Origin of the sequence: Curtobacterium sp. PhB25, assembly GCF_004365375.1 — a bacterium.
Classification (GTDB): Bacteria; Actinomycetota; Actinomycetes; order Actinomycetales; family Microbacteriaceae; genus Curtobacterium.
Genome location: NZ_SODR01000001.1, coordinates 633672 through 691342 on the forward strand (window position 1 = coordinate 633672; position 57671 = coordinate 691342).

The following is a 57671-nucleotide window of genomic DNA, read 5'->3' on the forward strand; positions in this document are numbered from 1 at the left end:
TCGTCGTGCTCCGCGGCGATCATCAGCACCGGCACGTCGATGCGGTCCGCGTACTCGGACACGTCGTGGGTGACCGAGGTGCGGAACGCCTCGAGCACGCTCGTGCGGTTCGCGAAGGCCGAGAAGTACCGGTCGTGCTGGTCGTGCACCCAGCGGCGCATCCCGCGGTCGTGCGACTTGAGCATCGCGATGCTCATCACGCGGACGATGGCGGCGTTCCGCAGGATCCCGAGCCCGATCGGCTTCGGCAGCACCGCGCCGGCCCTGTAGTAGCCGATCGCGATCCCGGTGCCCACCGCGCGGGGCCCCTGCAGCGCCGGCGCGGCGATCGGGTTCACGAGGACGAGCAGCCGGGTGTCGAGCCCGGCGGCCACGGTGGCGGACACCACGATCGACCCGAACGAGTGGCCGAGGACGACGGCGTCGCGGCCGAGCCCGAGCGCCTCGTGGAACGCGCGCAGCCAGCCGACGTACGACTCGATGTCGGACACCGGCAGCGGGTCGGACACGCCGAAGCCGGGCAGGTCGGGGACGATCACGCGGACGTCCTGCAGGTGCGCGGCGATCGTCTCGAGGCCGTGGTGGTCGCCGCGGAACCCGTGCACCGCCAGGACGGTCTGCGTCGAGTCGGACGGCCCGTACTCCCAGTAGTGCGTGGTGCGGCCGTCGACCTGCACGGACCGGTGGACCACCGGTGTGGCGGCCATGAGCGACTGGTACGGGGAGAGCACGGGCGGTTGCATCGGCGCCAGTCTACGAAGACAACCGCACGAAACCCCGGACACCCGCAGCATCGCGCGCCTATCGTGTCCGGGGCGGGCCGTCGACCGGCCCGTCGATGACGACGAGGAGCACGGTGACCTTCACAGCCCCGATCCAGCTGCCCGGCCTGACGCTCGACCCGCAGTGGTACAAGCGCTCGGTCTTCTACGAGTGCATGATCCGCTCGTTCGTCGATTCGAACGGCGACGGGATCGGTGACCTGCAGGGCGTGATCGGCAAGCTCGACTACCTGCAGTGGCTCGGCGTCGACGCCCTGTGGCTGCCGCCGTTCTTCCAGTCGCCGATGCGCGACGGCGGGTACGACATCGCCGACTACAAGGCGATCCTGCCGGAGTTCGGCACGCTCGACGACTTCCGCGAGCTCGTCACGAAGTCGCACGAGCGCAACATGCGCATCGTCATCGACATGGTGATCAACCACACCAGCGACCAGCACGAGTGGTTCCAGCAGTCGCGCGAGGACCCCGACGGCCCCTTCGGTGACTTCTACGTCTGGCGGGACACCGACGAGGAGTACCCGAACATCCGGGTCATCTTCGTCGACACCGAGGAGTCGAACTGGACGTTCGACCCGGTCCGCCGGCAGTTCTTCTTCCACCGGTTCTTCTCGCACCAGCCCGACCTGAACTTCGAGAACCCCGCGGTGGTCGAGGCCGTGTACGACGTCGTGCGGCACTGGCTCGACCTCGGTGTCGACGGTCTGCGGCTCGACGCGATCCCGTACCTGTTCGAGTCGGAAGAGGGCAACGGCGAGGGCGAACCGGAGACCCACGAGTTCATCAAGAAGATGCGCGCGATGGTGGACGACGAGTACCCCGGCCGTGTCCTGCTCGCCGAGGCGAACCAGTGGCCGCGCGAGACCGCCGCCTTCTTCGGCACCGACGAGGAGCCCGAGTGCCACATGGCGTTCGACTTCCCGGTGATGCCCCGTATCTTCTACTCGCTCCGTGCCCAGCACGCCAAGGAGCTGTCGGCGATCCTGTCCGAGACGCTCGACGTACCGTCCGCGGCAGCCTGGGGCGTGTTCCTCCGCAACCACGACGAGCTCACGCTCGAGATGGTCAGCGAGGAGTACCGGCAGGCCATGTACGGCTGGTACGGCTACGACCCCCGGATGCGCTCGAACATCGGCATCCGGCGCCGGCTCGCTCCCCTGCTCGACAACTCGCGAGCCGAACTCGAACTCATCCACGCGCTGCTGTTCTCGCTGCCGGGCTCGCCGTTCCTGTACTACGGCGACGAGATCGGGATGGGCGACAACATCTGGCTGCCCGACCGCGACTCGTCCCGCACGCCGATGCAGTGGACCCCCGACCGAAACGCCGGGTTCTCCACGGCAGACCCGGGCAAGCTCTACCTGCCCGTGGTGCAGTCGCTCGTGTACAACTACGCGCAGGTCAACGTCGAGGCGCAGCTCGCCCAGTCCCGCTCCCTGCTGCACTGGGTGCGCAACGTCATCCACGTGCGGAAGGCCCACCCGGTCTTCGGGCTCGGGACCCTGCACGTGCAGGAGACCTCGAACGAGTCGGTGCTCGCGTTCGTGCGCTCGTGGGAGGGCTCCGGCCAGCAGTTCGGGCCGTCGGCGGAGGACGTGCTGTGCGTGTTCTCGTTCGCCACGAACCCGACGTCGGTCACGGTCTCGGCTCCCGAGTTCGCCGGTCGGCCGCTCTACGACCTGTTCGGCGGCGGTTCGTTCCCCGCGTTCGACGAGGACGGCACCGTCACGCTGACCCTCGGGACGCAGTCGTTCTACTGGCTGCACGTCGGCGCGCCGGTCGGGTAGCACCGGTCGTGTCGGTGCGTCCCGTTAGCCTGACCGCGTGACGTTCCCCACAGCACAGCTGGATCCGACAGCACAGCTCGACACGCCCGTCCCGGCGCAGGACCTCTCCGGACGCCCCTGGTGGCACGCCCTCGGCGTCTTCGACCTCGAGACCACCGGTGTCGACGTCGAGACGGCGCGGATCGTCACGGCGCACGTCGGCCTCATCGACATGACGGGTGCCTCCATCGCCGAGGGCGCGTGGATCGCCGACCCGGGCATCGCGATCCCCGAGGGCGCCGCGGCCGTGCACGGCTACACCACCGAGCGCGCCCAGGCCGAGGGGCGTCCCGCGGCCGAGGTCGTCGCCGAGATCATCGCCGCGATCGAGGCGGTGTTCGCCCGCGGCATCCCGCTGGTGATCTACAACGCCCCGTACGACCTGACGGTCCTCGACCGCGAGGCAAAGCGGCACGGGTTCGCCTCCCCCGTCATCGGCAACGTCGTCGACCCGCTCGTGATCGACAAGGCACTCGACACCTTCCGCAAGGGCAAGCGCACGCTCGAGGCGGCGTCCGAGCTGTACGGCGTCACCCTCGACGACGCGCACGACGCCGGTGCCGACGCCATCGCGGCCGGTCGCGTCGCCCAGGCCATCGCCGGCAAGTACCAGGACGAGCTCGGCATCTCGGCGGAAGAGCTCCACCGCAAGCAGGTCGGGTGGTGCGCCGAGCAGGCGACCTCGTTCCAGGAGTACATGCGCAAGAAGCGCGACCCGTCCTTCACCGCCGACGGTCGCTGGCCGCACCGCAACGGCGCCTGACCCGCGCACCGGCCGCACGACGCAGAACGGGCGGTCCTCCCGAAGGAGGACCGCCCGTTCCGACGTGCTGTGGGGCTGCTTACTTGGAGAAGCCCTTGAAGCGCTGGTTGAACTTCTCGACGCGACCGGCCGAGTCGAGGATGCGCTGCTTGCCCGTGTAGAACGGGTGCGAGGCGGACGAGATCTCGACGTCGATCACCGGGTAGGTGGCACCGTCGAGCTCGATCGTCTTGTCGCTGTTCGCGGTCGAACGCGTCAGGAAGGTCTCACCGGAGGCCAGGTCACGGAAGACGATGGCGCGGTACTCGGGGTGGGTGTCGGTCTTCATGGAGTTTCCTCGATAGCGGTAGCGGTGGTGGGATTGCGCGAGATGCGCGGGAAGTCATCGGCTTGCGCCAGCCGTCAACGTTACCAGACGGACGGCGCGATCGCAGCGCTAGGACGCGCGCGCCGTGTACCGACCGGCGTCCTTCGTGACGGACAGCGCGATGCCGAACGCCTCGGTCAGGGTCTGGTCGGTCAGGACCTCGTCGATGGGCCCGGCGGCCTGGACGTGGCCGTCGGCGAGCACCAGCGCGTGGGTGAACCCGGCGGGGATCTCCTCGACGTGGTGGGTCACGATCACGATGGCTGGCGAGTCGGCGCTCTGGGCGTAGCCGCCGAGGGTGCGGACGAGGCTCTCACGGGCGCCGAGGTCGAGCGAGGCGGCCGGTTCGTCCAGGAACAGGATCTCCGGGTCGGTCATCACGGCGCGGGCGATCTGGACGCGCTTCTGCTCGCCGTCGCTCAGCTCGCCGAAGGTGCGGTCGGTGAACGACCCCAGGCCCCACTCCTCGAGCACGCGCTGGGCACGGCGGACGTCGAGCTCCTCGTACTCCTCGTTCCAGCGACCCGTGACCGAGTACGCGGCCGTCAGCACGACGTCGATGACCTTCTCGGTCACCGGGATGCGACGGGCCAGGGCGGTCGACGCGAAGCCGATGCGCGGGCGGAGCTCGAACAGGTCGGCGCCGCCCAGCTCGGTGCCGAGCACCTCGACGTCACCCGAGGTCGGGAACGTCTGGGCACCGGCGACCTGCAGCAGCGTGGTCTTGCCGGCGCCGTTCGCGCCGAGCACGACCCAGCGTTCGTCGTCCTGCACCCCCCACGAGATCGAGTCGAGGATGGTGGCCCCGTTGCGGACCACGGAGACGTCTGACAAGCGCACGACCGAGGGCATGCGACCAGCCTACGGGGTCCGGCCGAGCACCTCGTCGTAGACCTGCCGTGTCCTCGTGGCGATCGCGTCCCAGGTGAACTCGGACTCGACGCGCAGGCGTCCGGCGCGGCCCATGAGCTTCGCGAGCCCCTCGTCGGCGAGCACCTCGTTGAGGGTCGCGGCCAGGTCCGCCACGTACTTGTCGGGGTCGGTCGGGGTGCCCGTGCCGTCCTGCGCCTGGTCGATCGGCACGATGCGACCGGTGAAGCCGTCCGCGACGACCTCGGGGATGCCCCCGGTGCCGGTGCCGACGACGGGGATGCCGCACGCCATGGCCTCGAGGTTCACGATGCCGAGCGGTTCGTAGATCGACGGGCACACGAACACCGTGCCCGAGGACAGCACGTTCACGATCTCCTCGTGCGCGAGCATCCGGTCGATCCAGACGACGCCCTCGCGCTGCTCACGCAGGCCCTCGACCAGCCCGGTGACCTCGGCGAGGATCTCCGGGGTGTCCGGGGCACCGGCGCACAGCACGATCTGGACGTCCTCGGGGAGCGACGCCACGGCGCGGAGCAGGTAGGGCAGTCCCTTCTGCCGGGTGATGCGACCGACGAAGACGACGCTGGGGCGCGACGGGTCGATGCCGAGGGCGCGGACGGCGTCCTCGTCGACCTGCGGCTTCCAGGCGTCGATGTCGATGCCGTTGTAGACGACGTGCACCTTCGACGGGTCGATCGACGGGTACGAGCGCAGGATGTCGGCGCGCATGGCCTTCGACACCGCGATGACACCGTCGGCGTTCTCGAACGCCTCGCGTTCCATCCAGCTCGACAGGCGGTAGCCGCCGCCGAGCTGCTCGGCCTTCCACGGGCGGAGCGGCTCGAGGCTGTGCGCCGTGACGACGTGGGGGATCCCGTAGGTCAACTGCGCGATCCGGCCCGCCGAGTTCGCGTACCAGGTGTGCGAGTGCACGAGATCGGCGCCCTCGACGTCGGCGGCGATGGCCACGTCGGTGCCGAGCGCCTGCAGTGCACCGTTCGCCTGTTCGAGGCCGGCCGGCGTGCGGTACCCCCAGACGTCGGCTTCGTCGCGGAAGGCCCCGAAGGCCCGGACCCGGACGTCGGTGTCGGTCCCCGACCGCAACGCAGCAGTCAGTTCGGCCACGTGGACACCCGCTCCGCCGTAGACCTCCGGCGGATACTCCCTGGTCAGTAGATCGACTCGCACGGGTTCAAGGTAACCGGTTCCCAGTGCTGACGCCTACTGTGGGCGGCATGGCACCAAAGAAGGTCTTCGGCATCGTGCTCGCTGGCGGCGAGGGGAAACGGCTCATGCCGCTCACGGCCGACCGGGCGAAGCCCGCAGTCCCGTTCGGCGGGAACTTCCGTCTCATCGACTTCGCGCTGTCGAACCTGGTGAACTCCGGTCTGCAGAAGATCGTCGTCCTCACCCAGTACAAGTCGCACAGTCTCGACCGGCACGTCGCCGAGACCTGGCGCATGGAGGGCCTGCTCGGGTCCTACGTGGCGTCGGTCCCCGCGCAGCAGCGACTCGGCAAGCGCTGGTTCGCCGGCTCGGCCGACGCGATCCTGCAGTCGCTCAACCTGCTCCGCGACGAGCGTCCCGACATCGTCGTCGTGGTCGGCGCCGACCACGTGTACCGGATGGACTTCCACCAGATGGTCGAGGCGCACATCGCCTCGGGTCGCAGCGCCACCGTCGCGGCGATCCGTCAGCCCATCGAGCTCGCCGACCAGTTCGGCGTCATCCAGGTGGACGCCGACGACCCGACGAAGATCGACGCCTTCCTCGAGAAGCCGAAGAACCCGGTCGGGCTCGCTGACTCCCCTGGCGAGGTCCTCGCCTCGATGGGCAACTACGTGTTCAACGCGGACGCCCTCGTCGACGCGGTGCTCCGCGACGGCCAGGTCGAGTCGTCCGCGCACGACATGGGCGGCGACATCGTCCCCGACTTCGTGGACCGCGGCGACGCCGGGGTCTACGACCTGCAGCGCAACGAGGTCCCCGGGTCCACCGACCGTGACAAGTACTACTGGCGCGACGTGGGGACGATCGACTCGTTCTTCGACGCCCACATGGACCTCATCGCCCCGGTGCCGGTGTTCAACCTGTACAACCAGGACTGGCCGATCTTCAACCAGCAGACGAACCTGCCGCCGGCGAAGTTCGTGCGGGACGCCAACGGCAACACCGGCTCGACGGTCGACTCGCTCGTGTCGCTCGGATGCCTGGTGTCGGGCGCACAGGTCGAACGCAGCATGATCGGCCCGTGGTGCGGGATCGACTCCGGCGCGAAGGTCCTCGACTCGATCGTGTTCGAGCGGGCGACGATCGGCGCCGGTTCGGTCGTGAACCGGGCGATCCTGGACAAGGACGTCGTCATCGCGCCGGGTGCGCAGGTCGGCATCGACCGTGAGGCCGACGAGGCCCGCGGCTTCACCGTGACCGAGTCCGGCATCACCGTGGTCGGCAAGGGCGTCCGCGTCGACGCGTAGCGTCGGCCGGTTACGTCGACACCGACGAACGGACGGTCAGGAGGCACGGCTCGCGTCTCGGACGCGGGCCGTGCCTCCGTCTGTCGGTACCGTTGGTCCGTGCCCCGCTTCCTCGTCGTCCTCGATGCCGATTCCACCCTCCTCGAGGACGAGGTGATCGAACTCCTCGCCGACACCGCCGGGACCCGGCCACAGGTCGCGGCGATCACGGAGCGCGCCATGCGCGGGGAGATCGACTTCGCCGAGAGCCTCCGGGAGCGAGTCGCGACCCTTGCGGGCCTCCCGGTCGACGTCTTCCGACGCGCACAGCAGGCGGTCCGCGTGACGCGGGGTGCCGACCAACTCGTCCGCGGCGTGCACGCCGCCGGTGGGACCGTCGGTGTCGTGTCCGGCGGGTTCCACGAGGTCCTCGACCCGTTCGCCGAGCGACTCGGTCTCGACCACTGCCGCGCGAACCGGCTCGAGGTCGCTGACGGCGTGCTGACGGGACGTGTGCTCGGCGACGTCGTGGACGCGCACGCCAAGGCCGTCGCCCTGCGCGAGTGGGCCGAGGCCGACGGCGTGGACGCGGTCCGCACCGTCGCGATCGGCGACGGGGCGAACGACCTCGAGATGATGCGCGTCGCCGCCCTGTCGGTGGCGTTCGACGCGAAGCCGCGCGTGCGGGAGCAGGCGGACGTCGCCGTCGTGGACCGCGACCTGTCCGCTGTGCTCGCGACGCTCGGCCTGCGCGGCTGAGCGGACCGTCCGGTTCTTCGCGCTCAGCGACACGTCACGCGCGCGAGCACCCGTGAACTGTCGCTGAGCACGAAACGACGCGCAGGCGCTGGCTAGTGGCCCATGCCGAGGCCGCCGTCGACCGGGATGATCGCGCCGGAGACGTAGCCGGCCCCGTCGCTCGCCAGGAACAGCGTGGCGTCGGCGACGTCGTCGACCGTGCCGTACCGGGCCGCCGGGATCGCCTTCTTGAACTCGGTCTGCAGCTCGTCGGACAGCGCGGCCGTCATGTCGGTCTGGATGAACCCGGGCGCGACGACGTTGGCGGTGATTCCGCGCGAGCCGAGCTCACGGGTGATCGACCGGGCCATGCCGACCAGGGCGGCCTTCGACGACGCGTAGTTGACCTGGCCGATCTGGCCGTAGGCGCCGACGACGCTCGACATGAGCACGATGCGGCCGAACTTGGCCTTCATCATGCCCTTGGTGGCGCGCTTCACGACCCGGAACGTGCCGGTCAGGTTGGTGTCGACGACGCTCGTGAAGTCGTCCTCGGACATGCGGAGCAGCAGCTGGTCGTTCGTGATACCGGCGTTGGCCACGAGCACCTCGATCGGTCCGAGCTCGGCCTCGACCTGCGTGAAGGCGGCGTCCACCGAGGCCGTGTCGGTGATGTCGGCCTGCACGGTGAGGGCCCCTTCGGGTCCGCCCTGTCCGCTGCGCGACGTGACCGCGACGCGGTGCCCGGCGGCGACGAAACGCTCGGCGAGGGCGTGGCCGATGCCGCGGTTTCCGCCGGTGATCAGGACGGTACGGGGGGTGCTCATGGTCGCTCCGTTCGGTGGTGGTGTGCGGTCGTGTCGTGCCGACGGGTCGGCGGACACGCCCGGACGAGCGTAGCGGAGCCAGCACCGCAGCCCGTTCGCGCGCGGCGCACCCACGATCGGCCCCGGAGGCTTAGGCTGGACCACGGGTAGACGGAGACCATCTGTATGAAGAGCACGCACACGAGCATCACCACGCTCCCGGATTCGCCGGAGCTGGACCGGGCGCACCGCCTGTCCCGCTACGTGTGGCAGATGGCCATCCGCGTCGTCCTCTTCGTCGTGGCCGTGCTCGTCTACTCCATCTGGCACTCCTGGATCGCCGTCGTGCCGATCGTCCTCGCCGCCGTGATCCCCTGGGTCGCCGTGATCGTCGCGAACGCCGGCAGCCGGACCGAGAGCGACATGATCTCGCCCGCCGGTGCGATGCAGCTCTACGACGCCGTCGACCCCGGCCTCCGCGAGCAGCAGGAAGAGGACCGGGCCCAGGCCTACCGCGACGAGCAGGACCGCCTCCGGCAGCAGGCTCAGCACGCGCAGGACGAGTGGCAGCGCAACGGCGACCGCTCGAAGATGTGGGGACCCCGCTGATGGGCGCGACCTTCGACCTGCACACCGAACCGGGCTCGACCCCGGTCTGCTCCCGAGCCGGCTGCTCCAACACGGCAGCGTGGCGGGTGAACTGGCGCAACCCCCGGATCCACTCCGCCGACCGCGTGAAGATCTGGGCCGCGTGCGAGGAGCACCGCGACTTCCTCGCCGACTACCTGCGGTCCCGCACCTTCCCGGTGCGCGTCACCGGCATGCACGAGGACGTCGACCGGCTCGACGACGAACGCGACCCCGCCTCGTCGCCGAAGAACGACGTCGGGGTGCGCTCCACCGGCACCGGTCGATGACCGACGACTTCGACCCGCACTCCCGGTACGGCCGGAAGCACGCTGCCAAGCTGCAACGCGCCGCCGACCACGCCCGTCGCTCCGTGCCGGACGACGAACGCCCCACCCAGGACCCGGACGAGCCCTTCGTCGGCTGGCACTTCGTCCGCAGTCGCCGCTGGCTCGGGTACTTCGCGATCGCCGTGGCCTTCGCGATCGTCTGCGCCCTGTTCGGCATGTGGCAGTGGGACCGCCGCAACGAGGCCGTGCGTCAGAACGAGCAGGTCGCCCAGAACTACGACCACACCCCGGTCCCCCTCGACCAGGCGCTGCCGACGGCGTCGAGCTGGCAGGACGAGCAGGAGTGGCTCCGCGTCTCCGTGACCGGCCGCTACGACATCGACGCACAGCTGCTCGTCCGCAACCGCGTGCACAACGGCCAGCCCGGCTTCGAGGTCCTGACCCCCCTGGTCACCGACGACGGCCGGGCGTTCATCGTCGACCGCGGCTGGGTCCCGACCGGCAACGCGCAGGACGCCCCCGACCACGTGCCCGCTCCCCCGTCGGGCGAGGTCACGGCGATCGTCCGCCTGCAGCAGAGCGAGCCCCGGATCCCCGGCCGCACCGACCCCGCGCACACGGACCAGGTGCAGTCGGTGACCCTGGCCGACGTCGCGAAGAAGGTCGACACCCCCATCTGGACCGGTGCGTACGGCGAGCTCGCCTCCGAGTCCCCCGCCCCGACCGAGGCGCGCCCGCTCGGCTGGGAGCGTCCCACCGCCGACACCGGCCTGCACCTGAGCTACTTCATCCAGTGGTTCCTGTTCGCGGCCGGCGGCTTCGGGTTCCTGGCGTACGTGATGGTGCAGGAGTACCGGAACCTCAACCAGGACGACCCAGAGGAACGCGAGCGCGCCCAGGAGCGGCAGCGCCGCAAGGACGCCAAGCCGAAGACCGACGCCGAGATCGAGGACGACCTGATCGCGTCCCGCCGCTGACGCGCTGCGCCGGGCCGCTCGCCGCGGGCGCGCCGCCGAGCGGTCACGAACCGTCGCCCGTCGACGCCGGTGACGCCACGTGGTGACCACTCGGCGGACGTGAGCGGGTTGCCTTGACCGACGGGACAGCGGACGGGAGGCCCGTGGCGGCGTCGCCACGGGCCTCCCGTCCGTCCTACGGTCACGTCGACCACCGCACGCCGCCCGGCCGCTGGTCACGACGCGCTCGCACGCGTGCCGCGGAGCGGTCACGAACCGTCGCTCGCCGGCGACGGCGACGACACATGGTGACCACTCGGCGAACCTGAGCGGGGTGTCGTGACCGCCCGCTAGGCGAGCTCGATGAGCTCCGCGTAGTCCTTGTTCCAGTGGTCCTCGGTGCCGTCCGGCAGGAGCAGCACGCGCTCGGGGTTGAGCGCCTCGACGGCACCGGCGTCGTGCGACACCAGGACGACGGCGCCCTCGAACCCAGCGAGGGCGTTGAGGATCTCCTCGCGCGACGCCGGGTCCAGGTTGTTCGTCGGTTCGTCGAGCAGCAGCACGTTCGCGCCCGAGACGACGATCATCGCGAGCGACAGACGCGTCTTCTCACCGCCGGACAGGACCCCGGCCTTCTTGTAGCCGTCGTCCCCGGTGAACAGGAACGAACCGAGCACGCGACGGGCCTCGGTCTCGTTGAGGTCAGTCGACGCCGACACCATGTTCTCGATCACGGTGCGGTTGATGTCGATGTTCTCGTGCTCCTGCGCGTAGTACCCGATGCGCAGACCGTGGCCGGGCTGGATCTCACCTGTGTCGGGCAGGTCAGCACCCGCGAGGATCCGGAGCAGCGTCGTCTTGCCGGCACCGTTGAACCCGAGGATGACGACGCGCGAACCGCGGTCGATCGCCAGGTCGACGCCCGCGAAGATCTCGAGCGACCCGTAGGACTTCGACAGCCCCTCGGCCATGAGCGGCGTGCGGCCGCACGGGGCCGGCGTGGGGAAGCGGATCTTGGCGACCCGGTCGGCGACGCGCTCGTCCTCCAGGCCCGCGAGCAGCTTGTCGGCACGCGCGACCATCTGGTGCGCCGCGGCGGCCTTCGAGGCCTTCGCACCGAACCGAGCGGCCTGGTCCTTCAAGGTCGCGGCCTTCTTCTCGGCGCCGGCGCGCTCCTTGCGACGACGCTCCTCGTCGGCGACGCGCTGCCGCTGGTAGAGCTTCCAGCCCATGTTGTAGATGTCGATGGTCTGACGGTTGGCGTCGAGGTAGAACACGCGGTTGACGACCTCTTCCACGAGCTCGACGTCGTGGGAGATGATGATGACGCCGCCGGGGTAGGTCTTCAGGTGCTCGCGCAGCCACACGACCGAGTCGGCGTCGAGGTGGTTCGTGGGCTCGTCGAGGATCATCGTCTCGGCATCCGAGAACAGGATCCGCGCGAGCTCGATGCGACGACGCTGACCACCGGACAGCGTCTTGAGCTGCTGGTCGAGGATGCGGTCCGGCAGCTTGAGGTTCGACGCGATCGACGCCGCCTCGGCCTCGGCCGCGTAGCCGCCGAGCGCGTTGAACTGGTCGTCGAGCCGGCTGTACCGGCGCATCGCCTTCTCGGCGACGGCGGTGTCCTCGCTCGCCATGTCGAGCGTGGCGAGGCGGATGCCCTCCACGAGCTCACCGAGCCCGCGGGCGTCGAGGATGCGCTTCCGCGCGGTCTCCTCCGGGTCGCCGGAGCGGGGGTCCTGCGGCAGGTAGCCGATCTCACCACCGCGGTCGATCGTGCCGCCGTTCGGCTGCGTCTCGCCCGCGAGGGCCTTGGTCATCGTCGTCTTCCCCGCGCCGTTGCGGCCGACGAGTCCGATCTTCTCGCCCTTCTCGACACGGAAGGACACGTCTTCCATGAGGAGACGAGCTCCGACGCGGATCTCGAGTTCGTGCACGGCAAGCACAGTGGACGTCCAATCAGTTGGTGGGTTTGCACAACGACGTGTGCGTGAGGTGCACCGCTACGCTGACGGGACCGATGGTTCCGAACGGGACCAGCAGTCCATTCTAGGAGAATCCATGACGAACGCCACCGGGTTCGCTCCCCGCGCAGTCCTCGCCGACCGTCTGCGGACGCACGGGCTGGCCACGAACGCCGCCCTCGTCGCCGGCGGAGCCCTGTTCACCGCTGCGATGGCACAGCTCGAGGTCCCGATGTGGCCGGTCCCGATCACCGGGCAGACGCTCGCCGTCGTGCTCGTCGGCGCGACCCTGGGTGCCCGACGCGGCATGCTCTCGCTGCTCGTCTACGCCGTCGCCGGCCTCGCGGGCGCACCGTTCTTCGCCGACATGACCGGCGGCCTGCAGGCCCTGGCCGTGCCGAGCTTCGGCTACGTCATCGGGTTCATCCCCGCCGCGGGCGTCGTCGGTTGGCTGGCCCGCCGCAACTGGGACCGACACTTCGGGCGCGCAGCCGTCGCGATGCTGCTCGCGAGTGCCATCCCGTTCGTGACCGGCCTGCCGTACCTGGCGGTCGTGCTCGGGCAGCTCGGCGCACCGAACGACCTGCAGTCGGTGCTCGCCGCCGGCCTGTACCCGTTCATCGTCGGTGGGATCGCGAAGGCGCTCATCGCCGCGGGCATCGTGCCGCTCGCGTGGAAGGCGCTCGGCCGCCGCTGACGCTGCGCACGACAACGGCCCCGCACCGATCGGTGCGGGGCCGTTCTGCGTCCGCTGCGTGCGGGGCGGCGGGCCGTGGGTCGGTCACGACTCCCCGCCAGCCGGACGCCGAGTGGTCACCTTCCGTCGCCCGGAGCGCGGTCGGCCGACAGAACGTGACCACTCGGCGAACGCGAGCGGGCGGTTGCGACCACTCGGCGGCGCGCCCCGCGCGTGGCGCGACCACGGACAGACGGGAGGCCCGGTGCCAGCTGGCACCGGGCCTCCCGTCTGCGGTGTGGTCGCGACTAGATCGCGAACCCGAGCGCGCGCATCATCTCGCGCCCGTCGTCGGTGATCCGTTCCGGACCCCACGGCGGCATCCAGACCCAGTTGATGCGGAAGGCGTCCACGATGCCGTCGAGGGCGTTCGCGGTGTCGCCCTCGATGACGTCTGTCAGCGGGCAGCCGGCACTCGTCAGCGTCATGCTGATCACGAGCGCCGAGGCCTCGTCGTCCCAGGCCAGGTCGTAGATCAGGCCGAGGTCGACGATGTTGACGCCGAGCTCCGGGTCCTGGACCTCCTTCAGGCCCTCGACGACCTCGTCGAACTTCTCCGGGGCGAGTGCCGCGATCATCAGGCCTGCGCCTCTGCGGCGGACGCCGCCGCGGCCTGCACGTAGCGGTCGTAGCCCTCGTTCTCCAGGCGGTCGGCGAGCTCGGGGCCACCCTGCTCGGCGACCTTGCCCGCGACGAACACGTGCACGAAGTCCGGCTTGATGTAGCGGAGGATGCGCGTGTAGTGCGTGATGAGCAGCACGCCCAGGCCGGTCGCGGCCTTGGCGCGGTTCACGCCCTCGGACACGATCTTCAGCGCGTCGACGTCGAGGCCGGAGTCGGTCTCGTCGAGCACGGCGAAGCGGGGCTTGAGGAGCTCGAGCTGCATGATCTCGTGGCGCTTCTTCTCGCCACCGGAGAAGCCCTCGTTGACGTTGCGCTCGGCGAACGACGAGTCCATCTTGAGGTCGGCCATCGACTGGCGGAGTTCCTTGATCCAGCCGCGCAGGGCCGGGGCCTCGCCGTCGATCGCCGTCTTGGCGGTGCGGAGGAAGTTCGACACCGTCACGCCGGGGATCTCGACCGGGTACTGCATCGCCAGGAACATGCCGGCACGGGCGCGCTCGTCGACGCTCATCGCGAGGACGTCCTCGCCGTCGAGGGTGATCGAGCCACCGACGACGTTGTACCGGGGGTGACCGGCGATCGTGTACGCCAGCGTGGACTTGCCGGAGCCGTTCGGCCCCATGATCGCGTGGATCTCGCCCTCGTTGATCGTGAGGTCGACACCCTTGAGGATCTCCTTGGTGCCCTGATCGGTGTCGATCGAGACCTGGAGGTCGCGGATTTCCAGAGTGGACATTGCGTGGGTTCCTTCGGTTTTCTGTCGTGTCGCGGACGGGCCGCGGAAAGTGTGGGGGCCGGGAGGCGGTGTCAGTCGACGGGCACGGGGTCGTGCACGTCGACGTAGACGTCGCCCTCGCGCACCTCGACCCGGAACACCGGGACGGGCTCGTACGCCGGGAAGTTCTGCGGCTTCCCCGTGGCGAGCGAGAAGCGGGAGCCGTGGGCCCAGCACTCGAGCGTGTCGCCCTCGATGAACCCCTCGGCCAGCGAGATGTCCCCGTGGGTGCACGTGTCGCCGATGGCGTGCACGGTGCCGGACGAGTCCTTCACGATGGCCACCGCGGTGCCGTCGACGACGGCGCGCATGGGGCTGTCCACCGCGATCTCGGACTCCGCGCAGACCTTCGTGGGCATCAGGCGTCGGCCTCCGCCGGCGCGACGATCACCGAGCGGCCCTCGGCGAGCTCCTGCTCGACCGCGGCGATGAGTCGTTCCTCGAGCTCGGGCGCACCGATCTTCTGGATGACCTCGACCAGGAAGCCGAGCACGACGAGACGACGCGCTTCTTCCTCGGGGATGCCGCGGGCCTGCAGGTAGAACAGCTGCTCGTCGTCGAAGCGACCGGTCGCACTCGCGTGGCCGGCACCCTCGATGTTGCCCGTCTCGATCTCGAGGTTCGGGATGCTGTCGGCACGGGTGCCGTCGGTCAGCACGAGGTTGCGGTTCTGCTCGTACGAGTCGGTGCCGTCACCGGCGCGACCGATGAGCACGTCACCGATCCACACGGTGTGCGCGCCCTTGCCCTGCAGCGCGCCCTTGTAGTTGACCCGACCGCGCGTGTTCGGCGCGTCGTGGTTCACGTAGACCTGCTGCTCGATGTACTGACCGGCGTCGGCGAAGTACACGCCGTACATCTCGGTGTCGGCGCCCTGCGCACCGAGGTGCGTCGAGGGGTTGACCCGGATGACGTCGCCGCCGAGCGAGACCACGACGTGCTTCAGGAAGGCGTCTCGGCCGACCTCGGCGAAGTGCGTCGAGACGTGCACCGCGTCGTCGTCCCAGTCCTGCAGGCTGACGACGGTCAGGCGTGCGCCGTCCTGCACGACGATCTCGATGTTCTCGCTGAGCAGTGCGCTGCCGCGGTTGTCGAGCACGACGATGCCCTGGGCGTGCGGCTCGGCCGTGATGACCGTGTGCGCCGCTCGGGGCTGCGTGCCGAAGTCGGAACGCGTGATGGTGATGAACTCGTGCGCCTCGGTTGCCTTGACGGTGACGGCGAGGACGGCGTCGCGCGCGGACCACGCAGCGGCCGCTGCACGGTCCTCGGGCAGACCGGCGGTCCCGACGCGGGGGTCGTCGCTGCGACCCCACTCGACGTCGGCACCGTCGGACTGGCGGGCGAGGAACCGGTAGGCGGATCCGTCGAGACCACCGTCGAGGAGCGGCTGGAGCTTCGCCAATGGCGCGAACTTCCAGTTCACCTCGCGGCCGGTGACGGTCGGGAACGCGTCGAGGTCGCCGGACTGGAACCGCTCGGAGCGGGTCTGGACCGGGATCTTCTTGTCCGGGGCGTCCCAGCCGCCGTCGGAGTGGGCTCCGGCGCCGTGCTGTTCGGCACCCTGGGCGGGTGCCGCGGGCTCGATCGGCTGGTCGATGTGGGGAGGGGTGGTGCTGGACATCTAGCCGACGGATCCTTCCATGCTCATCTCGATGAGCTTGTTGAGTTCGAGCGCGTACTCCATCGGGAGCTCGCGGGCGATCGGCTCGATGAAGCCACGGACGATCATCGCCATCGCTTCGTCCTCGGCCATGCCGCGGGACATCAGGTAGAAGAGCTGCTCCTCGCTCACGCGCGAGACCGTGGCCTCGTGCCCGAGCTGGACGTCGTCGACGCGGATGTCGATCGCCGGGTACGTGTCGCTCCGGCTGATCGTGTCGACCAGCAGCGCGTCACACCGCACGGTGTTCGCCGCGTGGTGCGCCGCCGGGTCCACCCGGACCTCGCCGCGGTACCCCGCGCGACCGCCGCCACGGGCGATCGACTTCGAGACGATCGACGACGTCGTGTACGGCGCCATGTGGATCATCTTCGCGCCGGCGTCCTGGTGCTGGCCGGGGCCAGCGAACGCGACGGACAGGGTCTCGCCCTTGGCGTGCTCACCGGCGAGGTAGATCGACGGGTACTTCATCGTCACCTTGGAGCCGATGTTGCCGTCGATCCACTCCATCGTGGCGCCCTCGTGCGCGATCGCACGCTTGGTCACGAGGTTGTAGACGTTGTTCGACCAGTTCTGGATCGTCGTGTACCGAACGCGGGCGTTCTTCTTCACGATGATCTCGACGACGGCCGAGTGCAGCGAGTCCGACTTGTAGATCGGGGCGGTGCAGCCCTCGATGTAGTGGACGTAGGAGTCCTCGTCCGCGATGATCAGCGTCCGCTCGAACTGGCCCATGTTCTCGGTGTTGATCCGGAAGTAGGCCTGGAGCGGGATCTCGACGTGGACGCCCTTGGGGACGTAGACGAACGAGCCGCCGGACCACACGGCCGTGTTCAGCGCGGCGAACTTGTTGTCGCCGGCCGGGATCACGGTGCCGAAGTACTCCTGGAAGAGCTCGGGGTGCTCGCGGAGCGCGGTGTCGGTGTCCATGAAGATGACACCCTGCTGCTCCAGGTCCTCGCGGATCTGGTGGTACACGACCTCGGACTCGTACTGCGCGGCGACACCGGCGACGAGGCGCTGGCGCTCGGCCTCGGGGATGCCGAGCTTCTCGTAGGTCGCGCGGATGTCCTCGGGGAGGTCCTCCCACGACTGCGCCTGCTTCTCGGTCGAGCGCACGAAGTACTTGATGTTGTCGAAGTCGATGCCCGTCAGGTCGGCACCCCACGTCGGCATCGGCTTGCGGCCGAAGAGCTGCAGGCCCTTGAGCCGGTTCTTGAGCATCCACTCGGGCTCGTGCTTGAGGTTCGAGATGTCGGTGACGACCTCGTCCGAGACCCCACGGCGGGCCGAGGCCCCGGCCGAGTCGGAGTCGGACCAGCCGAACTCGTATTGCCCGAGCCCTTCGAGCTCGGGACGGTCGATGAGCACGTCGGACATGGTCTCCTCGTTTCCTTCTCGCGGGGCAGCGTCTTCAGGTGTGAACCCGTGGCGTCTGGACGCCATTCCACCGCAGACCGCCGACAGGCGGACACGGTGCTGCTCCCTCGCAACGACAATGGTTCCACGCAGTCCCTGGATCGATCGGCGATCTCGGCCCATTCGGAGCCGGCGCCTGCCTAGACTTGACTGCTGCTGAACCCTCGAATCCTACAGGTTCACTGCACGGAACAACAGGAAGGCACCACCCTCGTGACTCGCGTCGGACCCCCCGTCGACCAGGATCTCCGGACCGCACGGTGGTGGTCGCTCCCCCGGGTCGTCGACCGCCGGGTCATCGCGCTGGCGTGGGCCTCGTTCGTGGTCGAGGTCGTGTTGATCGGCACCGGCGGCCTCGTCCGCCTGACCGCGTCGGGCCTCGGATGCCCCACCTGGCCCAAGTGCACGGCCGATTCGCTCGTCTCCACGCCCGAGATGGGCATCCACGGGATCATCGAGTTCGGCAACCGACTGCTCACCTTCGTGCTCGTCATCGTGGCGATCGCGATGTTCCTGGCGGTCGTCCGGATGCTCCGCACGCGCCCCGAACTGTTCTGGCTCGCGTTCGCTCAGGGCGTCGCGATCCCGGTCCAGGCCGTCATCGGCGGGCTCAGCGTGCTCACGAACCTCAACCCGTTCGTCGTCGGGCTGCACTTCGTCGTGTCCGCCGCCCTGACCTCGGTCACCGCGGCCCTGGTCTACCGGACGATGCACGGCCCCCGCACCAGCCACCGCCTCGTTCCCGGCTGGTACACCGGCGTCGTCCGCGGCACGGTCGCCGCCGTCGTGGTCACCGTGCTCGTCGGCATCCTGACGACCGGCAGCGGCCCGCACGCCGGTGCCGACGAGGCCGTCGACGGCGGGATACTGCACCGCACGGGCTTCGACCCCGCGGTCATGGAGCACGTGCACGCCTGGCCCGCGTACGCCCTGTTCGCGCTGACCCTCGTGCTCGTCGTCGGCGCCGTCCGGCTCCGGATCTCGAGCAAGTGGGCGCTGTTGCTGCTCGTCGTCGAGTTCCTGCAGATCGCCGTCGGTCTGACCCAGGCCCGCACCGGCCTGCCCGTCGGGCTGGTGGGCACGCACATGGTGCTCGCCGGGCTGCTCGTCGGGGCCACCACGGCGGTCGTGCTCGCCACGCGCGCCAGCGCCGGTCGCGAAGCCGTGCGCGAACCACTCGACGCCGCCTGACGCCCGGGCGCGTCGCACGCGCAACACCCGTTCTGCGACACCCCACGAGTCGATCGACTCGCGGGGTGTCGTGTTCGCGGTGCGCAGGGTCACGCGGGGCGCAACCACACGCGTGCGCCCCGCGCCCACGTACGCCCCCGGCGGCCAGGAGGCCCGTGGCGGCGCCGCCCCGCGCCTCCCGTCTGCCCCGTGCGCACGTCCACAGCCGCGCCAGATCGCGCGCTGACCCGGAACGACGTCCTCGACGTCGCACGACGTCGAGGACGTCGCATCCCCGCGCGCGCAACCGTCGCGCACGCGCACCGACGACGAAGGCGACGTCGTACGACATCGAGTTCGTCGTACGACGACGCCCAGTGGCGGCGCGCAGCGCTTAGAAGGTGAAGACCTGCGGCAGCAGCGGGTCGATGCCCACGGCGATGAAGAGCAGCGTCAGGTACGTGATCGAGCTGTGGAACACACGCATCGGCTGCACGTGCTCGACGTGCTGGATCGCCCGCGAGTACAGCCGGTGCGACTCGACGACGAACCAGATGCCACCGGCCAGTGCGACCACGGTGTACAGCGGCCCCATGTGCGCAACGGGGATGAGCAGGAGCGAGCAGACGAGCGTCGCCCAGGCGTACAGCACGACCTGCAGGCCGACGACGGTGCGACCGCGGACCACGGCGAGCATCGGGACGTCGGCGGCGTCGTAGTCGTCGCGGTACTTCATCGACAGCGGCCAGTAGTGCGGCGGCGTCCAGAGGAAGATCACCATGAAGAGGATGACCGGGGCCCAGGTGAGCGAGCCGGTGACGCCCGCCCAGCCGATGAGCACGGGCATGCAGCCGGCCGAGCCGCCCCACACGATGTTCTGCGGGGTGCGGCGCTTGAGCCACAGCGTGTAGACGAACACGTAGATGAGGATCGCGATGACACTCAGGGCTGCGGCGAGCCAGTTCACCAGGAACCCGAGCACCGCCGTCGACAGGACGCCGAGGATCCACGAGAACACGAGGGCTTCGCGGTCCGAGAGCTCACCGGTCACCAGCGGGCGGGTGCTGGTCCGCTTCATCAGGCGGTCGATGTCACGGTCGATGTAGCAGTTGAAGGCCGACGCCGAGCCGGCGGACATCGCCCCGCCGAGCATCGTCCAGAACACGAGCCAGAGGTCCGGCACGCCACGCTCGGCCAGGAACATGGTCGGCGCGGTGGTCACGAGCAGCAGCTCCATGACGCGCGGCTTGGTCAACGAGACGTACGCACGGACCTTGCGGGACAGCGTCGATCGGGGTCGATCGGTGTCGGGCCTGGTCACGGTGGCAGTCGGCAAGGGAACCTCAGTCTGTTCGCATCAGCTCGCACACTCGGTGGACGACTGCGGCGGCGTCCGGGCATGCGCTGACCCGGAATGTCCGACGGGTCGTCGACAGTTTACGCGATGGAAGCGCCGCGATGATGCCCCGCTCCCCCATCCCGTGCAGACACCCCGTGCAGAACGACGGGCCGCGGAGCACGACACGCCCGGCGGACGAGGGGCCGGGTGACCCGACTCGTGAACATCGGGCGTCACCTGAACCCCTTCTGAGTGGCTGGTCACTATGCTGGACCTGCCCTCCCGCAGTGCGCGCCCCGATGACGTCGGCCGCGATGAGCCGGTCGGCCGCCGCTAGACGGCGACACGACTCGGCCCCGGGATGGCCACATGTCCGTGCGATGGCACGAGCCCTCGCACATGTCGCATCAAGAAGGGTCAACATCCAAGTGGCTGAATTCACCTGGGACGCCATCGACCGGAAGGCCGTCGACACGGCCCGCGTTCTCGCCGCCGACTCGGTCGAGGCCGCCGGCAACGGTCACCCCGGCACCGCGATGAGCCTCGCGCCGCTCGCACACCTGCTCTTCCAGAAGGTGATGCGTCGCGACCCGAGCGACTCCACCTGGATCGGCCGCGACCGCTTCATCCTCTCCGCCGGTCACGCCTCGATCCTGCAGTACGTGCAGTTCTACCTGCACGGCTACGGCCTCGAGCTCGACGACCTGCAGCACCTGCGCAAGTGGGGCTCGAAGACCCCGGGTCACCCGGAGTACGGCCACACCGACGGTGTCGAGATCACCACCGGCCCGCTCGGCCAGGGCCTCGCGTCCTCGGTCGGCTTCGCCTACGCCCAGCGCTTCGAGCGCGGCCTGTTCGACCCGGAAACCCCGGCCGGCCAGTCGCCGTTCGACCACTTCACCTACGTGATCGCCGGTGACGGTGACATGCAGGAGGGCGTGACGAACGAGGCGGGCTCGCTCGCCGGCCGTCAGCAGCTCGGCAACCTGATCGCGTTCTACGACTCGAACCAGATCTCGATCGAGGACAACACCGACATCGCGTTCTCGGAGAGCGTCCCCGAGCGCTACGAGGCGCTCGGCTGGCACGTCCAGATCGTCGACTGGAAGAAGACCGGCGAGTACTCCGAGGACGCCGTGGAGCTCCACGCCGCGATCGAGGCCGCCCAGCAGGTCACCGACAAGCCGTCGCTCATCGTCCTCAAGACGATCATCGGCTGGCCGTCGCCGACCAAGCAGAACTCCGGCAAGATCCACGGTTCGGCGCTCGGCGCCGACGAGATCAAGGGCCTCAAGGAGGTCCTCGGCTTCGACACCGCGAAGACCTTCGAGGTCGCCCCCGAGGTCCTCGAGTACACCCGCGGCGCCGTCGCCAAGGGCCAGGCGCAGCACGCCGAGTGGCAGAAGACCTTCGACGCGTGGGCTGCTGCCAACGCCGACAAGAAGGCGCTGTTCGACCGCGTCAACGCCAAGGAACTCCCCGCGGACCTCGAGGCAGCACTGCCGGTCTTCCCGACCGACAAGGCCGTCTCGACCCGTGCCGCCTCCGGCAAGGTCATCAACGCCATCGCGCCGCTGATGCCCGAGTTCTGGGGTGGCTCGGCCGACCTCGCCGAGTCGAACCTCACCACGATCGAGGGCGCCAAGTCCTTCGGTCCGGCCGAGGCCTCGACGTCGACGTGGAGCACCGACCCGTACGGCCGCGTGCTGCACTTCGGCATCCGCGAGCACGCCATGGGCTCGATCCTCAACGGCATCGTCCTGCACGGGAACACCCGCCCCTTCGGCGGCACGTTCCTGATCTTCAGCGACTACATGCGTCCGGCGGTCCGTCTCGCCGCGCTCATGGGCGCGCCGGCGATCTACGTCTGGACCCACGACTCCGTCGCCCTCGGCGAGGACGGCCCGACGCACCAGCCGATCGAGCAGGTCTCGTCGCTCCGTGCGATCCCGGGTCTCGACGTGGTCCGCCCCGCCGACGCCAACGAGGTCGCGTACGCCTGGCTCGAGATGCTCAAGCACACCGACCGCCCGGCCGGCATCGCGCTGAGCCGTCAGAACCTGCCGGTGTTCGAGCGTGGCGAGGGCGACGCCTCCGGTGAGGTCTTCGCTTCGGCGAAGAACGTCGCCAAGGGTGCGTACATCCTGGCCGAGGCGCCGAACGGCACCCCGGACGTGATCCTCATCGCGACCGGGTCCGAGGTCCAGATCGCCGTCGAGGCCCGTGAGCAGCTCAAGGGCGAGGGCATCAACGCCCGCGTCGTGAGCGCACCGTCCATCGAGTGGTTCCGCGCCCAGTCCGAGAACTACCAGGACCAGGTGCTCCCGAAGGACGTCACCGCTCGCGTGTCGGTCGAGGCCGGCATCGCCATGAGCTGGCGCGACATCGTCGGCGACAAGGGCCGCAGCGTCTCGATCGAGCACTTCGGTGCCTCGGCCGACTACCAGACGCTCTTCAAGGAGTTCGGCTTCACGACGGAACACGTCGTGGCCGCCGCGAAGGAATCCATCGCGGCTTCCTGACCCGCAGGGGCCGGGTCCGGTTCGCCGGATCCGGCCCTTCTGCCGGGAGGCGCGGTTCGGCTCCGCCACGCGCCCCCGGTCCCCCAGACCCCGGCCATCAGGCCGATGAAGGAAAGAAGAGAAACACATGGCTGAGAACACCCCCACTGCCGCCCTCTCCGCGGTCGGCGTGAGCATCTGGCTCGACGACCTGTCCCGCGAGCTCCTCGAGACCGGCAAGCTCACCGACCTCATCGCGCAGAAGAACGTCGTCGGCGTGACCACCAACCCGACGATCTTCGCGTCGGCCCTCGCCAAGGGCGAGCGCTACGACGCCCAGGTCAAGGAGCTGGCCGCCGCCGGCACCGACGTGACCGAGGCGATCTTCGAGATCACCACGCAGGACGTCGCCAACGCGTCCGACGTCTTCAAGCCGATCTACGACGAGACCAAGGGCTTCGACGGCCGCGTCTCGATCGAGGTCGAGCCGGGCCTCGCCCACGAGACCGCCAAGACCATCGAGCAGGCCAAGTTCCTGTTCGAGAAGGTCGGCCGCGAGAACGTCCTCATCAAGATCCCCGCAACGGTCGAGGGTCTCGAGGCCATCACCGAGGTCATCGGCGCCGGCATCTCCGTCAACGTCACCCTGATCTTCTCGCTCGAGCGCTACCGCGCCGTCATCGACGCCTACCTCGGTGGGCTCGAGAAGGCCAAGGCCGCCGGTCACGACCTGTCGAAGATCCACTCGGTCGCCTCGTTCTTCGTGTCGCGCGTCGACTCCGAGATCGACAAGCGCCTGGACGCCGTCGGCACCGACGAGGCCAATGCCCTGAAGTCGAAGGCCGGCATCGCCAACGCGCAGCTCGCCTACCAGGTCTGGACCGAGGCGTTCGCCTCCGAGCGCGCCCTCGGCCTGCTCGAGGCCGATGCGAACACGCAGCGTCCGCTTTGGGCCTCGACCGGCGTCAAGGACCCGTCGCTGCCCGACACGCTCTACGTGACCGAGCTCGCCGCCCCGAACACCGTGAACACGATGCCGGGCAAGACGCTCGACGCCACGTTCGACCACGGTGAGATCCACGGCGACGCCATCGCCGGCACCTTCGACGCCGCGCAGCAGGTCCTCGACCAGCTCGCCGCGCAGGGCATCGACTACGACGACGTCGTGGCGCTGCTCGAGAAGGAGGGCGTGGACAAGTTCAACGTCTCGTGGGGCGAGCTCGTCGACACCGTGAAGACCGCGCTCGAGGGCGCCAAGTAGTGACGGTTTCCATCGCTGCCAGCGGCGATGCCGCGCGGGCCATCGACTCGGTGGTCCCGCGGCTCGTCGCTGACCTGGTGGCCTCGGGCATCACCGCCCAGGACCCCGAGCTGTGGGGACCGGACGCCGAGGCCGAGGCGTCCAAGCGCCTCGGCTGGGTGGAGGCCGTCTCGGTCTCCCGCCCGCTCGTCGCCCAGATCACCGCGCTGCGCGAGTCGCTCCGTGCCGAAGGGGTCGACCACGTCGTCCTCGCCGGCATGGGCGGCTCGTCGCTCGCGCCGGAGGTCATCACGCGCACCGCCGGCGTCCCGCTGACGGTGCTCGACTCGACCGACCCCGCGCAGGTCCGCGCCGCCGTCACGACGGACCTCGAGCGCACCGTGCTCGTCGTCTCGTCGAAGTCCGGCTCCACGCTCGAGACCGACTCCCAGCGCCGCGTCTACGAGCAGGCGTTCCGCGACGCGGGCATCGACCCCACCGGCCGCATCGTCGTCGTCACCGACCCGGGCTCCGCGCTCGAGGCCGCCGCGATCGACGCCGGCTACCGGGTCTTCACCGCCGACCCGACCGTCGGCGGCCGCTACTCGGCCCTCACCGCGTTCGGACTGGTGCCCTCCGGTCTCGCCGGAGCGGACATCGCCGAGCTGCTGGACGAGGCCGACGCCATCTCCGCGCTGCTGTCGGTCGACCTCGACGAGAACCCCGGGCTCGTGCTCGGTGCGGTCCTCGCCGGTACCGACCCGCTGCGCGACAAGATCGCCATCGTGCCGGACGGCACCCACATCGTCGGGTTCGGCGACTGGGTGGAGCAGCTGATCGCGGAGTCGACCGGCAAGAGCGGACGTGGCCTGCTGCCCGTCGTCCTGCACGCCGACTCCCCCGAGGTCTCCGCAGCCCTGCCGGACGTCCAGGTCATCCGCCTGGTCGGTTCGCGCGAGGACGAGCGCCACGTCGCCGAGGGCGAGGTCGAGATCACCGGGACCCTCGGTGGTCAGATCCTCGTCTGGGAGTACGCCGTCGCCGCCGCCGGGCGGCTGCTCGGCATCGACCCGTTCGACCAGCCCGACGTCGAGGCTGCCAAGGTCGCGACCCGTGCGCTGCTCGACGACCGTCCCGCGCCTGCGGACCCCGCGTTCACCGAGGACGGCATCGCCGTCTCCGCGACGCCCGGACTGCCGGTCGGGACGACGCTCGCAGAAGCCGTGACGGGCCTCCTGTCCGAACTGGACGCCACCGGCTACGTGGCGGTGCAGGCGTACGTCGACCGCACCACGAACCGTGACCTCGAGACGCTCCGCGACGCCCTGGCGGCGCGCACGCGTCGGCCGGTCACCTTCGGGTACGGCCCGCGGTTCCTGCACTCGACCGGGCAGTACCACAAGGGCGGACCCGCCACGGGAGTGTTCCTGCAGATCGTGGCGGACGAACCGGACGACCTGGCGATCCCGGGTCGGCCGTTCACGTTCGGCCAGCTCCTCCAGGCCCAGGCAGCGGGTGACGCGAGTGTCCTCGCGCAGCACGGCCGCCCGGTCCTCACCCTCACGACGTCGGACGTGCGCGCCGCCACCGCGGCCATCGCCTCCGCCGTCTCCCACTGACTCGTAAGGAGTTCACCGACTCATGTCACCGGTGGCAATCACCCCGGAGCACAACCCGCTCCGGCTGCCGACGGATCGTCGACTGAACCGGATCGCGGGACCGAGCACGCTCATCATCTTCGGCGTGACGGGCGACCTGTCACGCAAGAAGCTGATGCCGGCGGTCTACGACCTGGCCAACCGGGGGCTCCTGCCCCCGGGGTTCGCGCTCGTCGGCTTCGCCCGTCGCGACTGGGAGGACCAAGACTTCTCCCAGCTCGTGCACGACGCCGTCAAGGAGCACTCCCGCACCCCGTTCGACGAGGACGTCTGGCGTCAGCTCGAACAGGGCATCCGCTTCGTCCAGGGCTCGTTCGACGACCCCGAGGCGTTCCTGCAGCTCAAGCAGACCGTCGACGACCTGGACGCCGAGCGCGGGACGCTGGGCAACCACGCGTTCTACCTGTCCATCCCGCCGAAGATGTTCCCGGTGGTGACCGAGCAGCTGAAGTTGTCCGGCCTCACCGCGAAGCGCGAGGGCTCGTGGAGCCGCGTGGTCGTCGAGAAGCCGTTCGGCTCCGACCTCCGCACCGCGCGCGAGCTGAACGCGATCGTCGAGAGCGTCTTCGCGCCCGACGACGTGTTCCGCATCGACCACTACCTCGGCAAGGAGACCGTCCAGAACCTGCTGACGCTCCGGTTCGCGAACCAGATGTACGAACCCATCTGGAACTCGAACTACGTCGACCACGTGCAGATCACGATGGCCGAGGACATCGGCGTCGCGGGACGTGCCGCGTACTACGACGGCATCGGCGCTGCGCGCGACGTCATCCAGAACCACCTGCTGCAGCTCCTCGCGCTCACCGCGATGGAGGAGCCCGTCTCGTTCAAGGCCGCCGACCTGCGTGCCGAGAAGGAGAAGGTGCTGTCCGCCGTGCGGCTGCCCGAGGACCTGTCGACCGCCACGGCGCGTGGACAGTACGCCGGCGGCTGGCAGGGCGGCGAGAAGGTGCTCGGCTTCCTCGACGAGGCCGGGATGAACCCCGAGTCCGGCACCGAGACGTACGCCGCGATCAAGCTCGACATCGCGACCCGTCGCTGGCAGGGCGTCCCGTTCTACCTGCGCGCCGGCAAGCGGCTCGGGCGCCGTGTGACCGAGATCGCGATCGTCTTCAAGCGCGTCCCCGAGGACGTCTACGGCAACTCGCAGTCCCCCCTCGGTCAGAACGCGCTCGTGATCCGCGTCCAGCCGGACGAGGGCGTCACGCTCCGGTTCGGCTCGAAGGTCCCCGGCGTCGGCACCCAGGTGCGCGACGTGACGATGGACTTCGGCTACGGCCACGCCTTCACCGAGGCATCCCCTGAGGCGTACGAACGACTCATCCTCGACGTGCTCCTCGGCGATCCGCCGCTGTTCCCGCGGCACCAGGAGGTCGAGCTGTCCTGGAAGATCCTCGACCCGATCGAGGAGTTCTGGGCCACGCAGGGCCAGCCCGAGCAGTACCGTCCCGGCACGTGGGGTCCGGCGTCCGCCGATGCCCTGCTCGCCCGCGACGGCCGGACCTGGAGGCGTCCATGAAGATCGACCTGCCGAACACCACGGTCTCGAAGATCCAGAAGAAGCTCGTCCACATCCGCGAAGAGGGCGGCGCCGTCGCCCTCGGTCGTGTCCTCACGCTGATCATCTCGACGGCCCTCGGCCACGAGGAAGAAGCGATCGAGGCCGCGAACGAGGCGTCCCGCGAGCACCCGATGCGCGTGATCATCGTGTCGAAGAACGACGGCGACACGAAGTCGCCCGGCCGTCTCGACGCGCAGATCCGCGTGGGCAGCGACGCGGGCGCCAGTGAGGTCATCGTCCTCCGCGCCTACGGCGAGACCGCGACCGACGAGGAGAGCCTGGTCACGGGCCTGCTCCTGCCGGACGCCCCGGTCGTGGCCTGGTGGCCGCAGACCGCGCCGTCGCAGCCGTCGGCCTCGGCACTGGGCCGCATCGCCCAGCGCCGGATCACCGACGCCGCCGCGCAGAAGGACCCGAACGGCGCGATCGAGGCCCTCGGTGCCTCGTACGTTCCGGGCGACACCGACTTCGCGTGGACCCGGCTGACCCTGTGGCGGAACCAGCTCGCCGCGGCGCTCGACCAGCCGCCGTACGAGCCCATCACGGGCGTCGAGGTGACGGGCGCGTCGGACAGCCCGTCGACGATCCTGCTCGCCGCGTGGCTGCAGCTCCAGCTCGAGGTGCCGGTGACGGTCACCACGTCGCCGCGTGCGACCGGCTCGAGCGGCATCCACGGCGTCAAGCTCGTGCGCGAGTCGGGCACCATCGACCTCGAGCGTTCCCTGGTGGACGTCGCGACGCTCTCGATGCCCGGTCAGCCCACGCACGACCTGTCGCTGCCACGCCGCAACCTGCGTGACTGCCTGGCCGAGGAACTCCGTAGACTCGACCCGGACGTCCTCTTCGGAGACGTCGTCAAGCACGGGGTTCCCCAGCTGCGCGAGACCATCGCCCGCTGAGCACCCCACAACGGTCGGGTCGTCTGTCTGGTGCAGGCGGCCCGACCGGACCGAAGGCGGTCGTACGACCGGTCGGCCGCCACGAACACGGGAGTCACGTGACCAACGAACGGCGGGTGCTCGTGCACCCGGACAAGCAGGCCCTCGGCGCTTCGGTCGCCGCACGCTTCATCACCAAGATCATCGACGTGCTCGACGAGCAGGAGCGTGCCGACATCGCGATCAGCGGTGGCTCGGTGTCGTCCCTCGTCCTCGCCGCGATCGGCCAGTCGCCGGCGCGCGAGAGCGTCGACTGGTCGAAGGTCCACGTCTGGTGGGTCGACGAGCGCTGGGTGCCGGCCGGTGACGCCGACCGCAACACCACGGGGACGCAGACCGACTTCTTCGACCACGTCGACATCCCGGAGTCGAACATCCACCCGATGCCCGCGTCCGACGCCGGCATCGACATCGAAGTGGCCGCGCTGCAGTACGAGCGTGAGCTCCAGGACGCCGCGTACGAGGGCGCCGTCGCTCCGCGCTTCGACATCACGCTGCTCGGTGTCGGCCCCGACGGGCACACCGCGTCGCTCTTCCCCGAGTTCCCGCAGCTCACGGTCACCGACCGCGCCGTCGTGTCGGTCGACGACTCCCCCAAGCCGCCGCCGCAGCGCCTGACGGTCACCTACCCGGTGATCAACGCCTCGCAGCGCGTGTGGGTCATCCTGTCCGGTGCCGAGAAGGCGTCGGTCCTCGGGCTCGCCCTGGCGGGCGCCTCCGTCGAGGACGTCCCCGTGGGCGGCGTCCAGGGTCGCAAGCGCACCGTCTTCTTCGTGGACCAGGACGCCGCGCGCGACGTCCCCGAGAACCTCATCGCGTCGACGTACTAGACGCGCGTCCTGCCTGACGGGAGGCCCGGTGCCAGTTGGCACCGGGCCTCCCGTCCGTCTGTGGTCGCTCCCACCGCCGCCCCACACCCGCTCGCCGGCGCCGAGCGGTCAAGAAGTGTCGCCTGAACGCGGGCCCGGGCGACAGAACCCGCCGCCGCAGCGAACCGCACGCGGCATGTCATGACCACTCGGCGATCCGGCTCTCCGCGCGGCACCAGGCAACCGAACGATTGCGACACCCCGCCGACACGACGCCGAGCGGTCAAGAACTGTCGGCTGCGGGCGCCGCAAGCGACAGAACGTGCCACCACCGCGAGCCGCACACGGCGCGTCGTGACCACTCGGCGAGTAAGCCCCCGCGCGGTGAGCACTGCCAACCGCGCCCACGACGCACGAAGGCCCCCACACCATCGCGGTGCGGGGGCCTTCGTCAGTGTGTGTGCGCTACGCCTTCTTGGCGGCGGTACCGCGACGCTCGCGGAGCTGCTGGAGCGCGTCCTCGAGGAGCTGCGCTGCCTCTTCCTCAGTCCGACGCTCCTTCACGTACGCGAGGTGCGTCTTGTAGGGCTCCGTCTTGGAGACCACGGGAGGGTTCTCCTTGTCACGCCCGGCGGGGAGCCCGCTCGACGGCGAATCGACCGTCTCGGGGATCTCTTCGTCCGGCAGGTTCGCGGCGAAGTACCGCACGACCTCGTTGCCGAGGGCGTCCCAGTACGAGATCGCCACACGCTCGGCCTGGACCCCACGGTCCTGTTCGCCCATCGGTCCGGCGCCGACGCGGGACCCTCGGATTGCACTGCCTCCGCTAGCCATGGATCAGACCCCCGCCGTGAACTTGTTGATGAGACCGAGCACGATGATGGAGACGATCCAGACCAGACCGAGGATCACCGTGATGCGGTTGAGGTTGCGCTCGGCGACGCCGGACGCCCCGAGGTTGCTCGTCACGCCGCCACCGAACATGTCGGAGAGGCCGCCACCGCGGCCCTTGTGCAGGAGGATGAGGAGCGTGAGCAGGAGGCTCGTGATTGCGAGCAGGACCTGCAGCACGACGGAGAGTATCGCCACGACGTACCTTTCGTGTCAGTCAGCCGTACCAGTGTACCGGCCGCGCGGGGCACGGCCGGTACACGGACCGGAGTGGTGCGGACTACAGCCCGACGACAGCCGGTGTGGCTACAGCCCGACGTGCTGGCGGAACCGGGCGATCGCCGCGAACTCCTGCACGTCGAGGGATGCGCCGCCGACGAGGGCGCCGTCGATGTCGGGCTCACGGAGGAACCCGGCGATGTTGCCGGACTTGACCGAACCGCCGTACAGGACGCGCGTGTCGGCAGCGGCCTGGTCGCCCCAGGCAGCAGCGATGCCGCGACGGATCGCGGCGCACTCGTCCTGCGCCTGCTCGGCGGTGGCCGCCTGGCCGGAACCGATCGCCCAGACGGGCTCGTAGGCGACGACGATGTCGGACGGCTGCACGGCGTCGAGCACGACACGGAGCTGCTCGACCGGCACGACGCCGGCGCCGCGCTGTTCGCGCTGCTCACCGGTCTCGCCGACGCAGACGACCGGCACGAGGCCGTGCTTGACGGCTGCGGCGGTCTTGGCCGCGACGACCTCGTCGGTCTCACCGTGCAGCGTGCGCCGCTCGGAGTGTCCGACGATGACGTACTGCGCGTCGAGCGCCGACAGGAACGCGCCGGAGACGTCGCCGGTGTAGGCACCGGAGTCGTACTGCGACAGGTCCTGCGCACCGAAGTGGATCGGCAGCTTGTCGGCCGAGATGAGCGTCTGCACGCTCCGCAGGTCGGTGAAGGGCGGGAACACCGCGACCTCGACGTCGTCGAAGTCGTGGCGGGCGTCCTTCAGGGTCCATGCGAGCTTCTGGACCGTGGCGATGGCCTGGAGGTGGTCCAGGTTCATCTTCCAGTTGCCGGCGATCAACGGCGTTCGGGTCATGCGGACCACCCCAGTGCTTCGAGACCGGGAAGCGACTTGCCCTCGAGGAACTCGAGGCTCGCACCGCCACCGGTCGAGATGTGCCCGAACTGGTCGTCCGAGAAGCCGAGCGAGCGGACCGCAGCGGCGGAGTCGCCACCGCCGACGACACCGAGGCCGTCGACCTCGGTCAGGGCCTTGGCGACGGTCTTCGTGCCGGCGGCGAAGGCCGGGAACTCGAACACGCCCATCGGGCCGTTCCAGAACACCGTCTTCGAACCGGACACCGCCGACGCGAACCGCGCCGCCGTCTCCGGACCGATGTCGAGGCCGATGCCGTCGGTGCCGAACGACGACGACTCGATCGCGTCGGCCGCCACCGTCTCGTGCGCCGCGTCGGCGGAGAACCCGGAGGCCACCACGACATCGGTCGGCAGGTCGATCGTCACGCCGAGCTCCTTCGCCCGCGAGAGGTACTCGCGGACGACGTCGAGCTGGTCGGCTTCGAGCAGCGACTTCGCCACCCCGTGGCCCTGGGCCGCGAGGAAGGTGAAGAGCATGCCGCCGCCGATGCACAGCGTGTCGACCTTGGGCAGGATGTGGTCGATGACGCCGAGCTTGTCGCTGACCTTCGAGCCACCGAGCGCGACCGTGTACGGCCGTTCCGGCGAGGAGGTCAGGCGCTCGAGCACCCGCAGTTCGGTCTCGATGAGCGAACCGGCTGCGCTGGGCAGCGCGGACGCGAGTTCGTAGACCGAGGCCTGCTTGCGGTGCACGACACCGAAGCCGTCGGAGACGAAGGCGTCACCGAGTGCCGCGATGCGGTCCGCGAACGCGGAGCGCGCGGCAGCGTCCTTCGAGGTCTCCTCCGGGTTGAACCGGAGGTTCTCGAGCAGCAGGACGTCGCCGTCCTCGAGGGCCTCGGCGGCTGCGGTCGCCTCGTCGCCGACGGTCTCGCCGACGAACGTGACCTCTTTGCCGAGCAGCTCGGAGAGCCGCTGGCCGACCGGCGCGAGCGAGAACTCCGGCTTGGGTTCCCCGTCGGGGCGGCCCAGGTGGGAGATCACGATGACGCGCGCGCCGGCGGTGATGAGGGTGTTGAGGGTCGTCAGGGACGCCCGCACGCGGCCGTCGTCCGTGATCGTGCCGTCCTTGAGCGGGACGTTCAGGTCACAACGGACGACGACGCGCTTGCCGGCGAGGTCGTCGAGGTCCTCGAGGGTGCGGAGGGCCATGTGTTACAGACGCTCGCCGACGTACTCGGTCAGGTCGACGAGACGGTTCGAGTAGCCCCACTCGTTGTCGTACCACGAGGTGATCTTCACGAGACCGCCGATGACCTTGGTCAGGCCGGAGTCGTAGATCGAGGAGTGCGGGTCCGTCGTGATGTCGGTCGACACCAGCGGGTCCTCGCTGTAGAGCAGGATGCCCTTGAGCGGGCCCTCTGCGGCCTCCTTGTACGCGGCGTTGATCTCGTCGACGGTGACCTCGGACTTGGTCTCGAGGGTGAGGTCGGTGATCGAGCCGGTCGGGACCGGGACGCGGAGCGCGAAGCCGTCGAGCTTGCCGGCGAGCTCCGGCATGACCTGGCCGATGGCCTTGGCGGCACCGGTCGAGGTCGGGACGATGTTCAGCGCGGCCGCACGGGCACGACGGGGGTCCTTGTGCGGGCCGTCCTGCAGGTTCTGGTCGGCGGTGTAGGCGTGGATCGTGGTCATGAGGCCACGCTCGATGCCGAACTTGTCGTTGAACACCTTGGCGAGCGGCGCGAGGCTGTTCGTGGTGCACGACGCGTTCGAGATGATGTTGTGGTTCGCCGGGTCGTACTGGTCCTCGTTCACGCCGAGGACGATGGTGACGTCGTCACCGGTGGCCGGGGCGGAGATGATGACCTTCTTGGCGCCCGCGTCGATGTGCTTCTGCGCATCGGCGGCCTTGGTGAAGAAGCCGGTCGACTCGATGACGATGTCGACGCCCAGCTCGCCCCAGGGGAGGTTGGCGGGGTCGCGCTCCGCGAGGACCTTGATGGCCTTGCCGTCGACGACGATGTTGTCGCCGTCGAGCTCGACGGAGACGCCGAGACGACCCGTGATGGAGTCGAACTTCAGCAGGTTCGCCAGCGCGGCGTTGTCGGTGAGGTCGTTCACCGCCACGATCTCGAGGTCGGAGCCCTTCGCGAGGGCGGCCCGGAAGAAGTTGCGGCCGATACGGCCGAAGCCGTTGATACCGATCTTGACGGTCAATGGATCTCCTGGTGGGTGTGGAGCGCCCGAGGGGCGCTGCTTTCGGAGGGCGCTGGCCCTGTCGGGCCCGCGTGTGGTGGACGATACGCCCCGTAACGTCGCCGTAACGACCCTAGCAGTCGGACCCTGCCAGGCAGTGCGGTGTGACGGTCCGTCCGGACGGTCGTCCGCAGCGTCCGGAACGACGTCGGTGCGGCCCGTGGGCTGCCCCCACAGAACGGACGGGAGGCGCGGTGCCAGCTGGCACCGCGCCTCCCGTCATGCAGGTCGGACGACCCGTCTCAGACGCCCTCGAGCTCCTCGGGGACGCTCGCTTCCGTCCCGGGGATGCCGAGGTCGGACGCGCGCTTGTCGGCCATGGCGAGGAGTCGGCGGATGCGACCGGCGATGGCGTCCTTCGTCATGGGCGGATCGGCGTGCTGGCCGAGCTCATCGAGCGACGCGTCGCGGTGCTGCAGGCGCAGCGCGCCGGCGTACTGCAGGTGGTCGGGGACCTCGTCGCCGAGGATCTCGAGCGCGCGCTCGACGCGGGCGCAGGCGGCGACGGCGGCCTGCGCCGAACGGCGGAGGTTGGCGTCGTCGAAGTTGACGAGGCGGTTCGCGGTCGCACGGACCTCGCGACGCTGCCGCATCTCCTCCCAGTCGGCGGTGGTGCGGGCGGCGCCCATCACCGTGAGCATCTGGCCGATGGCCTCGCCGTCGCGGATGACGACGCGGTGGACGCCACGGACCTCGCGACCCTTCGCGGCGACGCCGAGACGCGACGCGGCACCGACGAGGGCCATGGCGGCCTCGTTGCCGGGGCACGTGACCTCGAGCGCTGCGGCCCGGCCCGGGTCGGTCAGGGTGCCGGAGGCGAGGAACGCACCGCGCCAGATCGCGGCGAGGTCCTCGCGGTTGCCCGTGGTGAGCCGGTTCGGCAGCCCGCGGACGGGGCGACGACGGGCGTCCATCAGACCGGTCTGGCGTGCGAGGGTCTCCCCCGCCTCGAGCACGCGGACCAGGTAGCGGGTGCCACGACGGGACGACGCGGACGAGCCCACCGACGCCTCGCTGCGGACGCCGTACAGCTCGGCGAGGTCCTTGCGGACCCGGTGCACGATGATCCGGGTGTCGAGCTCCACCTCGACCGCGATGCGGCCCGAGATGACGTGCAGGCCACCCGCGAACCGGAGGATCGTGGCCAGTTCGGCGGCGCGGACCGTGTTGCGGTTCACGGCGACCCTGGCCAGTTCGTCCTTGACCTCGGCAGTCAACGGCACAGCATCATTCCTAACGTTCATCTGGTGGTCCCGCGATTCCGGCGGCACGTACGTGGGGAGCGGCCGGAGGGACGGTCACTCCCGGCCGAGATCTCGGTTCTTCACACGCACGGCGACGCCAGGCATCCCGCGGAGGAGGTTCGCCAACTCGGCGACGATGGCGACCGAGCGGTGCTTCCCGCCGGTACAGCCGATGGCGATCGTAGCGTGTCTTTTGTTCTCGCGCTGGTACCCCTCGAGCACCGGCTCGAGCACGGAGACGTACCGATCGACGAACGGACGGGCTCCGGCCTGGGCCAGGACGTAGTCCGAGACGGGCTGGTCGAGGCCCGTGTGGGCCCGGAGTTCCGGGACCCAGTAGGGGTTCGGCAGGAACCGGACGTCGGCCACCATGTCGGCGTCGGCGGGCAGTCCGTACTTGAACCCGAAGCTCATGAGCGTCACCTGAACACCCACGAAGTGATCGTCGGCGAACTGCTCGGTGACGGTGTTCGCGAGCTGGTGGATGTTGAGGTCCGAGGTGTCGATCACCATGTCGGATGCCTCGCGCAGACCGGCCAACCGTGTCCGCTCGCGCGCGATGCCGTCGAGCAGGGTGTCCTCGCCCTGGAGCGGGTGGGGTCGTCGGACCTGCTCGAAGCGCCGCACCAGGACGGCGTCGGTGGCTTCGAGGAACAGCACCCGGACCCGTGCGGACGTGGTCGACCGCACCTGTTCGACCGCGTGCTCCGGGTCCGTGAAGAACCGTCCGCCGCGGACGTCGACGACCGTGGCGATCTTCGGGATCTTCTCGCCGGCGCGGTCGGCCAGCTCGGTGAGCGGTGCCAGCATCTGCGTCGGCAGGTTGTCGACGACGTACCAGCCGAGGTCTTCGAGGGCCTTGCCGACCGTCGAACGCCCGGCCCCGGACATGCCGGTGACGATGAGGATGTCGTGCTGCGACGCGTGCGCGGTCGCTGTGGCGCTGTCGGTCATCTGGGAGTGGGCTCCGTCGTGGCGGCCCGGGCGCGTCGCCCGGGGAGGTCTCGGCTGCGGGACCAGGGTATCGCCCGACAGGTGTCGGGAGGCACGGGATGCGTCACGTGGGCAGCTGCGGACCGTCGTGGGTCACGTCGGGGACCCGCACCGGCCCTCCTGGGAGCGGTGCAGGGTCCGCTGGATCCGCGGTGTCCGTCGGGTCCGTCTCGGCGTCCGGCGCGCTCGTCGGGCTCGCCGCACTGGTGGCCGGCGCGCTCGTCGGGGTCTGCTGCAGCTTCGTGACGACCGCCGCGGCAGTCGCCGGACCGACGCCGTTGACCTCGCTGATCTCGTCGGCCGTGGCCTCGCGCAGCCGTGCCACGGACCCGAAGTGCTTGAGCAGCGCGTTCACCCGCGACGGCCCGAGCCCGGGGATCTCGGACAGCCGGGACCGCACGTCGCGCTTGCGGCGGGTGCGCTGGTGCGTGATCGCGAATCGGTGCGCCTCGTCGCGGATGCGCTGGATGAGGAAGAGCGCCTCGGAGTTGCGCGGCATGATCACCGGGAAGTCGTCGTCGGGCAGCCAGAGCTCCTCGAGACGCTTCGCGATGCCGACCAGCGCGATGTCACGCACCCCGGCTTCGTCCAGCGCACGCTTGGCGGCCTGCACCTGGGGTTGTCCACCGTCGACGATGAGCAGTTGCGGGCGGTAGGCGAACCGCTTCGAGGGCTTGGAGCCCTCGACCACCTCGGCGCTCGTCACGTCGGGGACGTCCGGCAGGTCCGCGTCCTCGTCGAGGCGCGCCAGCCGCCGGGTGAGCACCTGGTACATGCTGTCGGTGTCGTCGGTGGTCTCGGCGATCGTGTAGCGGCGGTACTGGTCCTTGCGGGGCAGGCCGTCCTCGAACACCACCATCGACGCCACGACGTTCGTGCCCTGCAGGTGCGAGATGTCGTAGCACTCCATGCGGAGCGGGGCCTCGGTCATGCCGAGCGCGTCCTGGATGTCGGCGAGGGCCGCGGAGCGCGTCGTGTAGTCGGCCGACCGCTTCGTCTTGTAGAGCATCAGCGCCTGGGCGGCGTTCTGCGCGGCCGTGCGGGCCAGGCCGGCACGGTCACCGCGTTGCGCCGTGCTGAGCTTCGTGCCGCGGCCACCCCGCCGTTCGCTGAGCCACTGCTGCAGCGCGTCGGCGTCCTCGGGCAGGGTCGGCACCACGACCTCGCGCGGGGGTTCCTCGGCGACGGCCGCCGGCGTGAGCTCGTTGTCGGCGTAGACGCCCTGCACGATCTGCTCGACCAGGTCACCGGTCGAGATGTCGAGCTCCTTGTCGACGACCCACCCGCGGACACCGCGGATACGCCCGCCACGAACCGAGAACAGCTGGACGGCGGCGGCGAGTTCGTCCTCGGCGATGCCGAACAGGTCGAGGTCCACCGAGTCGCGGAGCACCACGGCGGACTTCTCGAGCACCGCCTCGAGCGCCTCGACCTGGTCGCGGAACTTCGCGGCCTGTTCGTACTGCATCGCATCGGCCGATGCGCCCATGCGCTGGCGCAGCTCGGTGATCACCCGGCGGTCGTAGCTGTTCATGAACCGCACGAACTCCTCGACGAGCGCACGGTGCTCCTCGATGGTGACGCGCTGCGAGCAGGGACCGCCGCACTTGCCGATCTGCCCGGGGAAGCAGGGCTTGCCCGTCTGCATCGCGCGCTTGTACGACGAGTCCGAGCAGGTGCGGATCGGGAACACCTTGATCATCAGGTCGATGGTGTCGTGCACCGCCCAGATCTTCGGGTACGGCCCGAAGTACTTCGCACCCTTGATCTTCCGGTTCCGCGTGACCATCACCCGTGGGGCCTCGTCCGCCATGGTGATCGCCATGTACGGGTACGACTTGTCGTCGCGGAACTTGACGTTGAAGGGCGGGTCGAACTCCTTGATCCAGGTGTACTCGAGCTGCAGTGCCTCGATCTCGGAGCCGACCGTCGTCCACTCGACGCTGCGGGCCGTCAGCACCATCCGCCGGGTGCGTTCGTGCAGCGTCGGCAGCGGCGCGAAGTAGTTGCTCAGCCGGGCGCGGAGGTTCTTCGCCTTGCCGACGTAGAGCACCCGGCCGGCCTCGTCACGCCAGCGGTAGACGCCCGGGTCGGTCGGGATCTCCCCCGCCTTCGGGCGCCACGGGACGGTGTCCGCCACCTACCGTGCACCCGCCTTCTGCTTGGTCGACTTCTTCGGTCGGCTCGCCGTGCGGGCCTCGACCGCCTGCTGCTTGCCGACCCGGGCGTCCTGCGCGTCGAAGATCTCCCGCAGGAAGACGCCCGTGAAGCTCTCCGGCACGTCGGCGACGTGCTCCGGGGTGCCGGTCGCGAGCACCGTACCGCCGCCGGCACCGCCCTCTGGGCCCATGTCGATGACCCAGTCGGCCGACTTGATCACGTCGAGGTTGTGCTCGATCGTGATGACGGTGTTGCCCTTGTCGACCAGGCTCTGCAGCACCAGGAGGAGCTTGCGGACGTCCTCGAAGTGCAGACCCGTCGTCGGCTCGTCGAGCACGTAGACGGTCCGGCCGTTCGAGCGGCGCTGCAGCTCGGTGGCGAGCTTCACGCGCTGTGCCTCGCCGCCGGAGAGCGTGGTCGCGCTCTGGCCGAGACGGACGTACCCGAGGCCCACGTCGACGAGCGTCGCCATGTACCGGTGGATCGCGGAGATCGGTTCGAAGAACTCGGCCGCCTCGCTGATCGGCATGTCCAGGACCTCGGAGATGCTCTTGCCCTTGTAGTGGACCTGGAGCGTCTCGCGGTTGTAGCGCGCGCCGCCGCAGACCTCGCACGCGACGTAGACGTCGGGCAGGAAGTTCATCTCGATCTTGATCGTGCCGTCGCCGGAGCAGTTCTCGCACCGGCCGCCCTTGACGTTGAAGCTGAACCGACCGGGCTGGTAGCCGCGGGTCTTCGCCTCGGGGGTCTCGGCGAACAGCTGCCGGATCCGGTCGAACACGCCCGTGTAGGTGGCCGGGTTCGACCGCGGCGTGCGGCCGATCGGGGCCTGGTCGACGTGCACGACCTTGTCCAGCTGGTCGAGGCCCTTGACGCGGGTGTGCTTGCCGGCGATGTGCCGGGCGCCGTTGAGCTGGTTCGCGAGCACCTTGTACAGGATGTCGTTGACCAGGGTGGACTTGCCCGACCCGCTCACGCCGGTGACCGCGGTGAACACCCCGAGCGGGAAGTCGGCGTCGATCGTCTTGAGGTTGTTCGCCCGTGCGCCCTGCACGCTGATGGTGCGCTTCAGGTTGACCTTGCGACGCTCGGCGGGGACCTCGATCGCACGACGGCCGGCGAGGTAGTCCCCCGTCACCGACTCGCGGTTCGCGATGATGCCCTCGTACGAGCCCGAGTGCACGACGTTGCCGCCGTTGACGCCGGCCCCGGGGCCGATGTCGACGACCCAGTCGGCCGTGCGGATGGTGTCCTCGTCGTGCTCGACGACGATCAGGGTGTTGCCGAGGTCCTTGAGCTTGACCAGGGTGTCGATGAGGCGGCGGTTGTCGCGCTGGTGCAGCCCGATGCTCGGCTCGTCGAGCACGTACAGCACCCCGGTCAGGCCGGAGCCGATCTGCGTCGCGAGACGGATGCGCTGTGCTTCGCCACCGGAGAGCCCGCCGGCGCCGCGCGCCAGGGTCAGGTAGTTCAGGCCGACCTCGAGCAGGAACTCGAGGCGCGCCCGGATCTCGCGCAGGACCGCCGCAGCGATGTGCGCTTCGCGGTCGGTGAGCGTCAGGGTGTCCATGAACGCGTACGCGTTGTCGAGGGACATGTCGGTGACGTCGGCGATGCTGCGGCCGTCGACCGTGACCGCCAGGACCTCGGGCTTGAGGCGCGTGCCCTCGCACACCGGGCACGGGACCTCGCGCAGGTAGCCCTGGAAGCGCTGGCGCTGCGAGTCCGACTCGGCCTCGGCGAACTTGCGCTCGATGTAGGGCATGACGCCCTCGAACCCGCTGGTGTAGCGCATCTCGCGGCCGAAGCGGTTGCGCCACGACACCGACACCTGGAAGTCCTTGCCCGTCAGGATCGCGGCCTGCACCGAGGCGTCGAGCTGGCTCCACGGGGTGTCGAGCGTGAACCCGAGGTCCTTGCCGAGGCCGGCGAGGAGCTTCTCGAAGTACGAGTACAGCCCGCTCGCTCCGGTCCAGGGCAGCAGGACGCCGTCGCGCAGCGAGGCATCGGGGTCGCCGAGCACCAGGTCCGGGTCCACCGACATGCGCGTGCCGAGCCCGGAGCACTCCGGGCAGGCGCCGAACGGCGCGTTGAACGAGAACGTGCGGGGCTCGATCTCGGTCAGCGCGAGCGGGTGGTTGTTCGGGCACGACAGGTTCTCGGAGTAGGTGCGCACCGCACCGGGGCCGTCGTGGTCGACCAGGTCGATGCCGACGGTGCCACCGGTCAGGCGCAGTGCTGTCTCGAGCGAGTCGGTGAGCCGACCGAGGATGTCCTCGTTCGACACCAGACGGTCGACGATCACCGAGATGTCGTGCTTGACCTGCTTCTTGAGCTTCGGCGGGTCGCTGAGCTGGATGCGCTCACCGTCGACGATCGCGCGGGCGTAGCCGGACGCCGCGAGTTCCTGGAAGAGGTCGACGAACTCGCCCTTCTTCTTGGAGATGACCGGGGCGAGCACCTGGAAGCGCGTGCCGGACTCGAACTCCATGAGCTGGTCGGCGATCTGCTGCACGGTCTGCTTGCTGATGACCTCGCCGCACGTCGGGCAGTGCGGCACCCCGATGCGCGCCCAGAGCAGACGCATGTAGTCGTAGACCTCGGTGATCGTGCCCACCGTCGACCGCGGGTTGCGGTTCGTCGACTTCTGGTCGATCGACACCGCGGGCGACAGCCCTTCGATGAAGTCGACGTCGGGCCGGTCGACCTGGCCGAGGAACTGCCTGGCGTACGCGGACAGGGACTCGACGTAGCGTCGCTGGCCCTCGGCGAAGATCGTGTCGAAGGCCAGCGACGACTTGCCGGATCCGGACAGGCCGGTGAACACCACGAGGGAGTCACGGGGGATCTCGAGGTCGACGTTCCGGAGGTTGTGCACCCGGGCCCCGCGGACGCTGAGCGTCGAGGAGCCGGTCGGGACGGTCACGCCGGGGAGGTGGGGGTCGGTCGGCTCGCCGAAGGCGTTCCGGCCCGAGGTCGCGGTGCCGCGGTCAGAGGTGATTGTCATCGCCGTCGATTCTACGAAAGGGGTCCGACATCCGCCCGCGAGTCGGTGGTCAGACGAGTGCGTCGAGAGCGAACGCGACCCCGGAACGACGCTCGCTGGCCGTCCAGAGCCGAGCGGCGGCGGTCCGGTCGTGGGCGCGCGGCTCGGCACGGACCACGGCTGCGGGTCCGCGCAGCTGCATCCACCCGGCCGGTCCCCAGTACTCCCCCGAGCGCACGTCCGCGGCGACCGCAGCGTGCACGAGGGGTTCGGCACCGGCGTCCTTGCCCTGGGCGTACAGCCGCTGCGCCGGCCGGGTCCACGCGGGTTCCGGGCGCGACGGTGCGACGTCCGGGCGCTCCGGCGAGAGCGCGTCGAGCGACAGTCCGGGGTGCGCGACCACGCTGGCGACGGACGAGCCCGCATCCGCCAACCGCTGGGCGAGTTCGAAGCCGAACAGCATCACCGCGAGCTTGCTGCGGCCGTACTGCCGGTAGCTGGAGTAGTGGCCGACGCGGAACGGGTCGCCCGTGTCGAGGCTGGCCCACCGGTGTGCGATCGACCCGAGGTGCACGACGCGACCGCCACGCTGTTCGAGCAGCGGCATCGTCAGCGCCGTCCAGGCGAAGTGCCCCAGGTGGTTCGTGCCGATCTGCAGCTCGGTGCCCTGTGCGGTGGTGCTCGGGGTCGAGGCCCCGACGACGCCGGCGTTGTTCACGATCGCGTCGACGCCGTCCGGTTCGAGGGCCGCGAGCTCGTCAGCGGCGGCACGGACGGAGTCGAGGTCGGCGAGGTCGAGGTGCACGTGCGCCAACGACGCTCCGTCCACGTGCCGCCGGATGCTCTGTTCCGCTGCTGCTGCGCGACCGCGGTCGCGGGTGGCGAGCACGACCCGGTGCCCCGACGCGGCGAGCTGCTCGGCCGCGTGGTACCCGAGGCCCGCGCTCGCCCCGGTGACGACGACCGTGCGGCGATCTTCAGCTGACATGCCCGGCCGACTCCATCTGCCGCAGCGCCTTCTTCAGGTCCTGCACCTCGTCGCGGAGTCGCGCGGCGAGTTCGAACTTCAGCTCCGCTGCCGCCTGCAGCATCTGGTCGTTGAGGTCGCCGATCGTCGCCTCGAGCTGGGTCGCGCCCTCGCCCGCGATGCCGCCGCGCTTCAGGTTGGGCGTGGGCGAGCGGGGACCGTCGGCGCCGGGACGACCCTGCAGCAGCGCCTTGGTGTCGTCGTTCTCGCGCTGCAGCACCTCGGTGATGTCGGCGATCTTCTTGCGGAGCGGCTGCGGGTCGATGCCGCGCTCCAGGTTGTACGCGACCTGCTTCTCGCGACGACGATCGGTCTCCTCGATCGCGGTCTTCATCGAGTCGGTCATCTTGTCGGCGTACATGAGCACCTGGCCCGACACGTTGCGGGCCGCGCGACCGATCGTCTGGATGAGCGACGTGGACGACCGCAGGAAGCCTTCCTTGTCGGCGTCGAGGATGGCCACCAGGGACACCTCGGGCAGGTCGAGGCCTTCTCGCAACAGGTTGATGCCGACGAGCACGTCGTAGACGCCCTGTCGCAGTTCGGTCAGGAGCTCGACGCGCTTGAGCGTGTCGACGTCGGAGTGCAGGTACCGCACCCGCACGCCCGCGTTGCCGAGGAAGTCGGTCAGCTCTTCGGCCATGCGCTTCGTCAGCGTCGTGACGAGCACGCGCTCGTCCTTGTCGACACGCTGCTTGATCTCCTCGAGCAGGTCGTCGATCTGGCCGTCGCTCGGCTTCACGACGATCTCGGGGTCGACGAGGCCGGTCGGGCGGATGATCTGCTCGACGACGCTGTCCGTGATGCCGAGCTCGTACCGACCGGGCGTCGCCGACAGGAAGACCTTCTGCCCGACGCGGTCGAGGAACTCCTCGAACCGCAGCGGACGGTTGTCGAGCGCACTCGGCAGCCGGAACCCGTGGTCGACGAGGGTGCGCTTGCGCGAGGCGTCGCCTTCGTACATCGCGCCGATCTGCGGCACGGTGACGTGCGACTCGTCGATGACGATGAGGAAGTCGTCGGGGAAGTAGTCGATGAGGCAGTGCGGCGCCTCGCCAGCGACGCGGCCGTCCATGTGCCGCGAGTAGTTCTCGATGCCCGAGCAGAAGCCGATCTGCTCCATCATCTCGATGTCGAACGTGGTGCGCATGCGGAGCCGCTGGGCCTCGAGCAGCTTGCCCTGCCCCTCGAGCTCGGCCAGGCGCTCGGCGAGCTCCGCCTTGATGTCGACGATGGCGCGGTGCATGACGTCGGTGTCGGCGACGTAGTGCGACGCCGGGAAGATCGACACGGCGGGCAGGTCGTTGATCACGTTGCCGGTGAGCGGGTGCAGGGACGAGAGCGCTTCGACCTCGTCGCCGAACATCTCGATCCGGATGGCGTGCTCTTCGTACATCGGGATGATCTCGATGGTGTCGCCGCGCACGCGGAAGGTACCGCGGGCGAAGTCGACGTCGTTGCGCTGGTACTGCATCGAGACGAACTTGCGCACGAGCTGGTCGCGCGAGATCGTCTGCCCGACGTGCAGGGCCACCGAGGCGTTCATGTACTGCTCGGGTGTGCCGAGGCCGTAGATGCAGGACACCGTCGACACCACGACGACGTCGCGCCGGCTGAGCAGCGAGTTGGTCGTCGAGTGCCGGAGCCGCTCGACCTCGGCGTTGACCGAGGAGTCCTTCTCGATGAAGGTGTCCGTCTGCGGGACGTACGCCTCGGGCTGGTAGTAGTCGTAGTACGACACGAAGTACTCGACCGCGTTGTTCGGCATCAGACTGCGGAACTCGTTCGCCAACTGCGCGGCGAGGGTCTTGTTGTGCGCGAGCACGAGCGTCGGCCGCTGCACCTGCTCGATGAGCCACGCGGTCGTCGCCGACTTGCCCGTACCGGTCGCACCGAGCAGCACGACGTCGGTCTCACCGGCGTTGATGCGCCCGGCGAGCTCGGCGATGGCCGCTGGCTGGTCGCCACTCGGCGTGTACTCGCTGATGACCTCGAACGGACGTACCGCTCGGGTCGGTTCGATCGCAACACCCATGGCATCAACGGTAGTCGGCACCCCTGACACCAGCGCCCCTGCTCGCCCTCGGCGTATTGTCCTCGCCAAGCAGCCTCCAAGTCCGCTGATAACCAGCGGGCATAGCGTCCGGTCCGTTCAGCAACCCGATCGCTCCGCACGTCCCCGACGAGCCAGCACGAGCCACACCCGAAGAGGCCCCATGACGACGGCGACCCCCGCCGCACCGACGAAGGGCACCCCGTTCCGCGGTCGCATCCGCGGACGAGTGCTCCTCCTGCTCTGCTTCATGTACGCGATCTCGTACATCGACCGGACGAACATCTCGACGGCGCTGCCGCACATCACCGAGGAGTTCGGCTTCAACGAGGCCACCGCGGGCCTGATCGTGTCCGCGTTCTCACTGCCCTACGCGCTGCTGCAGGTCTTCGGCGGCACGATCAGCGAGAAGTTCGGACCGCGCAAGGCCCTCTTCGTCATCACCGTGGTGTGGGGCGTCGCGACACTGTGGACCGGCTTCGCGGTCGGCTTCTGGACCCTGTTCGCGGCCCGGGCGCTCCTCGGGCTGAGCGAGGCCGCGGCGTTCCCGACCGCGACCCAGGCCATGACCCGCTGGATCCCCCGCGACCGCAACGGCTTCGCGCAGGGCGTCGTGCACTCCGCGGCCCGGCTCGGCAACGCGCTGGCCCCGCTGCTCGTCGCCTGGGTGATCGGTTCGACGGGCAGCTGGCGGTGGGCGTTCTTCGCCACGGCGGTCCTGTCCTTCGCCTGGGGCATCGTCTGGTTCGTCTGGTTCCGCGACAAGCCCGAGTCCACGAAGGGCATCACGCAGGTCGAGATCGACGAGCTCCCGCCCGTCGAGACCCGTGCGACCCGCCCGCCGGTGCCGTGGCGGCAGATGGCGCGGCAGATCCTGCCGGTGACCTTCGTCGACTTCGGCTACGGCTGGACCCTCTGGGTGTTCCTCACGTGGCTGCCGACGTTCCTCAGCTCGACCTACGGGCTCGAGATCGGCGACTTCGCCCTGTTCACCACGCTCATCCTGCTCGCCGGCGTCGTCGGGGACACGGTCGGCGGCATGCTCAGCGACCGGATCATCCACCGCGGCGGCAACACCCGGAACGCCCGCCGGACCGTCCTGGTGATCGGACTCGGCGGCTCGCTCGTCTGCCTCATCCCGCTCGTCATCGGGCAGGGCCTGCTCGTCGCGACGATCTCGCTCGCGCTGTCGTTCTTCTTCCTGGAACTCTGCAACGCGAACCTCTGGGCGATCCCGATGGACGTCGCCCCGCAGTGGTCCGGCACCGCGTCCGGCTTCATGAACACCGGCTTCGGCATCGCCGGCGTGGTCTCCCCCATCGTGTTCGGGCTGCTCATCGACGCGTCCGGCTGGCAGCTGCCGTTCGCCCTGTCGTGCGTGCTGCTCGGCGCCGCGGCGGTCGTCGCGTGGTTCATGAAGCCGCAGCGGCTCACGTCGACGAACGGCGTCCTCGAGGTCGGCACCCCCGCCGCCGAGCAGCGCGCCGTCTGACCCGCGACGCGCGCTGTCAGCGGCACGCCGTGCCGAATCGGGCGTACCTGGTCGAGAGGAACGACCAGGTACGCCCGATTCCGCTGTCCGCAACGGGACGTACCGGGCGTGCGCGGGGCCCTGGTGGTCCCCGACCGCCGGACGGGAGGCCCGGGTCCGGGCCGACACGCGCCTCCCGTCCGCCGCGCAGCGCGTCCACCGCCGCGACGCGCATCCGCCGCCGCGCACAGCGAGCAGGAACGGGCGTACCTGGTCGGAAGAACCGACCAGGTACGCCCGGAACGGACAGGTCAGCGCCGGGTGGCGCGCGCCCGACGCTGGGCGCGGGACGCGAGCGACGGCCGGCCGGTGAGCGGCACGCTCAGCGGGGTCCACCGGAACGCCTCGGTGACCGCCACGGACAACACCACCACCAGCAGGTACGTGACGAGGGTCAGCCACGGCCGCGGCACCACGGCCTCGAGCCAGCTGTCGCCGTACAGCAGGATCCAGATGAGGAACGGGTGGCTCAGGAAGATCCCGAACGACCGGTCCGAGGCGTAGTCGACGAAGCGCGCGACCGGGCTGCCGGGACGCCGACGATCCGCCCAGCGCGCACCGATCGCCAGGAAGCCGACGAAGACCGCGGTGCTCCACACGGCCTCGATCGGTTGCAGCGGAGTCCCGGCAGCGTAGAGCGACTGGCCGAGGGCGACCTGGAGCGCCCAGACGCCGAGCGTCAGTGCGCCGACGCCGGCGAAGGCCCAGAGCACGGCCCGGCGGTGCACCCGGATGAACCGGAGGAACGCGTCGGCGTGGTCGGCGGCGATCGCCCCGGAGACGATGAAGAACACGTACGAGAAGAAGAACTGCTTCTGGTAGCCGTGCAGCCAGGCGTCGCTCGCCGGGAAGTACTTGTACCCGGCGAACACGACGAGCTGCACCACCAGCGCCACGACGAGCGTCGTGACGTGGCGCCCGCGGGTCTTCCGGACCAGCCACACGATGACCGGCAGCAGCAGGTACACCTGCATGGTCACGAGCAGAAAGTACAGGTGGTACCAGGACGAGCCGGTGACGATGCCCTCGGCGAGCGTGCGCACCAGGTCGGGCACGTCGCCCCGACGGGTGCTGCTGAGGAGCCAGCTCGAGCCGACGTACACGAACGACCACGCCAGGTACGGCACCCCGACGAGCAGGAACCGCTTCGGCCAGAACTGCGCCATCGGCCGCGGTCGCAACGTGTAGCTGTAGACGAGCACGAAGGCCGTCAGCGAGAAGAAGACGAGCCGGGTGAAGTGCAGCAGGGCGAGCAGCGCGTTCAGGCCGGCGTCGTCGGACGCGGCGGTGTGGCTGGTGGTGTGCACGCCGATGACGCAGGCGAAGGTCAGGATCCGGAGGACGTCGACCTCGTACAGGTGGCGTGGCTTGCCCGCCGCGGTGCGGGTCGGGGTCTGGACCTGGGGCTGTGGCTGGGCCTCCGGCTGCGGCTGCGGCTGGGCCCGTGGCTGCGGCTGAGCGCCGGTCACGACGGCTGCGCCATCGTCCGCACCTTCGCCCGCTGCACCTTGCCGGTGGGCGCGCGCGGCAGGTCGGGGACCACGATGATCTCGACGGGGCGGCGGAAGCGGGTCAGGTGGGCCTCGGCGCGCGCGGTCAGGTCGGCGACGAGCGCAGCGGCGTCCGCTGCGTCGGCTTCGCCCTGCTGCAGGATCACGTACGCCACCGGGACGGCCCCGAGCACGTCGTCCGGCCGGCCGACCACGACGGCCTCGAGCACCCGGGGGTCGCCGAGCAGGACGTCCTCGACCTCGGAGGGGTAGACCTTCTCGCCGCCACGGTTGATGACGTCGTCGGAGCGTCCGGCGAGCGAGACCCAGCCGTCCGCAGCGACGGACCCCACGTCTCCCGTGCTCAACCAGCCGTCGGCGTCGAAGCGGTCGGATGCGCGCCCGAACAGGTAGCGCCCGACGATCCCCGGGCCGCGCACCCACAGTGCACCGACCTCGTCGGCGGGCAGGGCGGCGCCGTCCTCGCCGCGTGCCTGCACCTCGGACCCGACGGGCACGCCGACGGTCCCGGGGCGAGCGGGCGCGTCCAGCGGTGTCGCGGTGATCTGCGACGCACCTTCGGTCATCCCCCAGCTCACGACCAGCGGGACGTCCCCGAGTGCCGTGCGCACCGGGTCCGGCAGCGGTGCGGAAGCACTCCGGACGAACCGGAGGCCCTCCGGGAAGTCCAGCGGCCCGGTCTTCGCGAGCACGGCGAGGATCGCCGGCACCGCGTTCAGCCAGGTGATGCGCCGCTCGGCGAGCAGTTCCCAGAACCCGGTCCGCCGGAAGCGCGCGTCGAGCACGAGCGTCGCCCCGGCGACGAGCGTCGCCAGCAGGCCGACGACCTCGGCGTTGACGTGGAACAACGGCAGCGAGTTGAACCCGCGGTCGCGGCCGGTCAGCCCGTTGTGCCGCGCGACCGCCCGCGCGACGAACAGCAGTTGCGACTCCGGCAGCTCGACGCCCTTCGGAGCGCCGGTCGACCCGGAGGTGAAGAGCACCACGGACCCCTCGCCCGGTGCGTCCGGACTCTGCGTGGGCACGTCACCGTCACGGACGGCGGCCGGGAGGAACGTGGCCGCGTCGATCCCGCTGGCGGGCACTCCGGGGACGGTCCCGTCCACGGCGCGGTCCGACACCACGATCGAGGCCCCGCCGATCAGGTCGGCGAGGCGGGCCGGCTCGGTCGCCGGCTGTCCGGTGTCCACCGGGACGGCACGGCGCCCGGTCGCCACGGCGGTCAGGTGCACCACGGCGAACGCGAGCGGGTCGCCGACGTCGACGAGGACGGCTCCGGAGGCGGGCACGCCGATCGCGTCGAACGTCGCGGACCAGGCGGTCACGGCGTCCTCGAGCGCTCGGTAGGTCAGGACGCGCGCGGAACGCGCGTCCTCCAGGTAGGGGCGCTCGGGGATCTCCGCCGCGCGGTCGCGGATGAGCGAGCGCAGGTCGGGTTCTCCGTCGACGGGCTGCACCAGCAGAGGCTATTGCGCGAGCCTATGAGCCGTCAGAGGGGAACCGGTGCAGCATCCACTGCCAGAGCGCGGTCATCCGGGGTTCCCCGTCCGGTCCGAGCGGCGTGGAGTCCTTGATGATGAACGAGTGCGCCTTCCCCCGGCCCCGGACGTCGGTCAGGATCGCGTGCGGGTCCGCGCCGGCGAGCGGCGGATCGGTGTCCGTCCGGAAGGGGCCGTCGACACCGTCGAGCCCGAGCACCCGCCACGATCCGGTGATCCGCGGGCCGAAGGTGTCGCGGACGTCGTCGACGGCGTACATCCGGGCGACGGGGGTCTTGCCGGGACGGTTCATCCACGCCGCGTGCGACGGACCCCGTGACTCGACGGGCGACGAGAACATCAGTGCCCCGCGGACGGACCGGATGTGCGCGATGTACGCCGCCTCGCCGCCGCCCTGGGAGTGCCCGGCCACGACGATGTCCTGCCAGGCGATGTCGTCGTCGCCCTGCACGAAGCGGCCCCACCCGCCGTCGGGGTCGTGGTCGTCGAGGTAGGCCACCGCGTCGCGGAAGCGGGACACGATCGACCCGGCGGGCGTCACCGAACTGAACTCGGACTGGCGGGTGCCGTCGAACCGGTTGCGCTGCACCATGCCGTAGCAGCGGGCGTCGGACTCACACGTGCCAGACAGGGTGCGACCGAGGTTCCAGTAGTCCAGCCCGAGCACGTGGTACCCGTCCGCCAGGGCCTGCCCGAGGAACCGCTGGTACTCCGCCGGGCGCGACCTCGTGGCGGGCAGGAACAGCAGCAGGGGGCCGTCCGCCGAGGTGCGGGCGGCGAAGTCGTCGCGGTTCGGGGTGAGCCGCTCGCCGCCCACGGTGCCGAGCCGGAAGCGGTGGAACTCCCCCTCGGGTCCGCGCTCGTCGCCCGACGGTGGCTCGTCGGCGTGCGAGCGGTCGATCGTGGGGACGCGGCCCTCGTCCTCGATGCGCTGCGCACCGAGCAGGTTCGCTGCCACCAGCGCACCGCCGCCGATCGCGACGAGCACGATCGCGGCGAGGACGAGCAGCAGACGGTGCTTCACGAGGTGATCCGCGACCACACCTCGTCGGCCGATCGGATCGTCTGGTCGAGGGTGCCCGTCGCGTCGACGACGTGGTCGGCGAGTGCGAGTCGGTCGGCGTCGCTCGCCTGTGCGGCCACCCGGCGCTCGGCCTCGTCGCGTTCCATGGCACGGTGCTCCACCAGCCGCTCGATGCGCTGCGCAGCGGGGGCGTCGACGACCACGACCGCATCGAACCGGAGCGGGCGGGATCCGCGGGCCTCGGCGAGCAGGGGTACGTCGTACACGACGACGGCGTCCGGGTCGGCGGCCTCGGCCGCGTCGAAGGCACGCTGGGCGAGCCGCCAGACCTCGGGGTGGGTGATCGCCTCGAGGTCCTTGCGTGCCGCCGGGTCGGAGAACACGATCGCTCCGAGCGCGGGACGGTCGAGCGAGCCGTCGGCCGCGATCACCGAGGGACCGAACCGCTCGGCGACCTGCGCGAGCCCGGGGCTGCCGGGTGCGACGGCGTCCCGTGCCAGCCGGTCGGCATCGACGACGATGCCGCCGTGCTCCGCCCACCGCTTGGAGACCGTCGACTTGCCCGCGGCGATGCCGCCCGTGAGACCGATGATGCGCACTGCGACAGGCTAACGACCCGCAGCGTGGAAACGCCGGAAGCCCGGCACCCCCTGGGGGATGCCGGGCTTCCGGTCAGTGCGACTCGCTCGATCAGTTGGTCGAGCTGAGCTTCTCGCGGAGCGCCGCCAGCGAAGCGTCGTCGGCGAGGGGGCTGGCGCCACCGGTCTCGCTCGAGAACGACGACGAAGAGGAAGCGGACGACGTCGAAGCGCCGGCCGGGAGGTCGAAGCCACCCTTTTCCTCGTCGGCGATGGTCTTCGCGACCTGCGCCTTGTGGGCTTCCCAACGACCCTGGGCGGCCGCGTACTGGCCCTCCCACTCGGTGCGCTGGGTGTCGTAGCCCTCGAGCCACTCGTTCGTCTCCGGGTCGAAGCCGTCCGGGTACTTGTAGTCACCCTTGTCGTCGTACTCGGTCGGCATGCCGTAGAGCGCCGGGTCGAACTCGGTGCCCTCGGGGTCCACGCCCTCGTTCGCCTGCTTGAGGCTGAGCGAGATGCGGCGACGGTCGAGGTCGATGTCGATGATCTTGACGAAGACCTCGTCGTTGACCGAGACGACCTGCTCGGCGAGCTCGACGTGCTTGTTCGAGAGCTCGGAGATGTGCACCAGGCCCTCGATGCCGTCGGCAACGCGGACGAAGGCACCGAACGGGACGAGCTTCGTGACCTTGCCCGGTGCGATCTGACCGATCGCGTGGGTGCGGGCGAAGACCTGCCACGGGTCCTCCTGCGTCGCCTTGAGCGAGAGCGACACGCGCTCACGGTCCAGGTCGACCTCGAGGATCTCGACGGTGACTTCCTGACCGACCTCGACGACCTCGCTGGCGTGCTCGATGTGCTTCCAGCTGAGCTCGGAGACGTGGACGAGACCGTCGACGCCGCCGAGGTCCACGAACGCACCGAAGTTGACGATCGAGGACACGATGCCCTTGCGGACCTGGCCCTTGTGCAGGTTGTTGAGGAACGTGGTCCGGGACTCGGACTGCGTCTGCTCGAGGAGCGCACGGCGCGACAGGACCACGTTGTTGCGGTTCTTGTCGAGCTCGAGGATCTTCGCCTCGATCTCCTGGCCGAGGTACGGCGTGAGGTCGCGGACGCGACGCAGCTCGATGAGCGAGGCGGGGAGGAAGCCGCGGAGACCGATGTCGACGATCAGGCCACCCTTGACGACCTCGATGACCGTGCCGGTCACGACGCCGTCGGACTCCTTGATCTTCTCGACGTCGCCCCATGCGCGCTCGTACTGCGCACGCTTCTTGGACAGGATGAGGCGGCCTTCCTTGTCCTCCTTCTGGAGGACCAGGGCCTCGACCTCGTCGCCGACCTTGACGACCTCGTTGGGGTCGACGTCGTGCTTGATCGAGAGCTCGCGCGAGGGAATGACGCCCTCGGTCTTGTAACCGACGTCGAGGAGGACCTCGTCGCGGTCGATCTTCACGACGGTGCCGGAGATGAGATCACCGTCGTTGAAGAACTTCAGGGTCTTCTCGACCTCGGCCAGGAAGTCATCAGCCGAACCGATGTCGTTGATGGCGACCTGCTTAGGAGCCTTGGTCGTAGTGGTTGTCATGTAGAGATTGCTCCGAACGGACATGAGTCGGGCCGTGGCGTGCGGGGAGTCGAGACCCCCGTGGTGCTCCGCCGTGGCGATTGATTGAGTGGCGCGGATTGCGCCGCGCAAGTCTAACCGCACCGGCGGAGCCCCCACAACCGGGCGTGTCACCCGCGCGTCAGCCGAGCAGCGCGCTCCGCAGCGTGTCGAGACCGATGCTGCCGAGGGCGAGCGCACGACGGTGGAACGACTTCAGGTCGAAGTCGGCGCCTTCGCGGGCGGCGACCTCGTCGCGGATCGACTCCCACACACGCTGGCCCACCTTGTACGACGGCGCCTGTCCGGGCCACCCGAAGTACCGCGCGACCTCGAACTGCACGAACGCGTCGTCCATGTTCACGTTCTCGCGCATGAAGTCGAGGGCGTACTCCCACGTCCAGCCGCCGCCGTCCGGGTTGGTCTTCTGCAGGTGCACGCCGATGTCGAGCACCACGCGGGCGGCACGCATGCGCTGGCCGTCGAGCATGCCCAGCCGGTCGCCGTCGTCGTCGAGGAACCCGAGCTGCTCCATCAGGCGCTCGGCGTAGAGCGCCCAGCCCTCGACGTGTCCGGACGAGCCGGACAGCTGGCGACGCCACGTGTTCAGCTCACCGCGGTTGTAGACGCCCTGGCTGATCTGCAGGTGGTGGCCGGGGACGCCCTCGTGGTAAACCGTCGTCTTCTCGCGCCAGGTGCCGAACTCGGTGACGCCCTCGGGCACCGACCACCACATCCGGCCCGCGCGCGAGAAGTCGTCGGACGGCCCGCTGTAGTAGATGCCGCCCTCCTGCGTCGGGGCGATGCGGCACTCCAGCCGGCGGATCGGGTCCGGGATGTCGAAGTACGTGCCGGCCATCGCCGCGACGGAGGCGTCGCTCGTCTCCTGCATCCAGCGCTGCAGCGCGTCCGTGCCGTGCAGGATCCGCGACGGGTCGGTGTCCAGCACCTCGATCGCCCGGGCCACGCTCGCACCCGGTTCGATCCGGTCCGCGATCCGCTCCTGCTCGTCACGCATGCGGGCGAGTTCCTCGAGGCCCCACTCGTACGTCTCGTCGAGGTCGACGACGGCCCCGAGGAACCGGCGGGAGTGCAGCTCGTAGGCCTCGCGCCCCACGGCGTCGACCGGGGTGGCGAGCGGCAGCAGCTCGTGCTCGAGGAACTGCCCGAGGCTCCGGTACGCAGCCGACGCGACCTCGGCCCCTCGGGTCAGCTCGGCACGGAGCGAGTCCGGCACGGGAGAGCCGTCGTCGAACGCCGCACCCTCGGCGAGCCGGCGGAAGAAGCCGTCCTCGGCACCGTTGCGGGCGGCCTGCTCCGCGACCAGGGCGACCTGCCGCTTCGCCGGGGTGACGTCCTCGCGCGTGCCCTCGAGCAGGGTCTCGCGGATGCCCTCGAGCGCGCCCGGCAGCGCGTGCAGTCGGCTGGCGACGTCGTGCCAGTCCGACTCGGTCGCCGTGGGCATCAGGTCGATGATCTCGCGGACCGACTGGGCCGGGCTCGCGATCACGTTGAGGTCGCGGAGGTGCAGTTTCCGCGCGTACGACTCCTGCACCAGGTCGAGTTCGGCGCCGAGGTCCGCCTTCGTGACCTCGTCGACGGGGTCCACCGCGACCGCGGCGTCGAGCGTGCGCTTCGCAGCCCGCGCCGCGTCGGCCAGGGCGGCCGCGCCGGCGGGCGAGGTGTCGCCGTACTCCCCCGTGCGACCCGGCACACCGATGTACGTGGCCGTCGTCGGGTCGAGGTCGACGAGGGTGGCGACCCATCCCTCGGCCACGTGGTCGACGGCGGTCTGCTGGCGGACGGGACGCTCTTCGCTCATGCTCCGACCCTATCCACCAGCGCCGTCCGGCACGCGGTCAGTGCGCCGCGCTCTCCCAGTTCGCGCCGAGACCGACCGAGACGTCGAGCGGCACGGTGAGTTCGGCGGCGTTGCCCATCCGGGTACGGAGGATCTCCTCGACGCGGTCCTGTTCGCCGGGCGCGACCTCGAGGATGAGCTCGTCGTGCACCTGGAGCAGCAGGTGCGACTCGAGTCCGCCGTCGCGCAGGTCCTGGTCGACGCCGAGCATCGCGATCTTCATGATGTCGGCCGCCGAGCCCTGGATCGGCGCGTTCAGCGCAGCGCGCTCGGCGTTCTCGCGCAGGACGCGGTTCGGGCTCTTCAGGTCCGGGAACGGCCGGCGACGACCGAAGATCGTCTCGGTGTAGCCGTCCTCGCGCGCCTGCTCGACGACGTTGCGCAGGTAGTCGCGCACGGCGCCGAACCGGGCGAAGTACTCGGTCATGAGCGTCCGGGCCTCGGACTGCTCGATGCGGAGCTGCTTCGACAGCCCGAACGCGCTCAACCCGTAGGCCAGGCCGTACGACATCGCCTTGACCTTGGTGCGCATCTCGGCGGAGACCTCGGCCGGCTCGACGCCGAACACCCGGGCGCCGACGAAGCGGTGCAGGTCCTCGCCCTCGTTGAAGGCCTGGATCAGACCGGGGTCACCGGACAGGTGCGCCATGATGCGCATCTCGATCTGCGAGTAGTCGGCCGTGATGAGCGTCGTGTACGGCTCCGCGACGGCGAACGCCGACCGGACCCGGCGTCCGACCGCGGTCTTCACCGGGATGTTCTGCAGGTTCGGATCGGTCGACGAGATGCGGCCGGTGCTGCTGCCGGTCTGCTCGTACCGGGTGTGGATGCGCCCGTCGACGATCGCCGCGTCGAGCGTGTCCACGATCTGGCGGAGCTTCGTGGCGTCGCGGTGCTGCAGCAGCAGTCCGAGGAACGGGTGCGGGTGCTGCTCCTGCAGGTCGGCCAGGCTCGCGGCGTCGGTCGAGAACCCGGTCTTCGTCTTGCGGGTCTTCGGCATCGCGAGCTCGGTGAACAGGACTTCCTGCAGCTGCTTCGGCGACCCGAGGTTCACCTCGTGCCCGATCTCGGCGAACGCCTGCTGCGCCAGGTCGGCGGCACGCTCCCCCAGTTCCTTCGACAGCCCCGTGAGCACCGGGCGGTCGATGCCGACACCGATCGTCTCCATGCTCGCGAGCACCGACACCAGCGGGAGCTCGATGTCGTCGAGGACCTTGAGCGACGACTCGTCGATCCGGGCACGGAGCGCCGTGGTGACCCGCAGGACGAACCACGCGTGGACGCCGACGTTGACCTGGTCGGTCTCCGGCACGAGCTGGTTCGGGTCGGCGGTGGGGAGCTCTTCGCCGAGCTCCTGGTAGACGAGGTCGGCCAGCGGCTGCCCCTGCTTGCCGGGCTGGGCGAGCCACCCCGTGATGCGGGCATCGCCGGCGATGCCGTTCACGACGAAGCCCGCGGTCGCGAGCACCTTGATCGCGGTCTTGGCGTCGTGGAAGTGCTTCGGGGCGTCGGAGGCGAACCACGCCGACAGCTGCTCGTAGTCCTTCGCGCCGCTGCCACCGGGCACCTGGACGGCGTCGTCGTGCGTGGCGATGCCGATGGTGCTGAGTCGGCCGTCGATGACCTCGACCGCGACGCCGTAGCCGTTCGCCGCCTCGGAAGCGTTGCGGCGCTCGAGCCAGTACCCGAGTTCCTCGTCGATCAGGGTCTTCACCGACGGCGGGGTCGCGGCGCCGTCGGTCACCCCGCCCTCGGCCGGCTGCTCGGACGGTTCACCGGAGCCAGCGACCTTGAAGACGCGGTCGAGCAGCGTGCGGAACTGCAGCTTGGCGAACAGCTCGCGCACGGCGGTCTCGTCGAGGGGCCGGAGCGCGACGTCGGCCGGACCGACGGGCAGTTCGACGTCGGTGACCAGGCGGTTCAGCCGGCGGTTCCGGACCGCACGGTCCTGCTGCTCGCGCAGGTTGTTGCCGACGACGCCCTTGATCTCGTCGGCGTGCTCGAGGACCCCCTCGAGCGAGCCGTACTGCGTGACCCACTTGACCGCGGTCTTCTCGCCGACCTTGTCGATGCCGATCAGGTTGTCGCTGGTCTCGCCGACGAGCGCGGCGATGTCCGGGTACTGGTGCGGCTCGATGCCGTAGCGCTCGTACACCTTGTCGCGGTCGTACCGGGTGAGCTCGGAGACGCCACGGACCGACGGGTACAGCAGCGTCACGTCGTCGTTGACGAGCTGGATGGCGTCGCGGTCGCCGGAGACGACGTACACCTGGTACCCCTGTGCAGCACCCTGGGACGACAGGGTCGCGAGGATGTCGTCAGCCTCGTAGTCCTCCTTCGTCACGGTGGTGATGCCCATCGCCTCGAGCGCCTGCTGCAGCAGCGGGATCTGCCCCTTGAACTCGGCCGGGGTCTCGGAGCGGGTGCCCTTGTACGCCTCGTACTCACGGGTGCGGAACGAGAACCGGGAGATGTCGAACGCCACCGCCAGGTGCGTCGGCTTCTCGCGCTGCAGGAGCATGAGCAGCATCGAGATGAAGCCGTGGATGGCGTTCGTGTGCTGCCCGTCGCGGTTCACGAAACTGTCGACCGGCAGCGCGTAGAAGGCCCGGAAGGCGAGCGAGTGGCCGTCGATGACCATGAGGGTAGGCTTTGCGGAGTCCGACACCCGGACAGCCTACCGACGCCATCCGACACGGGAGTTCGAGCGCGTGACCGACGAAGCCACCATCACCGGGAACGTCGACGAGCGGCTCGCTGCCCGCGGGATGGGCGAGCTCGCCGACAAGATGGGCATGGTCATCACCGAGATGTCGGCCGACCGCGCCGTCGGCAACATCCCGGTCGAGGGCAACCGTCAACCGGTCGGCCTGCTGCACGGGGGCGCCTACGTCGTCCTCGCCGAGAGCCTCGGTTCGATGGCCGCCAACGTGCACGCCGGCGAGGGCCGCTACGCCGTCGGCATCGAGCTGAACGCCTCGCACACCCGCAGCGCCACGTCCGGCACCGTCACCGGTGTCTGCACTGCGATCCACCTCGGCAACACGCTCACCACGCACGAGATCGTGCTCACCGACGACCAGGGGCGCCGCTGCTCCACCGTCCGCATCACCAACCTCATCCGCGAGGCACGCTGACCCGTCGTCAGTCCTCGGGCGGACGCTGCAGCAGCAGCCGAGCGTCGCCGAAGCCGAGCCGCCGGTACAGCCGCTCCCCGTCGACGCTCGAGTGCACCGAGGTCCGCTCGACGCCGAGGTCGTCCGCGATGTCGAGCAGCGCGGTGACGAGTCGTCCGGCGACGCCGAGCCCGCGCAGGTCGGGGTGCACGTAGACGGTCTGCACGTCGGCGGTCAGGCGTCGCCCCGGCCGGTCCGGGGTCGGCGGCCGGGCGACGAGTCCGAGCCACGCCATGCCGAGCACCGCACCGTCGCGCTCTGCGACGACACACCGGTGCGTGTCCGGGTGTTCGCGGGCGAAGGCCGTCATGGCCGCGCGGTAGTCCTGCGGCGTCGCGGCCGGCTCGGCGCCGCCCTCGCCCACACTCCACCGCCACCGCAGGTCGGCCACCGCCGGCATGTCGTCAGGCCGGGAGGCCCGGATCACCACGTCGTCCACGGCTCCAGCCTGCCAGGTGGTCGCCTCCACTGCCCCGCCCTGCGTCCCCACGAGCGCATGCGTCCGCACACTCCGACAGAGCACGCGTCGATCAACCGGTGTCGTGTCGGAACATGCACACGCAGACGATGCGTCCGCACACTCCGACAGAGCACGCGTCGATCGACCGGTGTCGTGTCGGAACATGCACACGCACCGAGCGCCCCGCGCGCCCGGGAACGCAGCAGCGCCGCCGGACCGGGGTCCGACGGCGCTGGTGTGAGCGACGGGTGGTACTACTTCTTGGCGCTGAGCTGCTCGATGATCGCCTTGGCGACGTCGTGCATGGTCAGACGGCGGTCCATCGAGGCCTTCTGGATCCAGCGGAACGCCTCGGGCTCGGTGAGGCCCATCTTCTCGTTGAGCAGGCCCTTGGCGCGGTCGACGAGCTTGCGGGTCTCGAAGCGCTCGACGAGGTCGGCGACCTCGGCCTCGAGCGTGATGATCTGCTGGTACCGCGAGAGGGCGATCTCGATCGCGGGGAGCAGGTCGTTCGGGGTGAACGGCTTGACCACGTAGGCCAGCGCGCCGGCCTCGGTCGCACGCTCGACGAGGTCCTTCTGGCTGAACGCCGTGAGGAGGACCACCGGAGCGATGTGGTTCTTGGACAGCTTCTCGGCTGCGGAGATGCCGTCGAGCTGAGGCATCTTGACGTCCATCACGACGAGGTCGGGACGGAGGTCGGTGGCGAGCTGCACGGCGGTCTCGCCGTCGCCGGCCTCGCCGACCACGTCGAACCCGTTGTCGCGGAGGATCTCGACGATGTCGAGGCGGATGAGCGACTCGTCCTCGGCGACGACGACGCGACGGGGTGCTGTT

General features: G+C 69.8%; 48 protein-coding genes and 1 pseudogene (2 of these 49 cut by a window edge). 17 read left to right on the top strand and 32 right to left on the bottom strand.

Features of this window, described 5'->3' with window-relative positions; genetic code table 11:
* On the bottom strand, positions 1-743 hold the 5' portion of the coding sequence (locus EDF51_RS02920; RefSeq protein ID WP_131880184.1) for an alpha/beta hydrolase. The gene continues 265 nt to the left of window position 1, outside the view; the window shows 743 of its 1008 coding nt (coding positions 1-743); the start codon lies at positions 741-743; its stop codon lies off the left edge, out of view.
* Positions 744-856: 113 nt separating this feature from the next.
* Between EDF51_RS02920 and treS the strand changes: the two genes are divergently transcribed.
* Together treS and EDF51_RS02930 are read left to right on the top strand one after the other, a co-directional pair.
* Positions 857-2566, top strand: coding sequence for a maltose alpha-D-glucosyltransferase (gene treS, locus EDF51_RS02925; protein ID WP_111084171.1), 1710 nt, complete (start codon positions 857-859; stop codon positions 2564-2566).
* Positions 2567-2603: 37 nt separating this feature from the next.
* A complete protein-coding gene (locus tag EDF51_RS02930) occupies positions 2604-3368 on the top strand; it encodes a 3'-5' exonuclease (protein WP_243648775.1) in 765 nt (254 codons plus the stop codon).
* 79 nt (positions 3369-3447) lie between these two features.
* On the opposite strand, the gene EDF51_RS02935 is transcribed toward EDF51_RS02930, so the two are convergent.
* The 3 genes from EDF51_RS02935 to glgA form a co-directional block, all read right to left on the bottom strand.
* Entirely contained in the window at positions 3448-3696 is a 249-nt protein-coding gene (locus tag EDF51_RS02935) for a type B 50S ribosomal protein L31 (protein ID WP_017887280.1), read from the bottom strand.
* Positions 3697-3804: 108 nt separating this feature from the next.
* Positions 3805-4587, bottom strand: coding sequence for an ABC transporter ATP-binding protein (locus tag EDF51_RS02940; RefSeq protein WP_111083979.1), 783 nt, complete (start codon positions 4585-4587; stop codon positions 3805-3807).
* Positions 4588-4596: 9 nt separating this feature from the next.
* Positions 4597-5796 carry a glycogen synthase gene (gene glgA / locus EDF51_RS02945; RefSeq protein ID WP_131880186.1) on the bottom strand — a complete coding sequence of 400 codons (1200 nt, stop codon included), beginning with the start codon at positions 5794-5796 and terminating at the stop codon, positions 4597-4599.
* Between the two features lie 47 nt (positions 5797-5843).
* Between glgA and glgC the strand changes: the two genes are divergently transcribed.
* The gene (gene glgC / locus EDF51_RS02950; protein ID WP_123294454.1) at positions 5844-7085 is read left to right on the top strand and encodes a glucose-1-phosphate adenylyltransferase; all 1242 of its coding nucleotides are present in this window, start codon (positions 5844-5846) and stop codon (positions 7083-7085) included.
* Between the two features lie 99 nt (positions 7086-7184).
* Complete coding sequence (serB, locus tag EDF51_RS02955; protein WP_131880188.1) at positions 7185-7823, top strand: phosphoserine phosphatase SerB; 639 nt, start codon at positions 7185-7187, stop codon at positions 7821-7823.
* Positions 7824-7915: 92 nt separating this feature from the next.
* On the opposite strand, the gene fabG is transcribed toward serB, so the two are convergent.
* Entirely contained in the window at positions 7916-8629 is a 714-nt protein-coding gene (gene fabG / locus EDF51_RS02960; RefSeq protein WP_131880190.1) for a 3-oxoacyl-ACP reductase FabG, read from the bottom strand.
* A gap of 165 nt (positions 8630-8794) precedes the next feature.
* Here fabG and EDF51_RS02965 point away from each other — a divergent pair, with 165 nt between their 5' ends.
* From EDF51_RS02965 to EDF51_RS02975, 3 genes and pseudogenes are all read left to right on the top strand, one after another.
* Entirely contained in the window at positions 8795-9217 is a 423-nt protein-coding gene (locus tag EDF51_RS02965) for a DUF3099 domain-containing protein (RefSeq protein WP_123294380.1), read from the top strand.
* Positions 9217-9423: pseudogene (locus tag EDF51_RS02970) on the top strand (hypothetical protein); the annotation flags it as partial. The gene EDF51_RS02965 and the pseudogene EDF51_RS02970, both read left to right, overlap by 1 nt.
* Positions 9424-9521: 98 nt before the next feature.
* Positions 9522-10502 carry an SURF1 family protein gene (locus EDF51_RS02975; protein WP_131880192.1) on the top strand — a complete coding sequence of 327 codons (981 nt, stop codon included), beginning with the start codon at positions 9522-9524 and terminating at the stop codon, positions 10500-10502.
* A gap of 329 nt (positions 10503-10831) precedes the next feature.
* Here EDF51_RS02975 and EDF51_RS02980 read toward each other — a convergent pair whose 3' ends face one another.
* Positions 10832-12430 (bottom strand): ABC-F family ATP-binding cassette domain-containing protein, encoded by a 1599-nt coding sequence (locus tag EDF51_RS02980; RefSeq protein WP_123294378.1) that lies wholly within the window; start codon positions 12428-12430, stop codon positions 10832-10834.
* Positions 12431-12545: 115 nt separating this feature from the next.
* On the opposite strand from EDF51_RS02980, the gene EDF51_RS02985 reads away from it, so the two are divergent.
* Positions 12546-13145, top strand: coding sequence for a biotin transporter BioY (locus EDF51_RS02985; protein WP_123294377.1), 600 nt, complete (start codon positions 12546-12548; stop codon positions 13143-13145).
* 287 nt (positions 13146-13432) lie between these two features.
* Here EDF51_RS02985 and EDF51_RS02990 read toward each other — a convergent pair whose 3' ends face one another.
* The 5 genes from EDF51_RS02990 to sufB form a co-directional block, all read right to left on the bottom strand.
* Positions 13433-13762: a metal-sulfur cluster assembly factor gene (locus EDF51_RS02990; protein ID WP_111083972.1), complete on the bottom strand. Its 330-nt coding sequence runs from the start codon at positions 13760-13762 to the stop codon at positions 13433-13435.
* Entirely contained in the window at positions 13762-14544 is a 783-nt protein-coding gene (gene sufC, locus EDF51_RS02995; protein ID WP_111083971.1) for a Fe-S cluster assembly ATPase SufC, read from the bottom strand. Before sufC ends, EDF51_RS02990 begins: the two co-directional genes overlap by 1 nt.
* A gap of 71 nt (positions 14545-14615) precedes the next feature.
* Positions 14616-14942 carry a non-heme iron oxygenase ferredoxin subunit gene (locus EDF51_RS03000; RefSeq protein ID WP_111083970.1) on the bottom strand — a complete coding sequence of 109 codons (327 nt, stop codon included), beginning with the start codon at positions 14940-14942 and terminating at the stop codon, positions 14616-14618.
* Positions 14942-16207, bottom strand: coding sequence for a Fe-S cluster assembly protein SufD (gene sufD, locus EDF51_RS03005; protein WP_131880194.1), 1266 nt, complete (start codon positions 16205-16207; stop codon positions 14942-14944). The genes EDF51_RS03000 and sufD overlap by 1 nt, the downstream gene beginning before the upstream one ends.
* On the bottom strand, positions 16208-17626 hold the full coding sequence (sufB, locus tag EDF51_RS03010) for a Fe-S cluster assembly protein SufB (protein WP_111083968.1): 1419 nt from the start codon (positions 17624-17626) through the stop codon (positions 16208-16210).
* A gap of 252 nt (positions 17627-17878) precedes the next feature.
* On the opposite strand from sufB, the gene EDF51_RS03015 reads away from it, so the two are divergent.
* Positions 17879-18856 (top strand): COX15/CtaA family protein, encoded by a 978-nt coding sequence (locus EDF51_RS03015; RefSeq protein ID WP_131880196.1) that lies wholly within the window; start codon positions 17879-17881, stop codon positions 18854-18856.
* 373 nt (positions 18857-19229) lie between these two features.
* On the opposite strand, the gene EDF51_RS03020 is transcribed toward EDF51_RS03015, so the two are convergent.
* A complete protein-coding gene (locus EDF51_RS03020) occupies positions 19230-20156 on the bottom strand; it encodes a heme o synthase (protein ID WP_111083966.1) in 927 nt (308 codons plus the stop codon).
* 446 nt (positions 20157-20602) lie between these two features.
* On the opposite strand from EDF51_RS03020, the gene tkt reads away from it, so the two are divergent.
* From tkt to pgl, 6 genes are all read left to right on the top strand, one after another.
* Entirely contained in the window at positions 20603-22696 is a 2094-nt protein-coding gene (tkt, locus tag EDF51_RS03025) for a transketolase (RefSeq protein WP_123671736.1), read from the top strand.
* Positions 22697-22823: 127 nt separating this feature from the next.
* A complete protein-coding gene (gene tal, locus EDF51_RS03030; protein ID WP_133936602.1) occupies positions 22824-23936 on the top strand; it encodes a transaldolase in 1113 nt (370 codons plus the stop codon).
* Positions 23936-25534, top strand: a complete 1599-nt coding sequence (locus EDF51_RS03035) for a glucose-6-phosphate isomerase (protein ID WP_131920121.1) — start codon at positions 23936-23938, stop codon at positions 25532-25534. Before tal ends, EDF51_RS03035 begins: the two co-directional genes overlap by 1 nt.
* Before the next feature lie 22 nt (positions 25535-25556).
* On the top strand, positions 25557-27095 hold the full coding sequence (zwf, locus tag EDF51_RS03040) for a glucose-6-phosphate dehydrogenase (protein WP_111083962.1): 1539 nt from the start codon (positions 25557-25559) through the stop codon (positions 27093-27095).
* Positions 27092-28036 (top strand): glucose-6-phosphate dehydrogenase assembly protein OpcA, encoded by a 945-nt coding sequence (locus EDF51_RS03045; RefSeq protein ID WP_111083961.1) that lies wholly within the window; start codon positions 27092-27094, stop codon positions 28034-28036. The genes zwf and EDF51_RS03045 overlap by 4 nt, the downstream gene beginning before the upstream one ends.
* A gap of 98 nt (positions 28037-28134) precedes the next feature.
* The gene (pgl, locus tag EDF51_RS03050; RefSeq protein WP_132100322.1) at positions 28135-28905 is read left to right on the top strand and encodes a 6-phosphogluconolactonase; all 771 of its coding nucleotides are present in this window, start codon (positions 28135-28137) and stop codon (positions 28903-28905) included.
* A gap of 444 nt (positions 28906-29349) precedes the next feature.
* Here the strand turns inward: pgl and EDF51_RS03055 are convergent, their stop codons facing one another.
* The 11 genes from EDF51_RS03055 to uvrB all read right to left on the bottom strand — a co-directional run bounded on the left by EDF51_RS03055 (position 29350) and on the right by uvrB (position 43555).
* Entirely contained in the window at positions 29350-29718 is a 369-nt protein-coding gene (locus tag EDF51_RS03055) for an RNA polymerase-binding protein RbpA (RefSeq protein WP_027465686.1), read from the bottom strand.
* A gap of 3 nt (positions 29719-29721) precedes the next feature.
* Entirely contained in the window at positions 29722-29973 is a 252-nt protein-coding gene (gene secG / locus EDF51_RS03060; protein ID WP_017887256.1) for a preprotein translocase subunit SecG, read from the bottom strand.
* Positions 29974-30081: 108 nt separating this feature from the next.
* On the bottom strand, positions 30082-30861 hold the full coding sequence (gene tpiA / locus EDF51_RS03065) for a triose-phosphate isomerase (RefSeq protein ID WP_111084168.1): 780 nt from the start codon (positions 30859-30861) through the stop codon (positions 30082-30084).
* Positions 30858-32075: a phosphoglycerate kinase gene (locus EDF51_RS03070; protein ID WP_133936601.1), complete on the bottom strand. Its 1218-nt coding sequence runs from the start codon at positions 32073-32075 to the stop codon at positions 30858-30860. Before EDF51_RS03070 ends, tpiA begins: the two co-directional genes overlap by 4 nt.
* Before the next feature lie 3 nt (positions 32076-32078).
* Positions 32079-33083: a type I glyceraldehyde-3-phosphate dehydrogenase gene (gap, locus tag EDF51_RS03075; RefSeq protein ID WP_111083958.1), complete on the bottom strand. Its 1005-nt coding sequence runs from the start codon at positions 33081-33083 to the stop codon at positions 32079-32081.
* A gap of 281 nt (positions 33084-33364) precedes the next feature.
* On the bottom strand, positions 33365-34345 hold the full coding sequence (gene whiA, locus EDF51_RS03080; RefSeq protein ID WP_111083957.1) for a DNA-binding protein WhiA: 981 nt from the start codon (positions 34343-34345) through the stop codon (positions 33365-33367).
* Positions 34346-34420: 75 nt separating this feature from the next.
* Complete coding sequence (rapZ, locus tag EDF51_RS03085; protein ID WP_111083956.1) at positions 34421-35320, bottom strand: RNase adapter RapZ; 900 nt, start codon at positions 35318-35320, stop codon at positions 34421-34423.
* Between the two features lie 103 nt (positions 35321-35423).
* A complete protein-coding gene (gene uvrC / locus EDF51_RS03090) occupies positions 35424-37499 on the bottom strand; it encodes an excinuclease ABC subunit UvrC (protein WP_134193793.1) in 2076 nt (691 codons plus the stop codon).
* A complete protein-coding gene (gene uvrA, locus EDF51_RS03095; protein WP_243837065.1) occupies positions 37500-40526 on the bottom strand; it encodes an excinuclease ABC subunit UvrA in 3027 nt (1008 codons plus the stop codon).
* A gap of 49 nt (positions 40527-40575) precedes the next feature.
* Entirely contained in the window at positions 40576-41493 is a 918-nt protein-coding gene (locus EDF51_RS03100) for an SDR family NAD(P)-dependent oxidoreductase (RefSeq protein WP_134193795.1), read from the bottom strand.
* Positions 41483-43555, bottom strand: a complete 2073-nt coding sequence (gene uvrB / locus EDF51_RS03105) for an excinuclease ABC subunit UvrB (RefSeq protein WP_134194019.1) — start codon at positions 43553-43555, stop codon at positions 41483-41485. Before uvrB ends, EDF51_RS03100 begins: the two co-directional genes overlap by 11 nt.
* Positions 43556-43748: 193 nt before the next feature.
* Here uvrB and EDF51_RS03110 point away from each other — a divergent pair, with 193 nt between their 5' ends.
* Positions 43749-45077 carry an MFS transporter gene (locus EDF51_RS03110; RefSeq protein ID WP_134193797.1) on the top strand — a complete coding sequence of 443 codons (1329 nt, stop codon included), beginning with the start codon at positions 43749-43751 and terminating at the stop codon, positions 45075-45077.
* Between the two features lie 290 nt (positions 45078-45367).
* On the opposite strand, the gene EDF51_RS03115 is transcribed toward EDF51_RS03110, so the two are convergent.
* The 7 genes from EDF51_RS03115 to polA all read right to left on the bottom strand — a co-directional run bounded on the left by EDF51_RS03115 (position 45368) and on the right by polA (position 55866).
* Positions 45368-46585, bottom strand: coding sequence for an acyltransferase (locus EDF51_RS03115; RefSeq protein ID WP_134193799.1), 1218 nt, complete (start codon positions 46583-46585; stop codon positions 45368-45370).
* Positions 46582-48084 carry an AMP-binding protein gene (locus tag EDF51_RS03120; protein ID WP_134193801.1) on the bottom strand — a complete coding sequence of 501 codons (1503 nt, stop codon included), beginning with the start codon at positions 48082-48084 and terminating at the stop codon, positions 46582-46584. Before EDF51_RS03120 ends, EDF51_RS03115 begins: the two co-directional genes overlap by 4 nt.
* A gap of 22 nt (positions 48085-48106) precedes the next feature.
* Positions 48107-49150 (bottom strand): hypothetical protein, encoded by a 1044-nt coding sequence (locus EDF51_RS03125; RefSeq protein ID WP_134193803.1) that lies wholly within the window; start codon positions 49148-49150, stop codon positions 48107-48109.
* Entirely contained in the window at positions 49147-49749 is a 603-nt protein-coding gene (gene coaE / locus EDF51_RS03130) for a dephospho-CoA kinase (RefSeq protein ID WP_131846533.1), read from the bottom strand. The genes EDF51_RS03125 and coaE overlap by 4 nt, the downstream gene beginning before the upstream one ends.
* Positions 49750-49840: 91 nt before the next feature.
* Positions 49841-51319 (bottom strand): 30S ribosomal protein S1, encoded by a 1479-nt coding sequence (gene rpsA, locus EDF51_RS03135; RefSeq protein ID WP_111083948.1) that lies wholly within the window; start codon positions 51317-51319, stop codon positions 49841-49843.
* Between the two features lie 160 nt (positions 51320-51479).
* Positions 51480-53159, bottom strand: coding sequence for a DUF885 domain-containing protein (locus EDF51_RS03140; protein WP_134193805.1), 1680 nt, complete (start codon positions 53157-53159; stop codon positions 51480-51482).
* A 37-nt stretch (positions 53160-53196) separates the two neighbouring features.
* Positions 53197-55866, bottom strand: coding sequence for a DNA polymerase I (polA, locus tag EDF51_RS03145; protein WP_134193807.1), 2670 nt, complete (start codon positions 55864-55866; stop codon positions 53197-53199).
* Between the two features lie 100 nt (positions 55867-55966).
* Between polA and EDF51_RS03150 the strand changes: the two genes are divergently transcribed.
* Positions 55967-56335: a hotdog fold thioesterase gene (locus tag EDF51_RS03150; RefSeq protein WP_134194021.1), complete on the top strand. Its 369-nt coding sequence runs from the start codon at positions 55967-55969 to the stop codon at positions 56333-56335.
* A 7-nt stretch (positions 56336-56342) separates the two neighbouring features.
* Here the strand turns inward: EDF51_RS03150 and EDF51_RS03155 are convergent, their stop codons facing one another.
* Positions 56343-56813 (bottom strand): GNAT family N-acetyltransferase, encoded by a 471-nt coding sequence (locus tag EDF51_RS03155; protein ID WP_166673481.1) that lies wholly within the window; start codon positions 56811-56813, stop codon positions 56343-56345.
* A 275-nt stretch (positions 56814-57088) separates the two neighbouring features.
* A protein-coding gene (locus EDF51_RS03160; protein WP_071291723.1) for a response regulator crosses the window boundary here: on the bottom strand, positions 57089-57671 show its 3' portion. The gene runs 23 nt beyond the window's last position; the window shows 583 of its 606 coding nt (coding positions 24-606); the start codon falls outside the window, past its right edge; it ends in the stop codon at positions 57089-57091.

Excerpts from the sequence above, each read along its gene's own strand:
- EDF51_RS03070 (WP_133936601.1), bottom strand. The coding sequence starts at position 32,075 with ATGGCCCTCCGCACCCTCGAGGACCTCGACGACCTCGCCGGCAAGCGC.
- fabG (WP_131880190.1), bottom strand. The coding sequence starts at position 8,629 with ATGAGCACCCCCCGTACCGTCCTGATCACCGGCGGAAACCGCGGCATC.
- EDF51_RS03110 (WP_134193797.1), top strand. The coding sequence starts at position 43,749 with ATGACGACGGCGACCCCCGCCGCACCGACGAAGGGCACCCCGTTCCGC.
- EDF51_RS03140 (WP_134193805.1), bottom strand. The coding sequence starts at position 53,159 with ATGAGCGAAGAGCGTCCCGTCCGCCAGCAGACCGCCGTCGACCACGTG.
- EDF51_RS02975 (WP_131880192.1), top strand. The coding sequence starts at position 9,522 with ATGACCGACGACTTCGACCCGCACTCCCGGTACGGCCGGAAGCACGCT.
- EDF51_RS03150 (WP_134194021.1), top strand. The coding sequence starts at position 55,967 with ATGGGCGAGCTCGCCGACAAGATGGGCATGGTCATCACCGAGATGTCG.
- uvrA (WP_243837065.1), bottom strand. The coding sequence starts at position 40,526 with ATGACAATCACCTCTGACCGCGGCACCGCGACCTCGGGCCGGAACGCC.
- EDF51_RS02985 (WP_123294377.1), top strand. The coding sequence starts at position 12,546 with ATGACGAACGCCACCGGGTTCGCTCCCCGCGCAGTCCTCGCCGACCGT.
- tpiA (WP_111084168.1), bottom strand. The coding sequence starts at position 30,861 with ATGACCCGAACGCCGTTGATCGCCGGCAACTGGAAGATGAACCTGGAC.
- EDF51_RS03100 (WP_134193795.1), bottom strand. The coding sequence starts at position 41,493 with ATGTCAGCTGAAGATCGCCGCACGGTCGTCGTCACCGGGGCGAGCGCG.
- glgC (WP_123294454.1), top strand. The coding sequence starts at position 5,844 with ATGGCACCAAAGAAGGTCTTCGGCATCGTGCTCGCTGGCGGCGAGGGG.
- EDF51_RS03000 (WP_111083970.1), bottom strand. The coding sequence starts at position 14,942 with ATGCCCACGAAGGTCTGCGCGGAGTCCGAGATCGCGGTGGACAGCCCC.
- sufB (WP_111083968.1), bottom strand. The coding sequence starts at position 17,626 with ATGTCCGACGTGCTCATCGACCGTCCCGAGCTCGAAGGGCTCGGGCAA.
- EDF51_RS02935 (WP_017887280.1), bottom strand. The coding sequence starts at position 3,696 with ATGAAGACCGACACCCACCCCGAGTACCGCGCCATCGTCTTCCGTGAC.
- tal (WP_133936602.1), top strand. The coding sequence starts at position 22,824 with ATGGCTGAGAACACCCCCACTGCCGCCCTCTCCGCGGTCGGCGTGAGC.
- EDF51_RS02965 (WP_123294380.1), top strand. The coding sequence starts at position 8,795 with ATGAAGAGCACGCACACGAGCATCACCACGCTCCCGGATTCGCCGGAG.
- sufD (WP_131880194.1), bottom strand. The coding sequence starts at position 16,207 with ATGTCCAGCACCACCCCTCCCCACATCGACCAGCCGATCGAGCCCGCG.
- rapZ (WP_111083956.1), bottom strand. The coding sequence starts at position 35,320 with ATGACCGACAGCGCCACAGCGACCGCGCACGCGTCGCAGCACGACATC.
- rpsA (WP_111083948.1), bottom strand. The coding sequence starts at position 51,319 with ATGACAACCACTACGACCAAGGCTCCTAAGCAGGTCGCCATCAACGAC.
- EDF51_RS02990 (WP_111083972.1), bottom strand. The coding sequence starts at position 13,762 with ATGATCGCGGCACTCGCCCCGGAGAAGTTCGACGAGGTCGTCGAGGGC.
- EDF51_RS02940 (WP_111083979.1), bottom strand. The coding sequence starts at position 4,587 with ATGCCCTCGGTCGTGCGCTTGTCAGACGTCTCCGTGGTCCGCAACGGG.
- zwf (WP_111083962.1), top strand. The coding sequence starts at position 25,557 with ATGTCACCGGTGGCAATCACCCCGGAGCACAACCCGCTCCGGCTGCCG.
- EDF51_RS03055 (WP_027465686.1), bottom strand. The coding sequence starts at position 29,718 with ATGGCTAGCGGAGGCAGTGCAATCCGAGGGTCCCGCGTCGGCGCCGGA.
- sufC (WP_111083971.1), bottom strand. The coding sequence starts at position 14,544 with ATGTCCACTCTGGAAATCCGCGACCTCCAGGTCTCGATCGACACCGAT.
- EDF51_RS03045 (WP_111083961.1), top strand. The coding sequence starts at position 27,092 with ATGAAGATCGACCTGCCGAACACCACGGTCTCGAAGATCCAGAAGAAG.